The organism is Pseudomonas sp. MWU318, assembly GCF_016756945.1.
Lineage (GTDB): Bacteria > Pseudomonadota > Gammaproteobacteria > Pseudomonadales > Pseudomonadaceae > Aquipseudomonas > Aquipseudomonas putida_A.
The window spans coordinates 1-56,486 of record NZ_JAESJL010000016.1; the positions used below are offsets into that span (position 1 = coordinate 1).

50 protein-coding genes, 2 tRNA genes and 3 pseudogenes (1 of these 55 running past the window's edge) are annotated in these 56,486 nt (G+C 60.8%); 20 read left to right on the forward strand and 35 right to left on the reverse strand.

Annotated elements, in window-relative coordinates; all coding sequences use genetic code 11:
* The first annotated feature begins 90 nt into the window (after window positions 1-90).
* Genes JN524_RS26195 through JN524_RS26205 form a run of 3 tightly spaced genes read left to right on the forward strand, consistent with a single transcriptional unit; the run spans window position 91 to window position 3,656 of the window.
* Window positions 91-750: a paraquat-inducible protein A gene (locus JN524_RS26195; protein ID WP_202371196.1), complete on the forward strand. Its 660-nt coding sequence runs from the start codon at window positions 91-93 to the stop codon at window positions 748-750.
* Complete coding sequence (locus tag JN524_RS26200; protein WP_202371197.1) at window positions 737-1,360, forward strand: paraquat-inducible protein A; 624 nt, start codon at window positions 737-739, stop codon at window positions 1,358-1,360. The genes JN524_RS26195 and JN524_RS26200 overlap by 14 nt, the downstream gene beginning before the upstream one ends.
* The gene (locus JN524_RS26205) at window positions 1,353-3,656 is read left to right on the forward strand and encodes a PqiB family protein (RefSeq protein ID WP_202371198.1); all 2,304 of its coding nucleotides are present in this window, start codon (window positions 1,353-1,355) and stop codon (window positions 3,654-3,656) included. The genes JN524_RS26200 and JN524_RS26205 overlap by 8 nt, the downstream gene beginning before the upstream one ends.
* Window positions 3,657-3,870: 214 nt before the next feature.
* On the opposite strand, the gene mksF is transcribed toward JN524_RS26205, so the two are convergent.
* Genes mksF through mksB form a run of 3 tightly spaced genes read right to left on the reverse strand, consistent with a single transcriptional unit; the run spans window position 3,871 to window position 8,682 of the window.
* Window positions 3,871-6,711: an Mks condensin complex protein MksF gene (mksF, locus tag JN524_RS26210; RefSeq protein WP_003228206.1), complete on the reverse strand. Its 2,841-nt coding sequence runs from the start codon at window positions 6,709-6,711 to the stop codon at window positions 3,871-3,873.
* Entirely contained in the window at window positions 6,708-7,409 is a 702-nt protein-coding gene (gene mksE, locus JN524_RS26215) for an Mks condensin complex protein MksE (RefSeq protein WP_016773189.1), read from the reverse strand. Before mksE ends, mksF begins: the two co-directional genes overlap by 4 nt.
* Window positions 7,399-8,682 carry an Mks condensin complex protein MksB gene (gene mksB / locus JN524_RS26220; RefSeq protein WP_047296550.1) on the reverse strand — a complete coding sequence of 428 codons (1,284 nt, stop codon included), beginning with the start codon at window positions 8,680-8,682 and terminating at the stop codon, window positions 7,399-7,401. The genes mksE and mksB overlap by 11 nt, the downstream gene beginning before the upstream one ends.
* A gap of 232 nt (window positions 8,683-8,914) precedes the next feature.
* On the opposite strand from mksB, the gene JN524_RS26225 reads away from it, so the two are divergent.
* A complete protein-coding gene (locus tag JN524_RS26225) occupies window positions 8,915-9,661 on the forward strand; it encodes an energy transducer TonB (protein WP_202371246.1) in 747 nt (248 codons plus the stop codon).
* Window positions 9,654-10,106: a ribosomal protein S18-alanine N-acetyltransferase gene (rimI, locus tag JN524_RS26230; protein ID WP_027612255.1), complete on the forward strand. Its 453-nt coding sequence runs from the start codon at window positions 9,654-9,656 to the stop codon at window positions 10,104-10,106. The genes JN524_RS26225 and rimI overlap by 8 nt, the downstream gene beginning before the upstream one ends.
* A gap of 112 nt (window positions 10,107-10,218) precedes the next feature.
* On the opposite strand, the gene JN524_RS26235 is transcribed toward rimI, so the two are convergent.
* Window positions 10,219-10,623 carry a serine kinase/phosphatase gene (locus JN524_RS26235; RefSeq protein ID WP_202371199.1) on the reverse strand — a complete coding sequence of 135 codons (405 nt, stop codon included), beginning with the start codon at window positions 10,621-10,623 and terminating at the stop codon, window positions 10,219-10,221.
* Window positions 10,624-10,763: 140 nt separating this feature from the next.
* Here JN524_RS26235 and can point away from each other — a divergent pair, with 140 nt between their 5' ends.
* Window positions 10,764-11,408: a carbonate dehydratase gene (can, locus tag JN524_RS26240; protein ID WP_003228196.1), complete on the forward strand. Its 645-nt coding sequence runs from the start codon at window positions 10,764-10,766 to the stop codon at window positions 11,406-11,408.
* 6 nt (window positions 11,409-11,414) lie between these two features.
* Here can and JN524_RS26245 read toward each other — a convergent pair whose 3' ends face one another.
* From JN524_RS26245 to JN524_RS26260, 4 genes are all read right to left on the reverse strand, one after another.
* Window positions 11,415-11,930 carry a lysine methyltransferase gene (locus JN524_RS26245; RefSeq protein WP_202371200.1) on the reverse strand — a complete coding sequence of 172 codons (516 nt, stop codon included), beginning with the start codon at window positions 11,928-11,930 and terminating at the stop codon, window positions 11,415-11,417.
* Between the two features lie 178 nt (window positions 11,931-12,108).
* Window positions 12,109-13,290, reverse strand: a complete 1,182-nt coding sequence (locus tag JN524_RS26250; protein WP_202371201.1) for a hypothetical protein — start codon at window positions 13,288-13,290, stop codon at window positions 12,109-12,111.
* 117 nt (window positions 13,291-13,407) lie between these two features.
* A complete protein-coding gene (acpA, locus tag JN524_RS26255) occupies window positions 13,408-15,102 on the reverse strand; it encodes an acid phosphatase (RefSeq protein ID WP_202371202.1) in 1,695 nt (564 codons plus the stop codon).
* A gap of 218 nt (window positions 15,103-15,320) precedes the next feature.
* Window positions 15,321-16,739 carry a TIGR00366 family protein gene (locus JN524_RS26260; protein ID WP_202371203.1) on the reverse strand — a complete coding sequence of 473 codons (1,419 nt, stop codon included), beginning with the start codon at window positions 16,737-16,739 and terminating at the stop codon, window positions 15,321-15,323.
* 348 nt (window positions 16,740-17,087) lie between these two features.
* On the opposite strand from JN524_RS26260, the gene JN524_RS26265 reads away from it, so the two are divergent.
* Window positions 17,088-18,401 carry an MFS transporter gene (locus tag JN524_RS26265; RefSeq protein ID WP_202371204.1) on the forward strand — a complete coding sequence of 438 codons (1,314 nt, stop codon included), beginning with the start codon at window positions 17,088-17,090 and terminating at the stop codon, window positions 18,399-18,401.
* Between the two features lie 6 nt (window positions 18,402-18,407).
* Here the strand turns inward: JN524_RS26265 and JN524_RS26270 are convergent, their stop codons facing one another.
* Window positions 18,408-19,778 (reverse strand): GntT/GntP/DsdX family permease, encoded by a 1,371-nt coding sequence (locus JN524_RS26270; RefSeq protein WP_202371205.1) that lies wholly within the window; start codon window positions 19,776-19,778, stop codon window positions 18,408-18,410.
* 329 nt (window positions 19,779-20,107) lie between these two features.
* On the opposite strand from JN524_RS26270, the pseudogene JN524_RS27610 reads away from it, so the two are divergent.
* From JN524_RS27610 to JN524_RS26285, 4 genes and pseudogenes are all read left to right on the forward strand, one after another.
* Window positions 20,108-20,794: pseudogene (locus JN524_RS27610) on the forward strand (PAS domain-containing protein); the annotation flags it as partial.
* A 102-nt stretch (window positions 20,795-20,896) separates the two neighbouring features.
* Window positions 20,897-21,334, forward strand: a pseudogene (locus JN524_RS27615) (methyl-accepting chemotaxis protein); the annotation flags it as partial.
* 176 nt (window positions 21,335-21,510) lie between these two features.
* Window positions 21,511-22,110, forward strand: a complete 600-nt coding sequence (locus tag JN524_RS26280) for a flavin reductase family protein (protein WP_202371207.1) — start codon at window positions 21,511-21,513, stop codon at window positions 22,108-22,110.
* Between the two features lie 75 nt (window positions 22,111-22,185).
* On the forward strand, window positions 22,186-22,818 hold the full coding sequence (locus JN524_RS26285; protein WP_202371208.1) for a LysE family translocator: 633 nt from the start codon (window positions 22,186-22,188) through the stop codon (window positions 22,816-22,818).
* A gap of 20 nt (window positions 22,819-22,838) precedes the next feature.
* Here JN524_RS26285 and JN524_RS27300 read toward each other — a convergent pair.
* From JN524_RS27300 to ggt, 3 genes and pseudogenes are all read right to left on the reverse strand, one after another.
* A pseudogene (locus JN524_RS27300) lies at window positions 22,839-22,994 on the reverse strand (transcriptional regulator); the annotation flags it as partial.
* Window positions 22,995-23,123: 129 nt separating this feature from the next.
* Window positions 23,124-23,492: a DUF6124 family protein gene (locus tag JN524_RS26290; protein ID WP_202371209.1), complete on the reverse strand. Its 369-nt coding sequence runs from the start codon at window positions 23,490-23,492 to the stop codon at window positions 23,124-23,126.
* Window positions 23,493-23,887: 395 nt separating this feature from the next.
* The gene (gene ggt / locus JN524_RS26295; protein WP_202371210.1) at window positions 23,888-25,720 is read right to left on the reverse strand and encodes a gamma-glutamyltransferase; all 1,833 of its coding nucleotides are present in this window, start codon (window positions 25,718-25,720) and stop codon (window positions 23,888-23,890) included.
* A 269-nt stretch (window positions 25,721-25,989) separates the two neighbouring features.
* On the opposite strand from ggt, the gene JN524_RS26300 reads away from it, so the two are divergent.
* On the forward strand, window positions 25,990-27,102 hold the full coding sequence (locus JN524_RS26300) for a DUF2817 domain-containing protein (protein WP_202371211.1): 1,113 nt from the start codon (window positions 25,990-25,992) through the stop codon (window positions 27,100-27,102).
* A 105-nt stretch (window positions 27,103-27,207) separates the two neighbouring features.
* On the opposite strand, the gene JN524_RS26305 is transcribed toward JN524_RS26300, so the two are convergent.
* The 6 genes from JN524_RS26305 to JN524_RS26330 form a co-directional block, all read right to left on the reverse strand.
* Window positions 27,208-27,284: transfer RNA gene (locus tag JN524_RS26305), tRNA-Met, on the reverse strand.
* Between the two features lie 86 nt (window positions 27,285-27,370).
* The gene (locus JN524_RS26310) at window positions 27,371-28,825 is read right to left on the reverse strand and encodes an amidase (protein WP_202371212.1); all 1,455 of its coding nucleotides are present in this window, start codon (window positions 28,823-28,825) and stop codon (window positions 27,371-27,373) included.
* 62 nt (window positions 28,826-28,887) lie between these two features.
* Window positions 28,888-29,922, reverse strand: coding sequence for an ABC transporter substrate-binding protein (locus JN524_RS26315; RefSeq protein ID WP_442964294.1), 1,035 nt, complete (start codon window positions 29,920-29,922; stop codon window positions 28,888-28,890).
* Between the two features lie 39 nt (window positions 29,923-29,961).
* Window positions 29,962-30,768 carry an ABC transporter permease gene (locus JN524_RS26320; RefSeq protein WP_202371214.1) on the reverse strand — a complete coding sequence of 269 codons (807 nt, stop codon included), beginning with the start codon at window positions 30,766-30,768 and terminating at the stop codon, window positions 29,962-29,964.
* Window positions 30,768-31,688: an ABC transporter permease gene (locus tag JN524_RS26325; protein ID WP_202371215.1), complete on the reverse strand. Its 921-nt coding sequence runs from the start codon at window positions 31,686-31,688 to the stop codon at window positions 30,768-30,770. Before JN524_RS26325 ends, JN524_RS26320 begins: the two co-directional genes overlap by 1 nt.
* Before the next feature lie 15 nt (window positions 31,689-31,703).
* Window positions 31,704-32,822 carry an ABC transporter ATP-binding protein gene (locus tag JN524_RS26330; protein ID WP_202371216.1) on the reverse strand — a complete coding sequence of 373 codons (1,119 nt, stop codon included), beginning with the start codon at window positions 32,820-32,822 and terminating at the stop codon, window positions 31,704-31,706.
* A gap of 227 nt (window positions 32,823-33,049) precedes the next feature.
* Between JN524_RS26330 and JN524_RS26335 the strand changes: the two genes are divergently transcribed.
* The gene (locus tag JN524_RS26335) at window positions 33,050-33,952 is read left to right on the forward strand and encodes a LysR substrate-binding domain-containing protein (RefSeq protein WP_202371217.1); all 903 of its coding nucleotides are present in this window, start codon (window positions 33,050-33,052) and stop codon (window positions 33,950-33,952) included.
* On the opposite strand, the gene JN524_RS26340 is transcribed toward JN524_RS26335, so the two are convergent.
* Window positions 33,945-36,002, reverse strand: a complete 2,058-nt coding sequence (locus tag JN524_RS26340) for a methyl-accepting chemotaxis protein (protein ID WP_202371218.1) — start codon at window positions 36,000-36,002, stop codon at window positions 33,945-33,947. The genes JN524_RS26335 and JN524_RS26340 overlap by 8 nt on opposite strands.
* Before the next feature lie 431 nt (window positions 36,003-36,433).
* Between JN524_RS26340 and JN524_RS26345 the strand changes: the two genes are divergently transcribed.
* Window positions 36,434-37,651, forward strand: a complete 1,218-nt coding sequence (locus JN524_RS26345; RefSeq protein ID WP_202371219.1) for an MFS transporter — start codon at window positions 36,434-36,436, stop codon at window positions 37,649-37,651.
* Between the two features lie 182 nt (window positions 37,652-37,833).
* Here JN524_RS26345 and ychF read toward each other — a convergent pair whose 3' ends face one another.
* The 8 genes from ychF to JN524_RS26385 form a co-directional block, all read right to left on the reverse strand.
* Window positions 37,834-38,934: a redox-regulated ATPase YchF gene (ychF, locus tag JN524_RS26350; RefSeq protein ID WP_007967645.1), complete on the reverse strand. Its 1,101-nt coding sequence runs from the start codon at window positions 38,932-38,934 to the stop codon at window positions 37,834-37,836.
* 22 nt (window positions 38,935-38,956) lie between these two features.
* Window positions 38,957-39,541: an aminoacyl-tRNA hydrolase gene (gene pth / locus JN524_RS26355; protein WP_003228164.1), complete on the reverse strand. Its 585-nt coding sequence runs from the start codon at window positions 39,539-39,541 to the stop codon at window positions 38,957-38,959.
* 169 nt (window positions 39,542-39,710) lie between these two features.
* Window positions 39,711-40,313 (reverse strand): 50S ribosomal protein L25/general stress protein Ctc, encoded by a 603-nt coding sequence (locus JN524_RS26360; protein ID WP_007967646.1) that lies wholly within the window; start codon window positions 40,311-40,313, stop codon window positions 39,711-39,713.
* Between the two features lie 141 nt (window positions 40,314-40,454).
* A complete protein-coding gene (locus JN524_RS26365; protein WP_003171603.1) occupies window positions 40,455-41,396 on the reverse strand; it encodes a ribose-phosphate pyrophosphokinase in 942 nt (313 codons plus the stop codon).
* Between the two features lie 45 nt (window positions 41,397-41,441).
* Window positions 41,442-41,516, reverse strand: a tRNA-Gln gene (locus tag JN524_RS26370).
* A gap of 37 nt (window positions 41,517-41,553) precedes the next feature.
* A complete protein-coding gene (gene ispE, locus JN524_RS26375) occupies window positions 41,554-42,405 on the reverse strand; it encodes a 4-(cytidine 5'-diphospho)-2-C-methyl-D-erythritol kinase (RefSeq protein ID WP_202371220.1) in 852 nt (283 codons plus the stop codon).
* A gap of 3 nt (window positions 42,406-42,408) precedes the next feature.
* Window positions 42,409-43,026: a lipoprotein insertase outer membrane protein LolB gene (gene lolB, locus JN524_RS26380; protein ID WP_202371221.1), complete on the reverse strand. Its 618-nt coding sequence runs from the start codon at window positions 43,024-43,026 to the stop codon at window positions 42,409-42,411.
* A 3-nt stretch (window positions 43,027-43,029) separates the two neighbouring features.
* Window positions 43,030-44,754 (reverse strand): tetratricopeptide repeat protein, encoded by a 1,725-nt coding sequence (locus JN524_RS26385; protein ID WP_202371222.1) that lies wholly within the window; start codon window positions 44,752-44,754, stop codon window positions 43,030-43,032.
* A 182-nt stretch (window positions 44,755-44,936) separates the two neighbouring features.
* Between JN524_RS26385 and hemA the strand changes: the two genes are divergently transcribed.
* The 6 genes from hemA (at window position 44,937) to JN524_RS26415 (ending at window position 50,297) form a co-directional block, all read left to right on the forward strand.
* Window positions 44,937-46,223 carry a glutamyl-tRNA reductase gene (gene hemA / locus JN524_RS26390; RefSeq protein WP_027612235.1) on the forward strand — a complete coding sequence of 429 codons (1,287 nt, stop codon included), beginning with the start codon at window positions 44,937-44,939 and terminating at the stop codon, window positions 46,221-46,223.
* The gene (gene prfA, locus JN524_RS26395) at window positions 46,220-47,302 is read left to right on the forward strand and encodes a peptide chain release factor 1 (RefSeq protein ID WP_202371223.1); all 1,083 of its coding nucleotides are present in this window, start codon (window positions 46,220-46,222) and stop codon (window positions 47,300-47,302) included. The genes hemA and prfA overlap by 4 nt, the downstream gene beginning before the upstream one ends.
* Window positions 47,303-48,133, forward strand: a complete 831-nt coding sequence (prmC, locus tag JN524_RS26400; RefSeq protein WP_202371224.1) for a peptide chain release factor N(5)-glutamine methyltransferase — start codon at window positions 47,303-47,305, stop codon at window positions 48,131-48,133.
* Complete coding sequence (locus JN524_RS26405; protein WP_027612232.1) at window positions 48,127-48,882, forward strand: molybdopterin-synthase adenylyltransferase MoeB; 756 nt, start codon at window positions 48,127-48,129, stop codon at window positions 48,880-48,882. The genes prmC and JN524_RS26405 overlap by 7 nt, the downstream gene beginning before the upstream one ends.
* Entirely contained in the window at window positions 48,875-49,666 is a 792-nt protein-coding gene (gene murI, locus JN524_RS26410) for a glutamate racemase (RefSeq protein ID WP_202371225.1), read from the forward strand. The genes JN524_RS26405 and murI overlap by 8 nt, the downstream gene beginning before the upstream one ends.
* A gap of 112 nt (window positions 49,667-49,778) precedes the next feature.
* The gene (locus JN524_RS26415) at window positions 49,779-50,297 is read left to right on the forward strand and encodes an acyloxyacyl hydrolase (protein ID WP_027612230.1); all 519 of its coding nucleotides are present in this window, start codon (window positions 49,779-49,781) and stop codon (window positions 50,295-50,297) included.
* A gap of 92 nt (window positions 50,298-50,389) precedes the next feature.
* On the opposite strand, the gene JN524_RS26420 is transcribed toward JN524_RS26415, so the two are convergent.
* The 8 genes in view from JN524_RS26420 to phrB are tightly spaced (at most 53 nt apart) and all read right to left on the reverse strand, a layout consistent with a single transcriptional unit that may run on beyond the window.
* Window positions 50,390-50,695 carry a YkgJ family cysteine cluster protein gene (locus JN524_RS26420; protein ID WP_007967664.1) on the reverse strand — a complete coding sequence of 102 codons (306 nt, stop codon included), beginning with the start codon at window positions 50,693-50,695 and terminating at the stop codon, window positions 50,390-50,392.
* A 53-nt stretch (window positions 50,696-50,748) separates the two neighbouring features.
* A complete protein-coding gene (locus tag JN524_RS26425; protein WP_202371226.1) occupies window positions 50,749-51,240 on the reverse strand; it encodes a DUF2878 domain-containing protein in 492 nt (163 codons plus the stop codon).
* Complete coding sequence (locus JN524_RS26430; RefSeq protein ID WP_202371227.1) at window positions 51,233-52,498, reverse strand: SAM-dependent methyltransferase; 1,266 nt, start codon at window positions 52,496-52,498, stop codon at window positions 51,233-51,235. Before JN524_RS26430 ends, JN524_RS26425 begins: the two co-directional genes overlap by 8 nt.
* The gene (locus JN524_RS26435) at window positions 52,485-53,300 is read right to left on the reverse strand and encodes a DUF1365 domain-containing protein (RefSeq protein WP_202371228.1); all 816 of its coding nucleotides are present in this window, start codon (window positions 53,298-53,300) and stop codon (window positions 52,485-52,487) included. The genes JN524_RS26430 and JN524_RS26435 overlap by 14 nt, the downstream gene beginning before the upstream one ends.
* Window positions 53,297-54,544, reverse strand: coding sequence for an NAD(P)/FAD-dependent oxidoreductase (locus JN524_RS26440; protein ID WP_202371229.1), 1,248 nt, complete (start codon window positions 54,542-54,544; stop codon window positions 53,297-53,299). The genes JN524_RS26435 and JN524_RS26440 overlap by 4 nt, the downstream gene beginning before the upstream one ends.
* Window positions 54,541-55,323, reverse strand: a complete 783-nt coding sequence (locus JN524_RS26445; protein ID WP_095136816.1) for an SDR family NAD(P)-dependent oxidoreductase — start codon at window positions 55,321-55,323, stop codon at window positions 54,541-54,543. The genes JN524_RS26440 and JN524_RS26445 overlap by 4 nt, the downstream gene beginning before the upstream one ends.
* Window positions 55,320-55,742, reverse strand: a complete 423-nt coding sequence (locus JN524_RS26450; RefSeq protein WP_202371230.1) for a nuclear transport factor 2 family protein — start codon at window positions 55,740-55,742, stop codon at window positions 55,320-55,322. The genes JN524_RS26445 and JN524_RS26450 overlap by 4 nt, the downstream gene beginning before the upstream one ends.
* Window positions 55,735-56,486: the 3' portion of a deoxyribodipyrimidine photo-lyase gene (gene phrB / locus JN524_RS26455; protein WP_202371231.1), read on the reverse strand. Its footprint extends 694 nt past the window's final position; the window shows 752 of its 1,446 coding nt (coding positions 695-1,446); the start codon falls outside the window, past its right edge — the gene reads right to left on this strand; its stop codon occupies window positions 55,735-55,737. The genes JN524_RS26450 and phrB overlap by 8 nt, the downstream gene beginning before the upstream one ends.

Here is a 56,486-nt window from a genome sequence, read left to right on the forward strand (position 1 = left end):
ATTTTTACTTAGGCAGCGAACAATTTTGCACAGTTATTTTCGAATCAGAACACTAGAATAACCCCCATCTTTTTCGGAGCCAGAGCCTTTATGTCAGATCCGGTTGACGCCCAAGGGCTGTCAAATTTACCGCTGGAAGACTTGGTGGCCTGTCATGAGTGCGACCTGCTGATGCGCAAGCCCAAGCTTGCCCATGGCGAGAAAGCAATCTGCCCGCGCTGCGGTTACGAGTTGTACGCCCATCGCCATAATGTGGTGCAGCGCAGCCTTGCCTTGGTGATCGCAGCATTATTGCTGTACATCCCGGCAAACTTTTTACCCATCATGCAGCTCAATATCCTCGGGCAATCTTCGCAGGATACGGTCTGGAGCGGCGTGCTCGGCTTGTTCAATACGGAGATGCAGGGCGTTTCGATCGTCGTATTCCTGTGCAGTATGGCCATTCCGTTGCTGAAGTTGGTGTGCCAGTTATTCGTTTTGCTGACGATCCGTTTCAATCTCGGGCGCAGTTACGGCTTGCTGCTCTACCGCATTTATCACCACCTCAAAGACTGGGGAATGCTCGAGGTCTACCTCATGGGCGTCCTCGTGGCGATCGTCAAACTGGCGGACATGGCGGCCATCACCGTCGGCCTCGGTCTGGCGTGTTTCATCGGTTTGTTGTTGGTTCAGGTCTGGCTGGAAGTGGTGATGTCACCGCATCAGATCTGGCAGGCGTTATCAGGAGAGGATGCCCATGCGGGCGATTGATGCGGGCATTCTGATTTGTACCGAATGCCATGAATTGAACAGACAGGATGTGGACACCGACGAGCAGACCTGCACCCGCTGCGGTGCGCTGGTTCACGCTCGTCGTCCGAACAGTCTGGCCCGAACCTGGGCTCTGCTGATCACTGCTGCGATTATCTACATCCCGGCCAATGTGTTGCCGATCATGACGGTCAGTTCGCTGGGGCAGGGCGATCCCAGCACCATCATGTCCGGCGTGATCCAGTTGGTGCAGCACGGCATGATCCCGATTGCCGCCGTGGTGTTCATCGCCAGTATTCTGGTGCCGACCTTCAAACTGGTGGGCATCGCGCTGCTGCTGTTTTCGGTGCAGCGGCGTCAGCCGTTGTCCGCGCGGCAGCGGATCTGGATGTACCGCTTCATCGAGTTCATCGGTCGCTGGTCGATGCTCGACATCTTTGTGATCGCCATTCTGGTGGCGGTCGTCAACTTCGGCCGGCTAGCCAGTGTCGAAGCCAACCTTGGCGCCATCGCCTTCGCCAGTGTGGTGATTCTGACGATGCTTGCCGCAGTAACTTTCGATCCCCGACTGATTTGGGATAACACGGAGTCGGACGACGACCATGACTGATTTGCCTGTAGCGAAAACCCGACCGGCCTCGAACTGGTCTGCCATTTGGGTACTGCCTCTGATTGCCCTGATCATCGGCGGCTGGCTCGGCTGGCGTGCCTATAACGAAACCGGGATCGAGATTCAGGTGCGTTTCGAAAGCGGTGAAGGCATCCAGGCCAACAAGACCGAAGTGGTCTACAAGGGCATGCCGGTGGGTAAGGTGAAGACGCTCAAACTTGATGACGAGGGCAATTCCAAAGGGGTGATTGCCACCGTCGAGATGAACAAGGACGTCGAGCAATACCTCAAGACCAGCACGCGTTTCTGGCTGGTGAAACCGAGCGTGACCCTGGCCGGCATCACCGGTCTGGAAACCCTGGTTTCAGGTAACTACGTGGCCATCAGTCCTGGCGAAGGTGAGCCGACCCGCAAGTTCAAGGCGCTGGCCGAGGAGCCGCCGCTGTCGGACTCCAAGCCCGGACTGCACCTGACCATCAAGGCCGATCGCCTTGGTTCGCTGAACCGCGGCAGCCCGGTGTTCTACAAGCAGATCAAGGTCGGTCAGATCAAAAGCTACGTGCTGTCTGAAGACCAGAGCACCGTTGAACTCAAAGTGTTCATCGAGCCGACCTACGCCAAACTGGTGCGCAAACACACACGGTTCTGGAATGCCAGCGGCATCAGCATCGACGCCAACCTGTCCGGGGTAAAAGTACGCAGCGAGTCTCTGGCGAGCATCGTCGCCGGCGGTATTGCCTTCGCCACTCCGGAGAATCGCAAGGACAGTCCGCCTACTGATCCAAGCCTGCCGTTCCGTCTGTATGAGGACTTCGACGCCGCCGCTGCCGGCATCCGGGTCAAGGTCAAACTCAGTGACTTCGAAGGCCTGCAGGCCGGTCGTACGCCGGTGATGTACAAGGGCATTCAGGTCGGCAACATGAAGGCGCTGAAAATCGATCCGGATCTGAACAGTGCCACCGCCGAGCTGACGCTGGATCCTCTGGCGGAGGACTATCTGGTCGAAGGCACGCAGTTCTGGGTGGTCAAACCGTCGATTTCCCTGGCCGGTATCACCGGGCTCGAAGCGTTGGTCAAAGGTAACTACATCGCCGTGCGTCCGGGCGACAAAGGTGCCGCGCCGAAACGCGAATTCGAGGCGCGGCCAAAAGCGCCGCCGCTGGATTTGCGTTCGCCGGGTCTGCACCTGGTGCTGTTTACCGATGTTCTCGGTTCGATCGAAGTCGGCAGTCCGATTCTGTACAAGCAGGTCAAGGTCGGTTCGGTACAGAGCTATCAGTTCTCCAAGACCAAAAAGCAAATCGTCATCGGCGTGCATATCGAGAAGGAGTACGAAAACCTGGTCAACGCGTCGACACGCTTCTGGAATGTCAGCGGCATCACCCTCACCGGTGGTCTGACAGGTGGTATTCAAGTGAAGAGCGAGTCTTTGCAGACATTGATGGCCGGCGGTATCGCTTTCGAAACGCCGCAAGCCAAGGCGCCACTGCAGAAGCGTATTCCGCGCTTCCGTCTGTTCGCCAATCATGACGAGGCCAACCAGAAAGGCACGCTGGTGACGATCAAGGTCGACCGCGCCGACGGTTTGCGCCCGGGCACACCGATTCGTTTCAAAGGGCTGGATGTCGGCAAGATTGAAGACGTCGATCTGACCGACGATTTGCAAGCCGTGATGATTACCGCGCGGATCACCGAAGTACCGGAGCGCATTGCGCGGGTCGGCAGTCAGTTCTGGGTGGTCAAGCCGGAGTTGGGACTGATCAAGACCCAGAACCTGGAAACCCTGGTCACCGGGCAGTATGTGGAAGTGCAGCCGGCGGCGAAAAATCTCGGCCCGCAGAAGAACTTCGTTGCGCTGGCCAGTCCGCCGGAAGTGAGCAAGCAGGAGGCTGGCTTGAGTCTGGTGTTGAGCGCCGCGCGCCGTGGCTCGCTGAAACCGGGCGTACCCGTGACCTACCGCGAAATCACCGTGGGCAAGGTCACCGGTTACGAACTGGGCCAGACGGCTGACCGGGTGTTGGTGCACATTTTGATCGAGCCAAAATACGCGCCGTTGGTGCGCAGCGGCAGCCGATTCTGGAACACCAGCGGCGTTGGTTTCGACATCGGCCTGTTCAATGGTCTGACGGTGCGCACGGAGTCGCTGGAGACAGCAATTCAGGGAGGCATCGCCTTCGCCACGCCGGACGGTGAGCGCATGGGCAACCCGGCACGGCCTGAGCAGACGTTCCCGCTGTTCGATAAGTTCGAGGATGAATGGCTGACCTGGGCGCCGAAGATTTCGCTCGGTAAATAACCCGCCATTGATGTGGCGTCTGGAAGGACGCCTTCGCGGGCAAGCCCGCTCCCACAGGGTTTGTGTCGTATACAGAATGTGTATTCAACAAAAACCTGTGGGAGCTGGCTTGCCAGCGATGAGGTCCTCCTAATCAGCACAAACCCAAAGCCATAAAAAAGGGCCGCGATCCCAACAGATCGCGGCCCTTTTTTTTGCCTTCAGCTAAAGTCGATCAAACCTCATCCAGCTCCGGCTCATCGGCTTGCACATTGACGGTGGCCTTCACCACATCATGCCGGCGGATGTACTTCCAGTCCGCTTCATCGATGTAGATCCCCGCCGGGCCGCTACCGCCTTCCAGGTCGATGGCGACACTGGCGCAGACCTGCGGCTTCACACTCGCCAGAATCGGCACGAAGCCCAGTTGCAGGCTGGTTTCCAGCAGCGCGGCCTGGTTCTTCTCGTCGATGTCCGCCGCCTCGTCGAGGTAGTATGGCAGGCGCACGCGACCAGCGAGGTCGCGATCCATCAAGTGCAGCAACAAGTACATGTTGGTCAGCGCCTTGATGGTCATGGTCGTACCGTTGGAGGCCGCGCCATCGATGTCGGTGTGAATCACTGGCTGGCCATTGACCTTGGTGATCTCGAACGCCAGTTCGAACAAGTCCTTGAGGCCGAGCTGGTTGTGGTTTGCCGCCACCAACCGTGCCAGGTATTCCTTGGCCTCTTCGTTCTTATTGTCCTGCTCCGCGCTTTGGCTCAGATCGAACACCGACAGGGTTTCGCCTTCTTCGTACTGGCCGGCGCTGTGGATGATCTGGTCGATGTGCTTGAGCGCTTCCTTGTTCGGCGCCAGGACGATGCGGAAGCTCTGCAGGTTGGACACCTGACGCTTGTTGATCTCGCGGTTGAACAGCGCCAGTTGGTGTTCGAGGCTGTCGTAGTCGCTGCGGATGTTGCGCAGGGTTCGGGCGATGTCGGTGACCGCCGCACGCCGCGCCTTGCCCAGCGTCAGGGCTTCATCGGTACGGTGCGCGTAAGCGTTGATCAGCAGCGACAGACGGCGCTCCATGTCGTCTTCGCTGTCGAACTTGGCCACACCTTTGAGGCGCACCTGCGCGTACAGCGCTTCGATCTGCCCGTCAGCGCGCAGCAAGCCTTGCCAGCTGTCCTGATAGTCATTGAGCAGCGGCAGCAGGTTGTCCATCGAGTCGTCGACCGGATCCATGAACGGCGTACCGAACGGCAGGTCCGCCGGCAGCAGCTGACGGCGGCGCAGGGCGTCGTCGAGGGTGCGCTGCTTGGCTTCCATGTCGGCGATCTGCCGGCCGACCAGTTGCAGCTTGGCCGACAGTTGCTGGACGCGCTCGGTGAACGCATCGCTGGAGCGCTTGAGTTCGTCCTGCGCCGCTTCCATCTGCGCCAACTGCTCAAGCTTGTCGCCTTCTTCGGCGCTCAGGGTCTGGGTGCGACGGAAATCTTCCAGGGCTTTCTGCGCATCCAGCACTTGCTGGTACAGCGCTTCGGTCTGGGTCTTGCTCGCGGCGCGGTCGGCGGCCACGGCTTGCTGGGTCTTGAGTTGCTTGAGCTCTTTTTCCAGACGTTCTTTCTGGTCACGCAGCGCGGCGCGGTCGGCCAGCGCTTGCAGAGCGGGCGGCTCGATGTGCGAGATGTCGATCGACAAGCCCGGCACTTCGAAGCGCTCGCCCTTGAAGCCATCGAGGATCAGCTCGACCGATTTGACCCACTCGCCATCCTCGTCGAGGGTGATGCCGTGCTCGCCCAGCGGCAGGCTGAATAGCGCGCTGTTGAACAGACGCATCAGGCGCTCGACGTCCTGCTGCGAGAACTCCTCACGCAGGCGCGCGTAGCTGTTGTTGTCGGCGTGATCGAGTTGCTGCTTCACCGACTTCAGGCGTTTTTCCAGATCGCGCAGACGCTCTTCCAAATCCTCGGCGCTGAACTGCCGGGACTGTGCCAGCGCACCAGCCAGTTCGTCGTGGGCGTCCTTGGCGGCGAGCAGTTGCTGCTCCAGCACCTTGACGTCATCGACCAGCGCGAAGCGGTTTTTCAGCACCGACAACTCGCCGAGCCAGCGCTGGATGCCGGAGATTTCCCGCTCCAGACGCATCAGCTCCTGCGTGCCACCGCGCTGATCGTTTTGCAGATCATCCTGTTCGCGACGGTAGTGCTCGGCCTGAATCGTCAGCTCTTCCTTGCGCGCCGTGGCGTAGTCCGACCAGGTGCCGAGCAACGAGTCGAGCAGCGGCGACAGGCGATGCAGTTTGCCACGCAGCACATCGCGCTGTTTCACGCCGTTGGCCAAGGCTTCGACCAGCGGGCCGGCGGCGACCAGCGAGTTGTAGTCCTGCTCCATCCGGCGCACATCGCGGAAGGCTTCTTCGCACGCGGCGATGTAGTCGACGCTACCGGAACGCAGGCTGTGCTCGAAGGCATCGAGGAACAGTTGCTTCAACTTGGCCGCAGTGATTTCGCGCATGTGCAGCAGGTTGATGAACAGCGCACGGAAGGTTTTCAGGCTCTGCTCGCTGGTGGAGCGCAGCGGGATCAGGGTCAGATCCAGCGGGATCGAGGTGTGACCGCCCACCAGCAGACGACGCAGTTCGTCCGGCTTGAGTTCGTAGGCTTTCAGGCCTTCTTTCTCAAGGTTGCTGAACAGTTCTTTTTGACGCAGGCAAGTGTCGTTCTTCTGGTAATGCGCCAGATCGAGCTTGCCGGCGTAGGCGAAGAACTGGTGACCGAAACCACCACCCGGGCCGCGCCCGACCACGCCGATCACGTGCGGGCCGTGGGGCAGATTGACTTCGACGAGGATGTAACTGGTGTCGGAGGCGAAGTAGAAACGCCGCGATTGCTCCAGGCTGTACTTGCCGAAACTCATGTCCGACATGCGCGCCAGAATCGGGAACTGCAAGGCGTTGATCGAGGCGGATTTGCCGAGGTTGTTCGCGCCGTAAACCGACAGCGGTTCTTCCAGCGGGAACAGGCCGAGGCTGTAACCGGCGGTGTTCAAAAGGGCAAAGCGGCGGATGCCGTAGCGTTCCTGGCTCATGCGTCGGACTCCTGTTCTTCGGCAATGGCTCTAGCCAGTGCGTCTTCTTCGCTCTCTTCCTCAAATTCGCTGAGATCAAGCGGATCGTCGGTCTCGAGGAATTTGGCTTCGGCTTCTTCGTCGATCAGCACCGGTGCCGGCAGCGGCAGCACGCTGTGTACGCTGGCCGCCAGATCGCGGTCCTGCTGCACCGACAGGCACACATCGAGGAAGCGGTGCATCGGCGGCAGGAAACGGTACACGCCGTTTTCTTCGCCGGCGAAACCGAGCTGGGTCATGCGACGCATGATTTTTTCTTCGAGTTCTTCGACGGTCTGCACTTCGGCCTGGATGAACAGGTCGCGGTATTTATCCAGCAGCGACGGCAGCTCTTCACGGCCGAGGCTGCCACCGTCGAGCACGGCGATCGGATCGCGGCCCTGATCGGCCAGGTGCTCGACGAGGATGAAGGTGAACAGCGCCAGGCGCTGAGCGGTCTTGTTCACCGCCGCAGCGGCCATGTCCGGCACGAAGTAGTAGAAACCACGGGTGTCGCAGACCAGTTCGAAGCCGAGTGCCTTGAACAGCGTGCGGTATTGATCCTGGAAGTTCGACAGTTGCGCGTACAGTTCCGGGTCGCGGCGGCTGACGTGGTAGCCCTTGAACAGCTCGCGGAAGATCGGCGCCAGTTGGGACAGTTCGGATAGATCAAGATGCATTGGGGATGCTCGCAGAATCCTCGGCGGCGGCAGGGTCGCGGGCCGAGAGCAGGGCGAAGGAGCGCAGGCTGACCTGATGCTCGTGAGTGTGGTATTCGCGGCGTTCCAGACGCTCGCGGGTGAAGCGTTTTTCCCGCGACAGACGCGAGAACCAGTAGAGCAATTCGTCGGTGGCGCCGTCCGGTTCCTGCTCCAGCAACCAGGTCATCAGATCCGGCATCGGCAGGGACTCTTCGCAACGCTCGACCATCTCGCGCACGGTGCGCGGTGCACGTGGCGCATCGCCGGATTTCTGGGTCTTGTGCGCCTTGGGGAAACGCGCCGGTTTCGGCTCGAAACGCGCCAGGGCGTAGACGTAGGCCTCGACCTGACTGGCGCTGCCGAGGAAGGTGCTTTGCGGCCGGGTGAACAGCGGCATTGCCGCTTGCGGCACGGCGTCAATGCCTTTGCGACGAATCGCCGCCAGCGCCAGCGCGGCACCACGGGTCACGGCGTTGTGCCGGCGCGCCTCTTCACGCAGCGGCAGCAGCAGTTCGCGGGCGTGGCGCAGGGTCAGCTGGGCGCTGGTCTGCATCTCGAGGATGCGCGCGTGGGTGCGCAGCAGCATGTCGTCATCGACCAGATGGCCGAGGCGTTGCTGTTCGCTGAGCATCTTCAGCAGCACGGTTTCGACCTTGCGCACGCCTTGTTCGAAGGCGCCGTCGGCATTCACCAGATCGATCATCGGCTCGACGTATTCGTCCCAGGTCGCCAACACTTCGGCGTAACGCTGACGCAGCGGAATCTGCCGGTCGCTGGTCTTGGCCCGTTCGGCGACGGCGACCAGGGCCTGCTCGTCGTTGTCGAGTTTCTTCAGAACGTCGCGCACGCGCATGTCGAGCAAACGCAGCTGACGGGCGAGGTCGTTGCCGTCGCGCACGTCGAACGCGTCCTGAATGTAGCCGGCCAGCCGTTCGAGGTGACGCAGGTAGGCTTCGATCTCCAGGCACAGGCCCAGACGATGCTCACGGCGCAGGTAGGCGAGGAAGTCGTGGATCTGCGCGTTGAGCTCGAAACGGTTCGGGCTTTTCGCCACGGGCACCAGAATGTCCAGGCGAATCCACACGTCGAGCAGGCTGGTGATGTCCTGCGGCGTGCTGTCCAGTTGTTGGGCGGCCAGTTGCGTGCGCAGTTCGTTGAGGCTCAGGGTGCCTTGGTCGAAGTGCTCGCACAGTGGCTCCAGAAGTGCCCAGTGTTCAGCGAGGGCGCGCAAGACGCGCTTGGGTTCGATCATCGGAATGGCCGGCTGGTTGGCGATTAAAAGCCGCGATTGTACTGCATCGCGAGGGATGCGATTCACTCTCGGGACGGGCTGTCGCATTTTCTCAGGGAGCGAGCCCGGTAAAGGCTATCGATCAACAGCAAGCGATCTTGAACGAAGGGCTGTAGAATCAGCCCACTTCAGTTATCCACAAGTGGCCGACCCTTTGCTTATCGAGTCCCGCCGCCGCGCCTATTTGAACGCCATGCAGGTGGTCAACTGGCTGCCGCGCACCGAATTGCCTTTCGCCGCCCCGTCGCGGCCCGAGCTGCTGGACATGCCCGAGCCTGAGCCAGAGGTCGCGGTGATGCCGGTTGTGCAGGCCGAAGCTCCGGTGCAGCCTGCCGCCCGTCCGGTCGAACGGCCGAAGATCGAAGTGCCGCGCCCGTCGCTCGCCAGTACCCGCAATGGCGCCAAGCCGGTGGAAGAGGTCGAGGAGGCGCCAGTTGTCGCCAGACCCGCGCCCGTGCCGCCACCGCGTTTTGCCCTGCAGTTGCTGCGCGCCGGGGCTTGCCTGCTGCTGGTCGAGTTACCCACAGGCGAAGCGTTCCAGAGCCGCGATCCGGCCTATCTGCTGCTTAAAGACATGCTGCGTGCCGCCGGTCTGCCGGATGCGCCGCAGATTGTCGGCGAGCCGGTGCGCTGGCCGTGGCTGAACCGCGGCACCATGGATCAAGGCCCGGAAGCGGCGCGCGACTTCGTTCAGGGTTTCCTCTCGGTACAAATGGAAGCGGCGCCTTGCGCCTGCCTGTGGCTGATCGGCCTGCCGGCGGTGCGCTTTGCCGGAGAGGCGGACGCTGCAGCGTTCAATAGTGAATTGCAGATCGAAGGACTGGGCCTGGCCTGGGCCATCCCTGGTCTGGAATTGTTAATGGAAGAGCCACAGCGCAAGGCCGCTGTGTGGCAAGCCATGCGTCGGCTGATGGCGCGCTGGAAACCATCGAATGAGTGAAGCTGTATCGTTCCGCCCGATGACCGAGGCGGACCTGGACGCGGTATTGAAGATCGAATACGCGGCGTACAGCCATCCCTGGACGCGCGGGATTTTTCTCGACGGGCTGGGCAAATACCAGATCTGGCTGATGTTCGAAGGCCAGCAGCAGGTCGGCCACGGGGTGGTGCAGATCATTCTCGACGAGGCGCATCTGCTGAATATCACGGTCAAACCGGAGAATCAGGGACGGGGGCTGGGGCTGACGCTGCTCGAGCATCTGATGTCGCGGGCATATGCGGCCTCTGCCCGGGAATGCTTCCTGGAAGTGCGCGACAGCAATACCGCAGCGTTCAAGTTGTATGAGCGCTATGGTTTCAATGAGATTGGCCGGCGTCGCGATTATTATCCGGCGGTGGGCGGGCGCGAAGACGCTGTGGTCATGGCCTGCACGTTGGTTGACTGATCTCCTGTAGGAGCTGCCGAAGGCTGCGATCTTTTGATCTTGTTTTTAGAGGCAAGATCAAAAGATCGCAGCCTTCGGCAGCTCCTACAGTGAGTCGCGTCACATCAGGCGATCAGCGATTGCCATCCAGCGGATCACGCCGCGCCAGCTCCGCCTCATCCAGACCATTGCCGCCGCCGATGTCATCCTCATCGACAATGCTCAGATCCCAATCGGCCTGATTGCCCTCGCCAGCCTCTTCGGCATCGCGTGCGCCATCCTCGTGAATCAGTGTTTCCGGGCTCAAGTCATCGTCGGTCGGTTCGTGGTCAGCCGTCGATGCACCGGTAAGGCCGGCCTCGCGCACCCGTTCAGCGGGCATCAGTTGCTCGCGTTCACGTTCCGGAATCTCGTCGCCGATTTTCGCGCTGGGTTCGTCTTCATCGAAATCCAGCTCATGCACCGAGCCCATGCGGTCTTCGTTGTCATCGATGGGTTCCGGTTGCACCGCATCGTACGGACGTCGTGAATCAGTCATGGCAAATCCTCATACTGTGGGCCTTACTGAGTGGACTCACCGGACACCCGAGAATTCCAAAGAAAAACACCTGCGTTTCTTGCGTGACCCCGACGGGCGGTCGTCTGTCATACCTGCGCATCTTTCTTGAGGCCTTAACCATGCACGACTTACAAGACCTGATTGATAACAACGAGCGTTGGGCTGACGCGATCACCAAGGAAGACCCGGATTTCTTCGCCAAGCTGGCGCGCCAGCAGACCCCGGAATATCTGTGGATCGGCTGCTCCGACGCACGGGTGCCGGCCAACGAGATCGTCGGCATGCTGCCGGGCGATCTGTTCGTACACCGCAACGTCGCCAACGTGGTGCTGCACACCGACCTCAATTGCCTGTCGGTGATCCAGTACGCGGTTGATGTGCTCAAGGTCAAACACATCCTGGTTACCGGCCACTATGGCTGCGGCGGCGTGCGCGCCTCGATGCAGGATCGCCAGTTCGGCCTGATCGACGGCTGGCTGCGCTCGATCCGTGACCTGTATTACGAAAAACGAGAAGAACTGGCCAAGCTGCCGACCGAGGAAGAGCAGGTCGACCGGCTGTGCGAGCTCAACGTCGTTCAGCAAGTGGCCAACGTCGCCCACACCAGCATCATCCAGAACGCCTGGCACCGCGGCCAGAGCCTGTCGATTCACGGCTGCATCTACGGCATCAAGGACGGTCGCTGGAAAAGCCTGAACACCACCATCAGCGGATTCGAGCAACTGCCGCCGCAATACCGTCTGCGCCCGGTCGGAGCGTTGTAATCCCGATCAGTGCGTATGCCGCCAGTGCTGCAAAAAGTGCTGGCCCTCGATACTGGGTGGCTCATCGTAACCGGTGATCCACCCCCGACAGCGCGGCGAGCCGCAAGTACAGGCGAACTGTTGCGGCAAACGGTCTTCGGTAGCGGCGAAGTCGATGGTCAGGCGTTCACGCGGCTGAATATCGCGCAGCGCCCAAAGCCACAGTTCACTCATGTCCAGAAACACATTCGGATCGCAGGCATGTTCAAGCAACCCGCAAAAGCGCGGGTCGTAGAGATGGATGCCGGTCAGTAACTGGCGCGTCTGTCGGCAGCGATAGGGCAACAGTTGCCCGGAAACCCGACACATCCGGGTGATGCGCAAGAACGCCCGGCGCGCCACCACCGTCGCGTGACCATGGTGGTCCTGCACGATTTCGAAATCCTCGGTGGATGGAAAGCCCAGACGCACGGGCAATCCGGCAAACGGGTAAATGCCGGGCGCGTCGCGTGGGATGTTGTGTTGATGGACCTGATTATTCATAACGTTCCCTGTCGGCAAAATGCTGCGACTTCCCTGGTCTGACATCCTGTCAGCGCCGCAACATGCTTGGATCCAATCCTCCTGCGTATATCACTTACCGTCTACTGTCAGATCTGACAGGCGTGATTGGCTGCTCCCCGCGTCAGTATTGACTGACACGGGAAGTTTTTTCAGCGGCTCAAAGGTGTGGTGCAGAAACGGCGGTGGCCGGCAATTCGCCTTGAAGCTGTTGCAACTGCGCCTTGACCGGGGTGGTCGAGCACTTGGCGGCAGCCTGTGCCGGAGTCAGGTTGCGGATCGAGGTGTAGAACAATTCGCAGGTATTGACCTTTTGCGTCACTTGCCAGGTTTGCGTGCAGCTATCAAGCAGGGTTTTCGCATCGGTGCCGGGTTTACTGCCCATCCCGGCTTGCCAGCAAGCGGCGCTCAAGTCCTGACCCATGACCTTCAAACCGGCGGCATCGGCTTTTGCTTCATCGCCGTCGTAGCTGGCCGGGTCGGCGGCGTACCAGATGTAGCTCGGGTGGTTCGAACCCAGCACCGGCACGTTCACCCCGGCACTCGGACTGATGGTTGCCAGGCCCAGTACGGCCACGGTCGGGCCGTATTGCTGCTTGATCCAGTTACGCACCGGCGCACCGAACGCGACCATCGGCAGGGTGGTGCCGGCGCTGGTCTGGCTGAACTGCTTGACCAGCGTGGTCTGATAATCCTTGAAGTAGTCGTAGACGCCCTCCAGATCACTACCTGCGTTGGACGGCGCCGCGATTGGCGCGATGTCGATGATGGTCTGATAGGCCGGCGTCTGCTCGGCCGGGATGCCGTTGGCGGTCAACAGCGTGGCCCAGCGGTCGGTGGTGTTCGAGCGCAGGTAATCCTGGGCCTGGGTCAGCGAATAGTCCGGCGGGAAGTGCAGCAGTTCGACGCTCTTGCGGTTTTCCAGGGCCATGCCCAACGGCAGGAACAGATACCAACTGTACGCCCACTTGCCATCGGCATTGAGCTTGCTGGCGCCGGTATAGGCCAGATCCCCGGCGTCCAGCAGCGCCGACAGCGGCTTGTCGTAGCCTTCGGGAACGCCGCTGATCTCGGCGTAAATCTGCCCGTTATCGTTCTTCACCAACACCTTGGCATTGCTGTAGCCATCGCGCTGCACGCTCTGACTCAGGTAATGCGCAACGGTCTGCTCCAGCGACCAGTTGCGATAGCAGATCACGCTGCAATTGTTGGGGTAGGCGAAGAGGCGGGTGACGCGCTCGGTGCTGCCCAGCTTCAGATCGACATCGGCGTGGGCGGCCGCGCTCAGGGTGAGCGCGGCAAGGGTAAAGGCTGCGGGGGTGAGTCCTGCGAGTTTGAACATGCTCAGATCCTTTTCAGCGTGGGTTCCCCGGGTTCGGGGCGCTTCATATTGGATCAGCCGTGTTGCACAGAGAAGCTGTCATTCACGGATTTTTGCGTCAGCTCGCAGAACTCGGTTTCATGCCTGAAAATGCAGGGCGTTGGTCAGATCGCCCATGGGTTTCTGGCCGCGGGCGATCATGGTCTCATCACGCTGCTTGAGGCCATCAAGGGTTTCGAGCTGGAACACCCGGGTGATCAGGCGCAGGATCGACGCCGTGTCGTAGACCGTGTGATCCACCGTGCCTTTGCGGGCGAATGGCGACACCACCAGCGCCGGCACCCGCGACCCCGGGCCCCAGCGATCGCCCTTGGGCGGCGCCACATGATCCCACCAGCCGCCGTTTTCATCGACCGTCACGACCACCACCATGTTTTTCCACTGCGGACTTTCGCGCAGCACCTTCAGGGCGCGGACGATGTGCCGGTCGCCGGAGGCCACGTCGGCATAACCGGCGTGCATGTTCAGGTTGCCTTGCGGTTTGTAGAAAGTTACCGCCGGCAGCTTGCCGGCCTCGGCGTCGGCAAAGAACTTGTTGCTGCTCGATTCATCGCCCAGACCGGCATCGCGCAGTCGTTTGTTGCGCTCGTCCGGGTTCTCCGGGCCTTGCTGCTTGAAGTAGTTGAACGGCTGGTGGTGGTACTGGAAGTTGGGGATCTTCGGAATGCCGCCCGAATCCTTGTACTGCTCCAGCGTCGCCTGCCAGGCGCCGGCGTACCAGGCCCAGTCGACATTCTTCTTCGACAGCTTGTCGCCGATGTGCTCGTGGGTCTGCGGCACCATCACGTTGGGCAGATCCGGCTTGGAGTACGCCGGACGCTCCGAATCGCGAATCCAAGTCGGCCAGTACGGCGGGGCGAGGGTGTTGACGCCGAAGCCGTCCGGGGTCAGCGCACTCGGGCCGAACTGCGGCGGGCCGGTCATGGCGCTGGCGGGTGACTGTTCCAGTGGCTTGAGGCGCGGGTCAGTCGGATCATCGCTTTGCAGAGCGGCGATCTGGGATTTGGCCACCGAATTGGCCGCGTCCGGATAGAACGGCGCGGTGGCGCTGATCAGGTATTGGTGGTTGAGGAACGAGCCGCCGAAGGCACCCTGGAAGAAGTTGTCGCACAGCACGAATTCCTGCGCCACATCCCACAAGCGCAGCGAGTAGCGGCTCTGGGCGTAGTGCCCCATGGTCAAACCACCGGAGTCGGCCCAGGCGACAAAACCATCGTTCTTGCCGCCATTGATCTGCATCTGGTTCTGATAGAACACGTGCCACAAATCGCGGGTCACCAGACCGAACGGCAAGTCTTCGGCATTCGGGCCCTTGAGGGCGAAAGGCGCGTTGGGCAGGTTTTCCTGAAACTGCGTGGCGCTGGGGTAGGTCACGCCATCAAGCGTTTGCGGGCCGATCTGCAGCACGCCACCCCAGACTGGCGGCAACGTCTGCAGCAGGCTGCCGTCGCGGTCACGTTGCTGGTAATCGGCAGGCTTGAGCGCTGACAGCGGCTTTTCGACACCGGGGAAATCACCGAACAGGTTGTTGAAGCTACGGTTCTCGGCGTAGATCACCACCACGGTTTTCACCTGCTCGCGCAGGGCCTTGTCCAGCTCGGCTGGCGTCAGCGGTCGCTGGGCCGGTTTGCCCGGTTGATCGCTGGCGCTGCCACAGCCGGCCAGCGTCGCGCCCACGCCGAGGACGGCAACACCACCGAGGAAGCGGCGGCGGCTGGTGTCGGCGGGGGTGTCGGATTCAGGTGCGTCAGTGCCGTCTATCTCGTCTTTCATCTGTCAGCCCGTTCTGCTTAATTGTTTCAGTTTGTTTCGGGCGGACGCTAGCAATTGAATGTGACGGTTGGGTTACAACTTGAGGAGGGTTGTGCGCTGATGTGGGAGCGGGCTTGCTCGCGAATACTCGGTATCAGCCACATCACTGGTGAATGGCAGAACGCATTCGCGAGCAAGCCCGCTCCCACAGGTTTTATGTTGTCAGTTTTTAAACGGGTTTACGGCATCACCGGCGGCGTATACGCCAATGTCGTCCCCAGCACCCACAGCAAGAACAGCACCAGCGGCGTGTGCACCAGCAATTGCACGAACGAGAAGCCGATCAGGTCGCGCGCCTTCAGGCCAAGCACGCCCAGCAGCGGCAACATGTAGAACGGGTTGATCAGGTTCGGCAGCGCTTCGGCGGCGTTGTAGATCTGTACCGCCCAGCCGAGGTGGTACTGCAGATCGTTGGCGACTTGCATCACGTAGGGCGCTTCGATGATCCACTTGCCGCCGCCGGACGGGATGAAGAAACCGAGAATCGCCGAGTACACGCCCATCAGCAACGCGTAGGTGTCGTGGGAGGCGATGCTGACGAAGAAGGTCGAGATGTGATGCGCCAGCGTCTGCGCGTCGGCGCCTTTGACTGTGGTCAGCAGCGCGGCGATCGAGCCGTACAGCGGGAACTGGATCAGTACGCCGGTGGTGGTCGGCACCGCGCGGGCCACCGCATCGAGGAAGCTGCGCGGGCGCCAGTGCAGCAGCGCGCCGAGCATGATGAACAGGAAGTTATAGGTGTTCAGCCCGGAAATCGCGGTGATCGCCGGTTTGCTCGAGAACTCGTGGAACAGCCAGCCGGCCGCCAGCAGCACCAGCAAGATGATCAGCAGCGGACTGTGTTCCAGCCATTCGCCGGGCCGGGTGCGCGGTTGCAGCGGTGGCAGATTGAACGCCGGGTCGATGCCGCAATCCTTGGCATCACGCGCAGAGTTCGGGCCGGGCGCAGTGGCGTAGGCCACGATGATCGAAATCACGATCAGCGCCAGCAGCATCGCGCCGGACTGCCAGAGGAAGATGGTCTGCGTGAACGGAATCACCCCGGTGATCGACAGGATCGCCGGCGGCAGGCTGGCCGGGTTGGCCTGCAGTTGCGCTGCCGACGATGACAGGCCCAGCGCCCAGACCGCGCCAAGGCCCAGATACGCCGCTGCACCGGCCGCGCGGTAATCCATTTTCAGATCGGTGCGGCGGGCGAGGGCGCGCACCAGCAAGCCGCCGAACACCAGCGACAGGCCCCAGTTCAACAACGAGGCGACCATCGAGATCAGCGCGACCCAGGCCACGGCGGAGCGGCCGTTTTTCGGGATGCGCGCCAGTCTGTCGATCAGTTTTACGGCGGGTGGCGAACTGGCGACCACATACCCGCCAATCACCACGAAGGCCATTTGCATCGTAAACGGGATCAGACTCCAGAAGCCGTCACCGAACGCCATCGCGGCATCGGTGGGTTTGGCGCCCATGGCCAGCGTGGCCAACGCGACAATGATCACGGCCAACGCGGCGAATACCCAGGAATCGGGGAACCAGCGTTCGGCAAAGCTTGAACAGCGCAAGGCAAAGCGCGCAGAGCGGCTATCTTCGATATCAACGGCCACAGGGAGTACCTCGGATTTTTATGGTTATTGTGGGTCTGCAGGAACGGTCGCCCATCTCGACAACACAGAGATCCCTGTGGGAGCGAGCCTGCTCGCGAAGAGGTCGGCACATTCAACATCGAAGTTGGCTGGGCTGAGGCCTTCGCGAGCAGGCTCGCTCCCACACGGGTTCACTCCGGTCAGTCGGCGTTGACCTGGTTCCTCCGGACAGGCTTAAACAGTAAATCAACCGCCGCCAATTTGTGAGCAGGTTCTGCCAAACCGGGACTATGGTCTAACGGGTTGTCCCCAGGCGGATTTGCGTAGACCATGGGCGCCTTGGTTTTTTTCCTGCCAGAGTTCTTTGCCATGACTGCCCAATCCACAGCGCGACCGGCGCCGTTCAGCCGTTCCGACTACAAGACCCTCGGCCTTGCGGCCCTCGGCGGGGCGCTGGAGATCTACGATTTCATCATTTTCGTGTTCTTCGCCTTGACCCTCAGCCAATTGTTCTTCCCGCCGGAAATGCCCGAATGGCTGCGTCTGCTGCAAAGCTTCGGGATCTTTGTCACCGGTTATCTGGCGCGGCCGCTGGGCGGTATTCTGATGGCGCATTTCGCCGATCGTCTGGGCCGGAAAAAGGTTTTCAGTCTGAGCATCCTGATGATGGCGCTGCCGTGCCTGCTGATCGGGATCATGCCGACTTATGCACAGATCGGTTATTTCGCGCCGCTGCTGTTGCTGGCGCTGCGCATCCTGCAGGGCGCAGCGGTGGGTGGGGAAGTGCCGAGCGCCTGGGTGTTCGTCGCGGAGCACGCGCCTGCCGGGCATCGCGGTTACGCGCTGGGCTTTTTGCAGGCCGGGCTGACCTTCGGTTACTTGATTGGCGCGCTGACCGCGACTTTTCTCGCACAAGTGTTCACCCCGGCAGAAATCCTTGATTACGCCTGGCGGTATCCGTTCCTGCTCGGCGGTGTGTTCGGCGTGATCGGTGTCTACCTGCGCCGCTGGTTGAGCGAAACCCCGGTGTTCATGGCCATGGAAGCCCAGCGTGAAGCGCGGGTCGAACTGCCGCTGCGCACGGTTCTGCGCGAACATCGTCTGGCGATGTTGCCGGCGATGCTGCTGACCTGCGTGTTGACGTCGGCGGTGGTGGTGTTCGTGGTCATCACGCCGACCATGATGCAGAAAACCTTCGGCATGACCGCCAGCCACACCTTCGCCCTGAGCGCGTTGGGCATCGTCTTTCTCAACATCGGTTGTGTGATTGCCGGGTTGCTGGTCGATCGCCTCGGTGCCTGGCGCACGGTCATGCTCTACAGCCTGCTGCTGCCCTTGGGCATCGGTGTGCTTTATAGCTGTCTGATCATGGGCGGCAACTGGGTCGGGCTGGCGTATGCCATCGCCGGTCTGGCCTGCGGTGTGGTCGGCGCGGTGCCATCGGTGATGGTCGGATTGTTTCCGGCGCGGATTCGCGTGTCGGGCATCTCCTTCACCTACAACATTGCCTACGCCGCGTGGGCGAGCATCACCCCGCTGTTGCTGATCGGTCTGATGCCGTGGAGCCCATGGATCTGCGTGATGTTCTGTGCGGTGATGGGGGCGGTTGGCATCGTAAGCGCGGCGTACTTCGGTGTGCGCATGCCCGGTGTCGGGCGCCAATCCGTGGCGCCCTGTTCCTGACGAGTGTCAGGTCAGCCAGTGCCACCAGAGCAACGTCCCGGCCAGTCCCACCACCGAGACAATGGTTTGCAGGATCGACCAGACCCAGATGGTCTGTTTGAGCTGCAAGCCAAAGTATTCGCGAACCATCCAGAAGCCGGCGTCGTTCACGTGGCAGAAGAACACTGAGCCGGCGCCAATCGCCAGCGCCACCAACGAGCTTTGCGTCGCGGCGAGCCCCGCCATCATCGGCGCCAGAATCCCCGCTGTCGTCGTGGTCGCGACGGTCGCCGAACCCGTAGCCTGACGCAACGCCACGGCAATCAGCCAGGCCAGCAGCAGGTAGGGCATGTGCGCACCCTCGGCGACTTTGCTGATGGTCTGGCTGACGCCGGCGTCCAGCAAGGTCTGCTTCAAGCCGCCGCCAGCGCCGATGGTGAGAAGCAACACGGCAATTGGCGCGAGGCTTTTACGCAGGGTGCCGCCGACCTGTTCGCGCGGCATGCCGTTGGCCCAGCCGAGGCAGATCACCGCCGCCATCACCGCAATGCCCAGCGCCACCAACGGTTCGCCGAGGAACTTCAGGGTCAGGGCGACGCTGCTTTCCGCGGGCATCGCGACTTTCGCCAGGGTGCTGCCGAGCATCAGCAGCACTGGCAACAGAATGATCAGCAGCGACATACCAAAGCTCGGCTGGCGCGGCGCTTTCGGTGGGGCGCTGAACAGTGCGCCCAGCTCTGCCGGCTCATCGACGTGCATGCGTTTCGACAGCCAGTTGCCGTAGATCGGCCCCGCCAGAATCACCGCCGGGATCGCGATGCTGAAACCCAGCAACATGGTCAGCCCAAGATCGGCATGCAACGCACTGACCGCGATCAGCGGCCCGGGATGCGGCGGCATCAAGGCATGCAACGTGGTCATCCCGGCCAGCGCCGGAATGGCGATTTTCAACAATGGCTGACCCGAACGACGGGCCATGACAAAGATGATCGGTACCATCATCACCAGCCCCACTTCGAAGAACAGCGGCAGGCCGATCACCATCGCCACCAACGCCATGACCCACGGCAGGGACTTGCCTTTGCCCAGCCCGAGCAGGGTCGAGGCGATGCGGTCGGCCGCGCCGGACTCGGCCATCAGTGCGCCAAGCATCGAACCCAGGGCAATGATGATCCCCGCTTCTCCGAGAATCGCCCCGGCGCCTTTGCTGAACGCCTTCGCTACATCCTCTGGCGGCAAACCTGCGCCGACACCGGCAATAAAAGTGCCGATCAGGATCGAGAGAAAAGGTGGAAGTTTGGTGGCGCTGATCAACACGATAATCGTCGCAATCGCCAGCAGGCAGCAAAGAATCAGGCGGGTGTCATGCACCATCCAGGCAGCGGTCGATAAATCCAAAACGGCACTCCTTATCGGGCGGTTACCTGCAACATGTTGTTGCAATTTGACCTGAGAATACCTGAAGTGGCCGGGCCAGAGCGGCGGCTTTTGTAACGGCTCAGTGGAGTGATCGATAGGAGTAAAAGCCCGGCGGGATTATTTTTGACTGACCGGTCTCGAACGCTCTTCAGAAAAGTTTTCCAAGGCCGATGGTTAAGCTGCATCCCGCTTTCTACCCTGCCTATCGGTACTTTCCCATGTTCAACAAACGCCTCAAGCAAGAGCTGGCTACGCTTCGTGAAGAACTCTCCAGCCTGCTGCAAGTGAAGGAAAGCCTGGAAAGCGAGATGCTGGTGCTGACCCTGGAACCCGATGGCCGGATTCAGTCGGTCAATCAGAACTTCCTCGGCGAGATGCTCTACAAGAGCCAGGATCTGGTGGGGCGCGCCATTGAAGATATCGTTCCGGCGCACGTGAAGGCCGACGACTTTCATCACCGTTTCAAGGCCGCACTGACCCGTGGCGAGCATTTCGCCGGAGCCGTGCGCCTGTTGCGTGGTAATGGCGAAGAGGCGTGGCTGCGCTCCATCGTGCAGCCGGTGCGCTCTTCGGACGGGCGGATCAAGCATTTCTCGATCTTCTCCAGCGACCTGACCCGCACCATCGAAGCCTCCCGCGAACACGAAAACCTGATCGGTGCCTTGGTGCGTTCGACGGCGGTGATCGAGTTCGACCTCAATGGCAACGTGCTCAATGCCAACGAGCGCTTTCTGCATGGCATGGGTTACAGCCTGGCGCAGATCAAAGGCAAACATCACCGGATGTTCTGTACGCCCGAGGAGTACAACAGCGCCGAGTACCATAATTTCTGGCGTCGCCTGAACAACGGCGAGTTTGTCGCCAACCGCTTCAAGCGGGTCGACAGCCATGGTCGTACGGTGTGGCTGGAGGCGTCCTACAACCCGGTGGTCGATGCCAACAACAAACTGTACAAAGTGGTGAAATTCGCCACGGTGATCACCGATCAGGTCAACCGCGAACAAGCGGTTGCCGACGCGGCGAGCATTGCCTACAGCACTTCGCAGCAAACCGACAACACCGCGCAACGGGGCACTGCGGTGGTCACCGAGGCGGTGAATGTGATGCGCGATCTGTCGCGCCACATGCAGGCGGCCGGTGAGGGCATCGAGGCCCTGAACGAGCAGTCGCAGGTGATCGGCACCATCGTCAAAACCATCAGTGGCATTGCCGAACAGACCAACCTGCTGGCGCTCAACGCCGCCATCGAAGCGGCTCGTGCCGGCGAACAGGGACGGGGCTTTGCGGTGGTGGCCGACGAAGTGCGACAACTGGCCTCGCGCACCAGTCAGGCGACCGAAGAGATCGTCACCGTGGTGCGGCAGAACCAGGAAATGGCGCGCAACGCCGTGGCCCTGATGACCGATGGCAAGCTGCAGGCCGAGCAGGGCCTGGCGCTGGCGGCGGAGGCGGGCACGGTGATCGTCGAGATCCAGGACGGCGCGCAGAAAGTGGTGGATGCGGTCGGCCAGTTTGCCAATCAACTGAGCAACTGATCCACCCGCCAATACCTGTAGGAGCTGTCGAGTGAAACGAGGCTGCGATCTTTTGATCTTGATCTGAATTCCAGCAGCAGAGCCAGAATCAAAAGATCGCAGCGTGCCGCAGCTCCTACAGGTTTTCACCCGCAGCTGGCGCTACAATCTGTTCCTTTTCCCCGGAGCAGATCCCCATGAGCGCCTCTCACCGCCGCCCGGTTCCCTTGAACAAAGCCTACCGCCTGCTCAATCACGGGCCGACCGTGCTGGTCAGCGCTGCCCATGACGGCCAGCGCAACATCATGGCCGCCGCCTGGGCGATGCCGCTGGATTTCGAACCGCCGAAAGTCGCCGTCGTCCTCGACAAGTCCACCTGGACCCGCCAGTTGCTCGAAGCGTCCGGCACTTTTGTGCTCAACGTGCCGTGCGTCAATCAGGCTGACATCGTGCAAACAGTCGGCAATACCTCGGGGCTGGAGATCCGGCAGAATCAGGAGCTGGACAAGTTTCAGGCTTACGGCTTGCAAACCTTTACCGGTGAAACCGTTGAGGCGCCGTTGCTCGAAGGCTGCGTGGCCTGGCTCGAATGCCGCTTGCTGCCCGAACCGCGCAACCACGAGCAATATGACCTGTTCCTCGCCGAAGTCATCGCCGCTCAGGCTGATGAACGGGTGTTCAGCGATGGGCGTTGGCATTTCGACGGGCACGACGGTTTGCGCACGCTGCATCATGTGGCCGGCGGGCATTTCCTGACGATTGGCGATGCGGTGGACGGTAAAACCCTGCCGCTATGATCTGAACCTGATGGAAAACCAGCGCCGGATGTAGCAAGGTGTGGGGCATCGTCGAACCAATCAGGCGCCCGCCCCATGGACCTTTCGCTTTCTGGCTATCTCGCTCCGTTGCTGTCGCTGGCGCTGTTGTGGACGGTCGCGGTGGTCACCCCCGGCCCGAACTTTTTCAACATCGCCCAATTGGCGGTCAGCCGCTCGCGCCGTCATGGTGTGGTAGCGGCGCTCGGCGTCGCCAGCGGAACCGTGCTGTGGGGCCTTGCCGGCGGCTTGGGTATTCAGACCTTGTTCAGCGCGGCGCCAACCCTGTACCTGAGCTTCAAGATCGCCGGTGGCTGCTACCTGATCTATCTCGGCCTCAAGCAGTTCAAACGCAAAGCGCCGATTGCCGCCGGTACGCTGGATGAGTCGCAACAGACCCTGCTGGGCGCCTACGGGCGGGGCTTTCTGGGCAACATGACCAACCCCAAGTCGGCACTGTTCGTCGCCACCATCTTCGCCACCGCGATGCCGGCCCACGTCCCGCCGCTACTGCTGACGCTGGCCGTGCTGACCATGGCCACGCTGTCGTTCAGCTGGTATTGCAGCGTCGCGCTGTTCTTCGCCAGCCGCCGGATTGCGAGTGTTTACGTGCGTTCACGGCAATGGCTGGATCGCCTGGCCGGTGGTTGTTATCTGCTGTTTGGGGCGCATCTGGTGGCTAATCGCTGAGCCGTAGTTCCTGGATGGGAAAACTGTTTGGCCTCGTAAGCTTCGATAAGGCTGATCATGCTGTCAAAGTGATCACCTTCAGGAGTGCCCGGCACTGGCTCGTTGTCGAAAAGTGCAGACACGTCTTTGAGCGCCGCACGATAGTCTTCTTCGTTATGAATTGGGCGTGCGTTCATGGATTACTTCACTTCAAAGGGGGGGGGCTGCCTCTAGGGCAACAAGGCACGCCAGGTCTATTCTGGACAACGCCAGGAATTAAGAATCCGATGCCTGCCCGGCATCGGATTTTTAATGCATTGCGATAACTACGCGACCGGCTGAACGTTATCCAGCGCCTGATTCACCGCCAGCTCACTGAGCATGACGATTTGCGCGATGCCTAGCGCGGTCTTGCGGTGCGAGGTGTCCAGTACGGCGGCGAAGTTGTTGAGCATTTCGGTGACCGAGCCTAGTGTTTCGCTGGCATTGGCCAGTAGGGATTCGGTGTCATACACCGGGTTGGCAAGGTACATAGGTTCGTAACTGCGCGTAGGCGCCATCATGTGGGCGGCGGGCTTGAGGTAATGATCAAGGGCACGGTCGGCGGCTTCGTGGAGCTTTTTGCTGTCGATGGAGGCGTAAGGAGAGGTTGGGTCGATATCTGTTTCGGGGGGATTGGGTGTTGGCTTTTTCATGGTGTTCTCCGATCAGGATTAGAGCTGACCCATTCGGTTTCCGAACGAAAGGGTGGCAGCTGTACGCAGGTTGGAAACCCGGGGAACGGAGAACCCGGTTGACCCGAAGGTCTCCCGCGCACAGCCGCCATAACGGAGTGCACACATTGAAGTGCGCAAGGATACGTTATGAAAGGAGCTTGTGCGCTCGGTTCTACTCGGGGTTTCCAATCCCGGCCGCTGAATTGGCAGCGACGTTCACAGGCTAGAGAGCTGACGTCCGACGGACAACCTGAAAACCTTGTGGGACGGTTCTGCGTTTGCTTGGCCGTTATTAAACATCCTGATTTGAAATACGCAGTGTGTTGCGCAAAAGGCCTGCCTTGCGGCAGGCCTTTTCTTCAACCCTTTTCACCTCAATCCCCCAACGCTTCCCCTTCACGCCGTGGATCCGCGCCACCTTCCAGCGAGGCTTTCCCTTGCGCATCCTTGATCCGCACGATCGCCTGCGTGCCGCTGGTCATGTCGATGTCATTCACCGCATGGCCCTTGTCTTTCAACGCTTGAATCAGCTCCGGGCTGAACTGGCCTTGTTCCAGTTCGGTCGGGCCGTTGCGGCTGCCGAAGTTGGGCAGGCTGATGGCGCTTTGCGGGTCGAGGTTCCAGTCGAGCAGGCCGAGGGTGGTCTTGGCCACGTATTCGATGATCTGCGAACCGCCCGGCGAGCCGACGCTGGCGAGGAATTCGCCGCTGTTGCGGTCGAAGATCAGCGTCGGCGCCATCGACGAGCGTGGGCGTTTGCCGGGTTCGACGCGGTTGGCGACTTTCTGCCCGTTCTCTTCGGGGATGAACGAGAAGTCGGTCATCTGATTGTTCAGCAAAAAGCCCTGCACCATCAGGTGCGAGCCGAACGCCGCTTCGATGGTGGTGGTCATCGACACCGCGCCACCGAGGTCATCCACCGCCACCACTTGCGAGGTGGAGATGCGCAGCGGCGAGCGATCCGGCGCGTAGGCCACCTGCACGCCCGGCGGTGTGCCCGGCTTGGCGCTGCCCATGCTGCGCTCGCCGATCAGGCTGGCGCGGCTGGCCAGATAACCCGGGTCGACCAGACCTTTGACCGGTACCGGAACGAAATCGGTGTCGGCGACGTATTGCGCGCGGTCGGCGTAGGCCAGGCGTTCGGCTTCGGCGATCAGGTGCACGGCTTGCGGTGCCGGTTCGATGCCGGCGGGTTTGTCGGTTTTCACCGGTTTGAGCGGTGTCAGCGACAGGCGCGGGTCGCGGGTTTCCAGCGCCTGCAAGGTGCCGAGAATCTGCGCCACGGCGATCCCGCCCGAAGACGGCGGCGGCATGCCGCAGACCTGCCAGCGTTTGTAGTCGGTGCACAGCGGCGCGCGCTCTTTGGCCTGATAGCGCTGAAGATCATTCAGTGACAGGCTGCCGGGATTGGCGTGGCCCTGCACCTTGGCGACGATCTCTTCGGCGATCGGACCTTTGTACAGCGCGTCCGGACCTTCCGTGGCGATGCGCTTGAGCACGGCGGCCAATGCCGGGTTTTGCAGACGGGTGCCGACGGCTTTGACGCTGCCGTCGCGGTTGAGGAAGTAGGCGGCCATGTCCGGTGATTTACGGATCACCGGGTCGGATTCCAGCAGCGAATGCAGGCGCGGTGAAATCGCAAAGCCCTGCTCGGCGAGTTTGATCGCCGGCTCGAACAGCGTGGCCCATGGCAGGCGACCGTGTTGTTTGTGTGCCATTTCCAGCGCACGCAACACGCCCGGAGTGCCCACCGAGCGACCGCCGATCTGCGCCTGCGGGAACGGCATCGGTTTGCCGTCGGCCTGCAGGAACAGCTTCTCGGTGGCACCCGCCGGTGCGGTTTCGCGTCCGTCGTAGGTACGCACCTGTTTGCCGTCCCACAACACGATCATCGCACCGCCACCGATCCCGGAGGATTGTGGCTCGACCAGGGTCAGCACTGCTTGCATGGCAATCGCCGCATCAATCGCCGAACCACCCTTGCGCAGCATTTCGCGACCGGCCTCGGCGGCCAGCGGATTGGCGGCAGCGGCCATGTGTTTACTGGCGTGGCGAGTCTGCAGATCGGTGCGATAGCCCGAGGCGGCTTCCGGCGCCAGCGGCAAGGTCGAGGAGGGCGGGGCGTTGCACGCGGTGAGGGTCAGGGCGCTGATGATCAGCGTCAGGGCAGGCAGGCGAAAGCGGCTCAGGGGCAGGGCTGGAAACACGTGGGCTCTCCGTCCATGGGGTGAAAGGTCTGACGGACTTTATCGACCGCTCGGTCGCGACGCAAACCGGTGGGCATTTTTGTCTTTCTTTTCCGGGCGGATATTCGCTAGGGTCAACCGCAATTGATCGGACGCATACGATCCCTTGTAGGAGTGAGCCTGCTCGCGATAGCGTCATCACATTCAACATCATTGCTGACTGACCCACCGCTATCGCGAGCAGGCTCACTCCTACACAGGTCAAGCCATAAAAATCACAAGAGGCCGATATGCACAGCGAGTTTCCAACCCAGTCCAGTTACCGCCAACAACGCGAAGCGTTTCTGGCGGCTGCAACAGCTGCCGGCGCAATCCTGACTTCATTCGCCCATCCGCGTTGCGGACCGTTTGGCGAACCACTGAGCACCGATGTCGCGGTGCTCGGAGACCCGCAAGCAAAGCGCCGGCTGGTGGCGCTCAGCGGCACTCACGGAGTCGAGGGCTATTACGGCTCGGATTGCCAGATCGACTGGCTGAAGACTTTCGTGCCGGGCTCGCTGCCCAAGGATGTCGCGGTAGTGATGATTCACCTGATCAACCCCTGGGGTACGGCGTGGCTGCGGCGGGTCAACGAAGACAATATCGACCTCAACCGCAATCACCTGGATTTCACCGCCCCGCTACCGGACAACCGCGCCTACGCCACGCTGCACGAGATTTACGCCTGCACCGATTTGCACGGCCCCGAGCGTAAGCGCACCGATGCCTTGCTCGAAGCACAGATTGCCGAACACGGCTGGCCGGCGGTGATGTCGATTGTCGAGGGCGGTCAGCACAGTCATCCCGACGGACTGTTCTATGGCGGCCGCGCGCCGAGCTGGTCGAATCGCACCCTGCACCAGATCATCGATGCGCATTTGACCGGTGCGCAAACCGTGATGTGTTTCGACCTGCACACCGGCGCCGGCGAATACGGTCATCCGATGTTGCTGACCATCACCCAGGCGCCTTACCCGGCGTTGGCGCAAGCACAGTCGATCTACGGCCCATGGTTGTACACCTTGCACACCGGCGCCGAAACGTTGAGCGAAACCGGTGTCGCAGCGACGGCTACCGGCTACACCTCACAGGCATTGCTCAATGCGTTGCCGGGCGTGCAACTGATGCCGTTCGTGATCGAATGCGGAACCTATCCGGGCCCGGAGGTGCATCGTTATTTGCGCGATGATCACTGGTTGCATCTGCATGGCGATCCGCTGGATGCGACGGGGCGGGCGATCAAGTTGAAACTGCTGGAGCAGTTCTATCCGGCCGATCCGGATTGGCGGGCGATGGTCGGGTTGCGTACTCGGCAGATCTGGGCGAAGGGGCTGATGGCCCTGTCGGCAGAGCAGCCTGAATAGGGCAGGCCTGGCATTGTGGCGAGGAGATCAATCCCCTCACCACAGATGATGTTTTTTCGAGGCATAAAAAAACGGCCTACCTTTCGGTAAGCCGTTTTTAGTACTTGGTGGCTACACAGGGACTTGAACCCCGGACCCCAGCATTATGAATGCTATGCTCTAACCAACTGAGCTATGTAGCCAAGTGGCGCGCATTATTCCCCTGAAATGGAAAAGCGTCAAGCGTAAATTTAAAAATTTTTTCTACGCTTTCAACCGTTTATCAAAATCATGGGCCCAGCAGCGGTGAAGGACAGCGTTGGAACCAGTGGCTGGCCTGTTCATACGCGTGCGCCAGTTGCAGAACCGCGAAGTCCGCCTGATGCCGGCCGATGATCTGCAGCCCCATCGGCAACCCCTGTGCGTTGAAGCCGGCCTGGACGCTGGCTACCGGACAACCAGACAGCGTGCCGGGGATCACCACCTCCATCCAGCGATGATAAGTGTCCATGCTCACGCCTTCGATAGCGCTCGGCCATGGCTGCGTCTTGTCGAACGGGAAGACCTGCGCGCTGGGGAGCAGCAGGTAATCGTAGCGTTCGAACAACCGGGAAATCGCCCGATACCAATCGCTGCGCACCACGGATGCGGCGAACACTTCGCTGGCCGAAAGCTTCAGGCCGTTTTCCACTTCCCAGCAGGCTTCCGGTTTCAGCAAGGTGCGCTTCTGCGGATCGGCGTAGGCCGCGCCCAGCGAACCAGCGACCATCCAGTGACGCAAGGTGCGCCAACTGCTCCACAACCGCTCAGGCGCGAACCCCGGCTCAACTGACTCAACCCGGCAGCCGAGGCTTTCGAAGTCGGCAAAGGTTTTTTCGCACAGTTCGAGGATGCCGCTCTCCATCGGCAGATAGCCATTGAAGTCCCCCAGCCATCCCAATCGCGTGCCCTTGAAATCACGCTCCAGCGGCGCCGCAAAGGCCTCACCGGATTCAGCGATGGACAGCGGCGCCCGCGCATCGCCCCCGGCCTGCACCGACAGCAGCAATGCCGCATCCCTCACGCTACGCGCCATCGGTCCTTCATAGCCGAGTTGATCGAAGAACAGATCAGCACTGTCATCAAACGGCACGCGGCCCTGAGAAGGTCGAAACCCGAAGATGTTGTTGAACGCCGCCGGGTTGCGCAGCGAACCCATCATGTCGCTGCCATCGGCGACCGGCACCAGATGCATCGCCAGCGCTGCCGCCGCACCACCGCTGCTGCCGCCCGCGGTTTTGCTCGGGTCAAAGGCGCAACCAGTGGCGCCAAACAGCGGGTTGTAGCTCTGCGAGCCGAGGCCGAATTCCGGGGTGTTGGTCTTGCCAATGATGATCGCGCCAGCGGCTTTGATCCGCTCGACCATGATGCCGTCGCGCTCGGGGATAAAGTCCTTGAACAGCGGCGAGCCGAGCGTGGTGCGAATGCCCTGGGTCAGTGACAGATCCTTGATCGCGTGGGGCAGGCCGTGCATCCAGCCACGGTATTCACCGCGCGCCAGTTCGGCATCACGCGCGTCGGCCTGGGCCAGTAGAACATCGGGCGCCTGGAGGCTGATCAGCGCGTTGACCTGCGGGTTGAAACGTTCGATATGGGCAAGATAAGTCTGCATCACTTCGCGGCAGGACACCTGGCGCAGGCGGATGCGTTCGGCGAGCTCATGGGCCTGTAGCAGGACCAGTTCGCTGATGTTATTGGAATTCATGACAACGGCGCCTTTCAGACGGCTGGAGAAACGCCCCGGCCGCATGCCGGGGCGGGCAGGAATCAACGCATCAGGTTGGTCCAGAGACGGTCAGCGAGGCGGATCGCACCTTCGCCGCAGGTCTTGCTGAACACCACGTTGGTACCCTCGGGAATGTGCAGCTCCGGCGCATCCTTGAGCGCCGCATCGAGGAACGGTTCGACGCCTTTGATCGGACTCTGGTGCTTGAGGAAGTTCTGGGTCATCGCCGAGTTTTCCGGCTGGCTGAGGAAGGCGATGAACGCCTTGGCATTTGCCGGGTTCTTGCTGCCGGTGGGGATGACCATGTTGTCGACCCAGGCCAGCACGCCTTCTTTCGGGTACAGATATTTCAGGCTCGGTTTCATTTCGCGGGCGCGCATCGACGAGCCGCCCCAGAACATCGACATGTCGATTTCACCCGAGGCGAGGTTCTCGCGGATCGAGCCGGCCTTGGAGCTGTAGGTCTTCACGAACGGTTTCTGCGCCTTGAGCAGCGTCAGCACTTGCTGCATCTGTTTCGGATCTTCGCTGCACAGCGGAATGTTCAGGTACAGGCTGGCCATGTCGACCATATCGCTGACCGAATCGAACATGTTGATCCGACCCTGCAACTCGGCTGGCGGCTCGTACAAAACCTTGTAGCTATCGGCCGGCCCTTGGTAGCGCGCACTGTCGAGGACCACGCTGGTGGTGCCCCAGATGAATGGCACCGAATACGCGCCTTCAGGGTCCCAGCTCGGTTTTTTCAGGTTATCCACAACGCTGGCGTAGTACGGTTCCTTGACCGGATCGAAACGCTCGAGCAGGTTTTCCTTGATCAGAATCGGGATGAACTGGTGCGACGGAATCGCCACGTCATAGCCCGCGCCGCCCTGTTTCAGCTTGGCCAGCAGGGTCTCGTTGGAGTCGTAGGAATCGACCGTGACTTCGATGCCCGTCTGCTTCTGGAACTTGGCGAGAATCTCCGGCGAGAAGTAGCCGCTCCAGCTCACCACGTTGAGTTTTTCCGCGGCCTGAACGCTGCCGGTCATGACCAGCGGCACAATCAGGAACAACCCGGTGCCGACGCTTTTCATCCACTTGCTCATGTTATTTCCCCACGGTTCGTAGAAGGTTCAGGCGGGCTTTTTGCCCAGCAGGTAAGAGAGGCTGACGAACAGCACCGAGACGCCGAGGATCTGGGTCGAGACGGCGTTGACGTCGGGTGTCACGCCCATGCGCAACAGACCGAAGATGAAGATCGGCAACGTCGTGGTGCCGGCCTGGGAGACCATCATCGAGATCACGAAGTTATCCAGCGAGACGATGAAGGCCAGCATCAGCCCGGAAAAAATCCCTGGCATCAGCAGCGGCAAGGTCACTTTGCGGAAGGTGCGCCACGGGCCGGCGTAGAGGTCGGCGGAGGCTTGTTCCAGCGACAGGTCCATGTCGTTGAGGCGAGCGCGGATCGGCAGGTAGGCGAACGGAATGCAGAACACCGTATGGGCGATGATCAGGTTGCCGTAACCCAGCGACAGGCCGATGGTGGAAAACAGGGCGAGCGTCGCCACACCGACGACAATTTCCGGCAGCACCAGCGGCAACATGATCGCGCCCATCGACAGCTGCAGGCCCTTGAACTTCGCTCCGCGTGAGGTTCCAAGGGCGGCGAGGGTGGCAATGGCCGTGGCGATCATGCTCGCGCAGACCGCGATCAACAGGCTGTTGCCGGCGGCCTGGCGCAGGGCCTGATTGGCGAACGCGGCGCGGTACCAGTCGAGGCTGAACCCGGTCCACACCGTCGCCGACTGGTTGGCGTTGAACGAGAACACCACCAGCACCACAATCGGCGCGTACAGGTACAGATAGAACAGGAAACTGAAGCCGCCGAAGCCGGGAAAGTCCTGTACGCCCAGCCCTTTGCGTTTGAATAGCGCGAGCATCACGCACCTCCCTTGGCGATGCGCTGGCGCTCGGCGCGCAGGGCATACACGGTCAGCACCAGCATCACCGCGGCCATCAGCACCAGCGACAACGCTGCGCCGAACGGCCAGTTACGTGCATCGCTGAACTGCCGGAAAATCAGGTTGCCGAGCATCATCCGCGTGCCGCCGCCGAGCAGTTCCGGGGCGATCATTGCACCCAGGCAGGGCACGAAGGTAAGGATGGCGCCGGCGAGGATTCCCGGTCTGGCGATTGGCAGCACCACTTTGCGCAAGGTGCGCACGCGGCCGGCATACAGATCCTGCGCCGCTTCGAGCAGACGGATATCCATCTTTTCCAGCGTCGCGTAGATCGGCAACACCACGAACGGCGCATAGGTGTAAACCAGCCCCAGCAGCACCGCGCCGTCGGTGTACAACAATTGCAACGGCTCATGGATGACACCCATGCCCATCAGGCTGTTGTTGATCACCCCGGTGTTGCGCAGCAGCAGAATCCACGCATAAGTGCGGATCAGCAGGTTGGCCCAGAACGGCACGGTAATCAGAAAGATCAGCAGGCCACGCCGATGCGCCGGTTGCATCGCCAGCCACACCGCGACCGGAAACCCGATCGCCAGGGTGATGATCGTGGTCAGGCCGGCGATGCCGATCGAGCGCAGGGCGATGATCAGGTAGGAGTCGGCGAACGCGAGGCTGTCGTCCATTTGCCGTTCGAACAGCAACGATGTGTAAGCGTCAGTGCTGAAGACTTTATTGACCCCGCCGTAGGGGTTGGCTTCCATCAGCGAATAGCCGATGACAATCAGGATCGGCACCAGCAGAAACAGGCCAATGGCGACCAGTGCGGGGCTGACTCCGAGGAAGCTCTGGAAGGCCTTGCGGCGTTCCAGCGTGTTGGCAATCGGTAAGGCGTGCATGGCAATTCCTCGGGCTCAATCGTGCAGGACGCTGGCGCTTCCCCGGTCGAACAACAGACCGGCCTGACTGCCGACCGCAAAGCGCAGGCTCTGGTCGACGCAGTTGGGCGTGCGCACGGTGAGGCGCGACCCGTCGCTGAGGCTGACCTGATATTGCAGATCGGTGCCGAGGTAGATCTGCGCTTCGATCCGGCACGGTAGCGCGGCGTCGGTGGACGCGGGCACCAGGTGCAGGCGTTCGGGACGTACCGACAAGGTCACGCTGGCGCCGACTGCCACGTCGCTGCACGCTTGCGCCGGCAGCGGATGCCCGGCCGGCCCGGCGAACCAGGCTTGGTCGTCCTCGATCTTCGTCACCGTGCCCTGAATGAAGTTGGTCTCGCCAATGAAGTCGGCAACAAAGCGATTGCGCGGGCGTTCGTAGATATCTTCCGGGCGGCCGACCTGCTGCACTTCGCCTTCGGACAACACGGCGATGCGGTCGGACATGGTCAGCGCTTCTTCCTGGTCGTGAGTGACGAAGATGAAGGTGATGCCGGTCTTGGCCTGAATGGTTTTCAGCTCTTCGCGCATGGCCTGGCGTAGCTTCAGATCGAGGGCCGACAGTGGCTCATCCAGCAGCAGGACTTTCGGATGCGGTGCCAACGCACGGGCCAGCGCCACACGTTGTTGCTGGCCGCCGGACAGCTGCGCCGGCTTGCGATTGGCGAAGCGCTCCATCTGCACCAGTGCGAGCATCTCGCGCACGCGCTCGGCGATTTGCGCTTTGTCCAGCACCTTGCCCATCGGATGCGATTCAAGCCCGAAGGCCAGGTTCTCGGCGATGGTCATGTGCGGAAACAGCGCGTAATGCTGGAACACCGTGTTGACCGGGCGCTTGAATGGCGGGCGGTCGGCGATGTTTTCGCCATACAGCAGAATCTCGCCTTCGGTGGGAAACTCGAAGCCGGCGATCATCCGCAGCAGGGTGGTCTTGCCGCAGCCGGAAGGGCCGAGCAGGGTAAAGAATTCGTTATCGCGGATGTCCAGGTCGATGTTTTTCAACGCCACCGGACCGGTGTTTGGATCACCGTAAACCTTGCGCACCGAGCGGATCGACACCGCCAGCGTTTGCAGCGAATGCAGGGCATTCATGCGTTACCTCCGATTCCCCCATCGCCTGCGATTGCGCTGCGAACCAGCGACGTCGTCGGGCCATGGATATTATTTTTCTGGGCAGGATCGAGATTGCGTACGGGGTGAAACCAGCTGTTTTTTTGTTTTGCTGTGGCTCGATTATCAGCGAGGGCTTGCGCGGGGCGAAACTTCAATTTAAACATGGCAGCTGTTAGTTAATTTAACAGCCAAAGGTGCCAGGAATCATGCCCGACCACCGTTTGCCGCCGCTCAACGCGGTGCGTGCGTTTGATGCCGCCGCGCGTCTGGGCAGCTATGTCGAGGCCTCGAAAGCCCTGCACGTGACTCAGCCGGCGATTGGTCGACATGTGAAGTTGCTCGAGGAGTGGCTGGGCATTCAGTTGTTCGAGCGCACTTCGCGCGGGGTCAACCTGACAGCGGCGGGGGAGAAGTACCACCGCAAGATCAGCGCCGCGTTGCAGTTGATCATCGAGGCCGGCAAAGAGGCGCAGCCCAAGGATGCCGAGCGCTGGTTGCGGATCATGGTGGTGCCGGGGTTTGCCAAGCGCTGGCTGATGCCGCGCATCGAAGCGATGCGCCATTTGCGACCGGGTTTGAAGTTCGCCATCGAGCCGAATTCGACCTTCACTGAAGTCGATGGCAAAAGTGCCGATCTGGGCATCGTCTACGGGCTCGACGGGCAATACGCCGACTCCCGTGAAGCGCTGATCTGCCCGCGCGTGTTTCCGATCTGCACCCCGCACTATCTCGCCAGCATCGGACCTGTGACCAGCCCGGCGGATCTGGTTCGTCACGAGCTGATCCACGTCGATGATGGCGAATGGTGGAACCTGTGGTTCGCCGCCCACGAGCTGGATATTCACCTCAATTCCGACATGCTCTACGTCAACAACGATCACGCACTGTCGGTGGCCGAGAGCGGGCAGGGCATTGCCCTGGCCAACGAAGTGCTGGTTCGCGAGGAACTCAAATCCGGCAAACTGGTGCGCGCGGTGGACGCCCAGGTGAAGCTGGAAAGCTATCGGGTCCTCACGCCGTCCGCCGAACTGTCGGCGGATGCGGCGTGGTTTATTCAGTGGCTGAAGACCGAGCTGGAAGCGGACTTCCCCGAAGCGCGGATCAACTGAGGCGGAAGCGAGCGGTGTTGTCGCTCAGGGCCTTGCTGCCCTGGCTCAAGGTGTCCGCCGCCAGATTCACTGCGCGGGCGCCTTCCAGCAAGCGCACGGCGGCCTGATCGACCTGTTGAATGTTGCCGCTGACCTCATCGGCGGTGCTCGCCTGTTCCTCAACGGCGGTGGCGATCTGCACGAGGGTGTCGGTGACACTTTGTACGGCGCTGGCGATTTCGCCGAGACGTTCACCGAGACCGGTCACGGCTGCGGCATCCGATTGCGCCTGGCCGCATGCGGCTTCCATCAGGCTGACCGCTTCGTTGACCGTGGCGCGCAGGCTGTCGACCGTGCCGGCAATCTGCGCAGTCGATGACTGAGTGCGCTGCGACAGGCTGCGCACTTCATCGGCGACCACGGCAAACCCGCGCCCCTGTTCGCCGGCGCGTGCCGCCTCGATCGCAGCGTTGAGCGCCAGCAGGTTGGTCTGCTCGGCGACGCCACGGATGGTGTCGACCACCAGTTGAATCTGCTGGCCCTGCTCACTGACTCGACCGAGTGCCGCTGCGGTTTCGTTGAGGCGTTGGTTGAGTTGCTGAATGCTCGCCGTGGTGCGCTGGCTGTCGCGGCTGCTGTCGGCGGCGATGCGCCGGGTGTGCTGGGCGCTGCCGGACGCCTGTTCGCAACTGGCCGCCACACCTTGCGAAGTGGCGGCCAGTTGCGTGGCAGCGGCGGCGATCTGGCTGATCTGCAACTGCTGCGCCTCGACTTCGCTCAGCGCGCCGCTGGAGTGATCGTTGAGGCTGCGCACCGCGTGGCTCAGTTGTGAGGTTTCGTGATCGACCCCGAGCATGCTCGCGCGCAGTTGCACCACGGCGACGTTGAGCGCGGTACTGATCGCCGCCAGCTCATCACGGCCCACCACCGGCACTTGCAGACTAAGATTGCCGTCGCGCAGGGCTTCGGCGAGCAGGGTGATGCCGCTGGCGCTGCGCCGGATCGAAGCCTGCAGGCAGACGAACAGGTACAGCGCCGCCAGCAGCAGGCAACCGAACACGGCGGCGACCACGATGAACTGGCGAATCGCCGAAGCGTGGTAGGCGTCCAGGCGCTGATCCAGCGACAGCAGCGATTGCTGGCGCAACGACGCAAGATCGCTCAGCAGGGCGTCGAGGCTGCGTTCGAAGTCTTCGGGTTTGAGGGTAATGCTGCCGCCGAACACGCCGTCATCCAGCACTTTCAGGCCGGCATCGAGGCGTTTGAGACTGTCGTGGTATTGACCGGCCCAAGTTTGCAGATCGCTCGGCAGGCGCGCTTCGAGCAAGCCTGCCGTTTTGACAAGCTGCTCGCGGGCGTCGCCGATGCGGCCACGCAGATCGCGCAGCTGCAAGCGACTTTGCAGGGTGAATTGTCCCGAGACCACCGAAGCCTGGCCGACCGCCGCCAGGCGACCCACGCGCTCGATCAGATCCGGCGCATGCTGGGTGGAGATCTGCGTCAGCAAATAGGTTTCCAGCCATGGCGCCAGCGTCAGGCGGTTGTCCATGACGATTTGCTCGCGCAAGGCTTGCAGGGCGCTGAGGGCGTTGGTGAAACGGTCATAACCGTCCGGCCACCAGCCGACGCTGCTCAGGCTCTTCGAGTCCAGATCACCGAGCGCGGTTTGCAGGGCTTGATAGCGGGCGAGGGTTTCGCCTTCGGCACCTTCATTTTTCAGCGCGTCGCCCAGATCCGTGGTGGCTTGCACAACGGCGGGCTGAACCTTGTCGAACGCAGCCATGGCGGCGAGGGTGGCCGGGGTCGGCTGGCGATTGGTTTCGGTGGCGCGCCAACGGGCGGCGCGGTCACGCTGGGCGGCGAGCAGGTTGTCCAGCGCATCGAGGCTGAGCAACTGGCGTACACCGGCGCGTTCGCCGGAAATCAGATTGAGCTTGTCGCGATAGTCCTGGCCGATCATTAACAGACTGCCGGCCAACGGCAGAATAAACAGCAGAAACAACAGCTGGAATTTACGTGCGAATCCAAACCGCCCCAGCAATTTGATCCCCGGTGACAAGAAAGCCTGCATGCCTCATGACTCCTCTGGACACCACGCACCAATGGCGTGCATCGCGGTCGTGTGACCTGGATGTCGTGCCCTGCTAAAAGGCCTCGAAAGTTCACTCTCGCCCGCTCTGTAGGCCGGCTCTGTAGCGAAACTTCCCATTCTCGGCGACCTTTGTAAGGCCACCGCGTTCGAGGGGAGAAGCAAGGCAAGATTCAGACCATGGCGTTGCGCTATCACCCTTTCCCCTGTAGGAGCTGCCGAAGGCTGCGATCTTTTGATTTTGTTTTTAAGGGCAAGATCAAAAGATCGCAGCCTGCGGCAGCTCCTACAGGGTTTGATGAGTTATGGAGTAGGACGTTAGTTAGCTGGCTAAGGGGATGGCGCTGGCGCACCGAAAAATGGCACATTGACGCACCTGCCTGCGTGCACCCATCTGCTGTACGGAAACTTTCATGGCTATCAGCAACGCTCAGACCGCCGCTGCCTCGGCGTCCGCTCCCCCCCAAAGCAGCCCGTTGGTGATGCGCATCATCGGCGCGGTGGCGCTGGCGCATTTGATCAACGACCTGATTCAGTCGGTGCTGCCGTCGATCTATCCGATGCTCAAAGCCAACTATGGCTTGAGCTTCACCCAGGTCGGCCTGATCACGCTGACCTTCCAATTGACCGCGTCGCTGTTGCAGCCGTGGGTCGGTTATCACACTGACCGCCATCCGAAACCGTGGCTATTGCCGGCAGGTTCGGTTTGCACGCTGATCGGCATCGTGATGATGTCGATGGTCGGCAGTTTCCCGTTGATTCTGCTGGCGGCGGCGCTGATCGGTATCGGCTCCTCGACTTTCCACCCCGAGGCTTCGCGGATCGCGCGGCTGGCCTCGGGCGGGCGCTTCGGTCTGGCGCAATCGACCTTTCAGGTCGGTGGTAACGCCGGTTCTGCGTTCGGCCCGTTGCTGGCGGCAGCGATCATCATTCCGTTCGGTCAGGGCAATGTGGCGTGGTTTGGTTTATTCGCGGTGTTCGCGCTGTTCGTGCTGTATCGCATCAGCCGCTGGTACGCCCATCACCTGAACCTGTTCAAACTCAAGGCCGGTCAGGCGGCGACTCACGGGTTGTCGAAGGGCAGAGTGATCAGTGCGCTGGTGGTGCTCGGTCTGCTGGTGTTCTCCAAGTATTTCTACATGGCCAGCCTCACCAGCTATTTCACGTTCTACCTGATCGAGAAGTTCGACCTGTCGGTGGCCAGCTCGCAACTGCACCTGTTCCTGTTTCTCGGTGCGGTAGCGGCGGGTACGTTCTTCGGCGGGCCGATTGGCGACAAGATCGGGCGTAAGGCGGTGATCTGGTTTTCGATTCTCGGCGTGGCACCGTTCACCTTGCTGATGCCGCACGTCGATCTGTTCTGGACCACTGTCCTCAGCGTAGTGATCGGCTTCATTCTCGCCTCGGCGTTCTCGGCGATCGTGGTTTACGCGCAGGAACTGGTGCCGGGCAATGTCGGAATGATTGCCGGGGTGTTCTTTGGCTTGATGTTCGGGTTTGGCGGGATCGGTGCGGCGTTGCTGGGGCATCTGGCGGATGTGCACGGTATCGAGTACGTGTATTTCCTGTGCTCTTTTTTGCCGTTGTTTGGCGTGCTGGCGATCTTCCTGCCGCGCACCAAAAAGGCCTGACCCCACACTATTTCAATTGTAGTAGTGAGCCTGCTCGCGATAGCGGTGTGTCAGTTGACGTTACTTTATCTGACACACCGCTATCGCGAGCAGGCTCACTCCTACAGGGGAATGTGTTTGGCCTTGAATTTCAGGCACAAAAAAGCCGCGTATCAAACGCGGCTTTTTCTTGGGCGTGTCGCTTACACGTTGAAGCGGAAGTGCATCACGTCGCCGTCTTTGACGATGTAGTCCTTGCCTTCCAGGCGCCATTTACCGGCTTCCTTGGTACCGGCTTCACCCTTGTACTGGATGAAGTCGTTGTAGGCGATGACTTCGGCGCGGATGAAGCCTTTTTCGAAGTCGGTGTGGATCACGCCGGCGGCTTGTGGTGCGGTGGCACCGACTTTGACGGTCCAGGCGCGGACTTCTTCAACACCGGCGGTGAAGTAGGTCTGCAGGTGCAGCATTTCGTAGCCGGCGCGGATTACGCGGTTCAGGCCAGGCTCTTCCAGGCCCAAGGCCTCGAGGAACATGTCTTTCTCTTCGCCGTCGTCGAGCTCGGCGATTTCCGCTTCGATCTTGTTGCACACCGGAACAACCATGGCGCCTTCTTCTTCGGCGATGGCCTTGACCACGTCCAGGTGCGGGTTGTTCTCGAAACCGTCTTCAGCGACGTTGGCGATGTACATGACCGGTTTGGTGGTCAGCAGGTGGAAGCCCTTGATCACCGACTTTTCGTCAGCGCTCATGTTCTTCATCAGGCTGCGCGCAGGCTTGGCTTCGGTGAAGTGCGCGATCAGTTGCTCCAGCAGAGCCTTCTGCACCACGGCGTCCTTGTCACCGCCCTTGGCGTTACGCGCGACTTTCTGCAGTTGCTTCTCGCAGCTGTCGAGGTCGGCGAAGATCAGTTCCAGGTCGATGATTTCGATGTCGCGCTTCGGGTCGACGCTGTTGGAAACGTGGATCACGTTGTCGTCTTCGAAGCAGCGCACCACGTGAGCGATGGCGTCGGTTTCGCGGATGTTGGCCAGGAACTTGTTGCCCAGACCTTCACCTTTCGACGCGCCGGCCACCAGGCCTGCGATGTCGACGAATTCCATGGTGGTCGGCAGGATGCGCTTTGGATTGACGATGGCCGCCAGGGCTTCCAGACGTGGATCCGGCATCGGCACGATGCCGCTGTTCGGCTCGATGGTGCAGAAGGGGAAGTTCTCGGCCGCGATCCCGGATTTGGTCAGGGCGTTGAACAGGGTGGACTTGCCGACGTTAGGCAGGCCGACGATGCCGCAATTGAATCCCATGGTGTTTCCCCTCGGATTAGAGTCAGGCCTTCTGGCTGTGCAGGTTTTTCATCGCGCGGTTCCATTCACCGGCGAGGATATCCGGCAGCACGCCGAGGGCAAAGTCGATGCTGGCATCGAGTTTTTCCTGTTCGGCGCGTGGCGCACGACCCAGGACGAAATTTGAAACCATACTGGCGACGCCCGGGTGGCCGATGCCAAGCCGCAGGCGGTAGAAAGTATTCTGATTGCCCAGTTGCGCGATGATGTCGCGCAACCCATTGTGACCGCCATGGCCGCCGCCCTGCTTGAGCTTGGCGACGCCCGGAGGCAGGTCGAGTTCGTCGTGCGCCACCAGGATTTCTTCAGGCTTGATGCGGAAGAAACCGGCGAGTGCCGCCACGGCCTGGCCGCTGCGGTTCATGTAGGTGGTGGGAATCAGCAGACGAACATCCTGACCCTGATGCGAGTAGCGCCCGGTCAGGCCGAAATATTTGCGATCGGCCACAAGGTTCACACCTTGCGCGGCGGCGATACGCTCAACAAAAAGGGCCCCTGCGTTATGCCGGGTCTGTTCGTATTCAGCGCCTGGATTTCCCAGGCCAACGATCAGTTTGATGGCAGTCACGATAGGGGCCCTTCCTTGGAGTGGTGGTTAACATCGCCGCGATCAGTGAAGGCGGCGAAAGTGGACGAAAATTGCTCATTTACCATGAATGTAAACTCCGCGTTCTCGCCCGCTTTCTCGCTACGTTCCAGTCCGCGATGTTTCACTCACTCCGACGAACAGAGTGAAATTACTCTGCTGCGCCTTCTTCGGTAGCTTCTGGAGCAACACGTGGAGCGTGGACGTTGGCTACTGCCTTGTCATCGCCGTGTGCCAGAGCAACGAACTCGACACCTTTAGGAGCTTTGAGGTCCGACAGGTGAACGATGGTGCCGATTTCAGCGTTAGCCAGGTCGACTTCGATGAACTCAGGCAGGTCTTTTGGCAGGCAGGAAACTTCGATCTCGGCAACAACGTGCGAGATTTCGCCGCCTTTCTTCACTGGAGCAGCTTCGTTGATGAAGTGCACAGGAACGATAGCGGTCAGTTTCTGGCCAGCTACAACGCGTACGAAGTCAGCGTGCATCACGTGGCCTTTGGCCGGGTGACGTTGCAGGGCTTTGATGACGACGTTTTGTTTCTTGCCACCAACGTTCAGCTCGATGATGTGGCTGTAAGCCGCTTCGTTTTCGAGCAGTTTGGCAACTTCTTTGGCCAGCATGCTGATGGATTCAGGGGCTTTGTCGCCACCGTAAACAACAGCTGGAACCAGAGCGGCGAGACGACGCAGGCGGCGGCTCGCACCTTTCCCCAGGTCGGAACGCACTTCAGCATTCAGAGTAAAATCGTTCATTTTGTATCTCCAAAATAGCCATGACCGAGTGGCGTTTGCGACCAGCGCCAAACACGGTATGGGCAAAAAAGCCCCGCCCCGACAGGAATGCCGGGGCGGGGCGCTTTTCGTCAACGAGACATTTCGAGAAGGGCAGGGCCCTTAACGGAACATCGCGCTGATCGATTCTTCATTGCTGATGCGGCGAACCGCTTCGGCAACAACCGGTGCGATATCCAGTTGACGGATACGTGCACAGGCTTGTGCTGCAGCGGACAGCGGGATGGTGTTAGTCACCACCAGCTCGTCCAGCACGGAATTTTCGATATTCTCGATGGCCCGACCCGACAGCACAGGGTGTGTGCAGTAGGCAAAGACCTTGGCTGCGCCATGCTCTTTCAGGGCCTTGGCCGCGTGGCACAGAGTGCCGGCGGTATCGACCATGTCATCGACCAGAATGCAGGTACGCCCTTCGACATCACCGATGATATGCATCACTTCAGAGTGATTGGCTTTTTCACGGCGTTTGTCGATGATCCCGAGATCCACGCCCAGGGATTTGGCAACGGCCCGTGCACGCACGACGCCACCAATGTCCGGGGACACGATCATCAGGTTTTCGAAGCGCTGATCTTCAATGTCATCCACCAGAACCGGGGAGCCGTAGATGTTATCTACCGGAATATCGAAGAAACCCTGAATCTGGTCAGCATGCAGATCAACCGTGAGAACACGGTCGATGCCGACTACGGTAAGCATGTCAGCAACGACTTTCGCGCTGATAGCCACACGTGCGGAACGCGGACGGCGATCCTGACGGGCATAACCAAAATAAGGAATAACAGCAGTAATACGAGTAGCCGAGGAGCGGCGGAAGGCATCAGCCATCACTACCAGTTCCATCAGGTTATCGTTGGTCGGAGCGCAAGTCGGCTGAATAATGAAAACGTCTTTACCGCGAACGTTTTCATTGATCTCGGCAGTAATTTCGCCGTCGGAAAATTTACCGACAGAGATGTCACCGAGAGGGATATGCAGCTGACGTACAACACGCCGAGCCAGATCGGGGTTAGCGTTCCCCGTAAAGACCATCATCTTGGACACGCGCAGTACCTAGAGGCTGAGGGTAACCTGGATGAGTATAGAAAATGGCAGGGGCGGCTGGATTCGAACCAACGCATGGCAGGATCAAAACCTGCTGCCTTACCGCTTGGCGACGCCCCTGTATCTGTTGCTTCAAGTGCCTGGCACTTGATTCCTTTTAGAGCAGACTTTGCAGCTTGCGATGCAACATCGAAACGTTGCTTCCTTTCGCTACAAAACCTGTAAGGGTCTCTGTCAGAAGGGCCGAGACTTTATCAGCTTCAGCTTTGCTTGGGAAGCCCCCAAACACACAACTTCCAGTTCCGGTGAGTTTTGCTTCGGTAAATTTACCTAACAAATCCAATGCGTTACGTACTTCAAGATAACGCCTTGCAACCACCGGCAAGCAGTCATTTCGACTGTTTCCCTCGGGAACGGGGCGCACTTTAATGGGCGGCGTGTTACGTGTCAACAAAGGATCGGAAAAAATTTCTGCCGTACTTACAGAGACTTGCGGCACGAGCACCAGATACCACGGTTCTTCGGGGTCGACCGGGGTCAGTTTCTCGCCCACACCCTCGGCAAATGCCGCGTGACCCCGGACGAAAACCGGTACGTCAGCGCCGAGCGACAGGCCCAATGCCGCGAGGCGATCTTCATCCCAGCCCAATTGCCACAAGTGATTGAGGCCGAGCAGGGTGGTCGCCGCGTTGGAGCTGCCGCCACCGATGCCGCCGCCCATGGGCAGCACCTTGTCGATCCAGATGTCGATGCCGAGTGTGCAGCCAGACTGTTGCTGCAGCATTTTCGCCGCGCGCACGATCAGGTTGCTGTCGTGGGGCACGCCAGCGAATTCGGTGTGCAGATGAATCACGCCGTCATCGCGCACGGCGAAGGTGATTTCGTCGCCGTAATCGACGAACTGAAACAGCGTCTGCAATTCGTGGTAGCCGTCCGCGCGGCGCCCGAGAATGTGCAGCATCAGGTTGAGCTTGGCCGGCGACGGCAGCGTCAGACGTGGAGCGGTCATGCTTTATTGCCCCAATTTGCGCGGTTGCCAGGTCTTGATCACCAGCGTCACGTCCAGATCGGTGCCGTGCAGCTTGATCCGCTCGGGCAGCCAGTAACCGTTTTGCTCGGCGTAGCTGAGGTACTCGACCTTCCAGCCATCCTGTTCCAGATTGGCCAGACGACTGTCGTTATCGAGGGTCAGACGACTTTTGCTTTCTGGTGCGGGCAGGCCACGGACCCACCAGGCCAGATTGGATACCGGCAGCTTCCAGCCGAGTTGCTCTTCGAGCAGCGCTTCCGGTGACTCAGAGTCATAGCGGCCCTGATTGGCGACTTCCAGCGAAACCTTGCCCGGGCGTCCGGTCAGACGTGCCGCGCCACGACCCAGCGGGCCGGACAGGCGAATGTCGTAGTAGTCCTGGCGTTGCAGCCAGAACAGCGTGCCGCTGCCGGAATCTTTCGGTGCGCGAATGCCGATCTTGCCTTCGATCTGCCAGCCGTCGAGGCCGGTCAGCTGTTGTTTGTTCGCGGCCCACTGAGCCGGACTGCCGTGGCCCTCGACCGATTCGCGAGCGCCGAAGCCCGCGCAACCGGCGAGCAGGGCGATGAAGCTGAAAACAATAACGTGGCGCAAAAACATGAGTTAAAGAGTCTCGGATCCGGTCAGGCGCTTGATGGTGCTGCGCAGGATGGTGCTGTCGGGCTGATCTTTGAGGTACTTGCCCCAGACTTGCTTGGCCTCGCGCTGATTGCCCTTGACCCACAGAACTTCGCCCAGGTGCGCGGCGACTTCGTGGTCCGGGAAACGCTCAAGCGCCTGACGCAGATATTTCTCGGCGTCGTCCAGATTGCCCATGCGGAAATTCACCCAGCCGAGGCTGTCGAGTACCGCCGGGTCTTCCGGGTTGATCTGGTGCGCCTGTTCGATCAGCGCTTTGGCTTCAGCGTAGCGGGTGGTGCGATCGGACAGGGTGTAGCCCAGCGCATTGAGCGCCATGGCGTTGTCCGGGTCGCGCTTGATGATCAGGCGCAGGTCTTTTTCCATCTGTGCCAGATCATTGCGTTTTTCCGCGAGCATGGCCCGGGTGTAGAGCAGATTCAGATCGTCCGGGTATTGCTGCAAGGCTTTATCCAGCGTTTTCCAGGCCTTGTCGTCCTGTTTGTTGGCCGACAGGGTTTCAGATTCGATCAGATACAGCTGGATCGCGTAATCCGGCTGGGCATCGCGCTCGGCTGCCAGTTTGCTCTGGGCTTCAGCGGTCTTGCCGTTGTTCATCAGAATATCGGCCTGACGCAGTTGCGCCGGCAGATAGTCGTTGCCCGGGCCGACCTGCGCGTATTCGATCAGCGCGCCCTGCGGGTCGTTGCGTTCTTCGGCGATGCGACCGAGGTTCAGGTGCGCCGAATCAACATGACTTTCACGAGCGATCAGGTCTTCAAGATAACCCTTGGCCTCGTCCCAGGCCTTGGCTTCCAGGCACACCAGCGCCAGCGAGTAACGAAGTTCATCGTCTTCGGGGTATTGCTGAACCAGGGTGGAGAACTCGATCTTGGCGTCGTCCATCCGGTCCTGTTCCACCAGCGTGCGCGCATAAGTCAGGCGCAGGCGCTTGTCGTCCGGGTATTTCTTGATGCTTTTCTGCAACAGTGGCAGGGCTTCGTCGCCACGATTCATGGTTTGCAGCAGACGCGCGCGCAGCAGGATCGGCGCAATCTCGCCTTCTTCCGGCGGGTTGTCTTCGAGCAGGGTCAGTGCGGCTTTATTGTCGCCGTCCTGTTGCAGCAGCAGGGCCTTGCCGAATATCAGCTGGCTGTTCTTCGGGTGGCGCTGCAGCAGACGGTCGAAACTTTTCATCAGGCCGTTGCGGGTTTCCTGATCGGTATCGGCCGCCGACAGGGCGAGGAAGTCGAAATGGGTGTCACCCTTGCCCTGCAGGACTTTCTCCATATAGACCATGGAGTCGTCGTAACGCCCGGCGCGGGCCAGTTGCACGGCGGCGGCGCGCTGCGCTTCGAGGTCGTCCGGAGCGTTTTTTGCCCAGATCAGTGCGGTATCCAGCGCAGGCTGGTCGGCACCGAGATATTCGGCGATGCGGAACGCGCGCTCGGAAACCCCCGGATCCTGAGTATTGATCGCCTGGGTCACGTAGTTGTCCAGGGCAATGTCGAACCGATTGCGCTGGCCGGCGAGTTCGGCGCTCAGCAGGCTGAAAACGGTTTCCTCGCTGAACGAGCTGTAAACCTTGGGTTTTTCAGGCGTGGACGCGGTGTCTTCGACCGGCGGGGTACCGTCCGGCGAAACGGGTGCCATGGCCTGGCAGCCGCTGAGGAAGACAAAAGCAAGGAGCAACGCGGAAGATCTATTCATATAGGAAGAGGACGACTAACCTGCGGTCGGATCATCATGACACAAGCCTTCGGCCAAACATAACCGAGTCTCGAATGTGGCCTTTATAGTGGCCGACAATTGGGACAATAGTCAGCGGTAGTTGTTCTGAATCTGACGAAGTAGGACAATTGCCGGCTTCACGTCACCATCAGCGACCTTGAATGGCCTTCCTTGCACTCGGTATTAACCACAAGACTGCTTCAGTAGACGTCCGCGAGCGCGTGGCCTTTACCCCTGAGCAGCTGGTGGAGGCCTTGCAGCAGCTCTGCCGACTCACCGACAGCCGCGAAGCTGCGATCCTCTCCACCTGCAATCGCAGTGAGCTGTATATAGAACAGGATCAGGTTTCGGCTGATCTGGTTCTGCGCTGGCTGGCCGATTATCACCATTTAAGCCTCGATGAGCTGCGCGCGAGTGCTTATGTGCATGAAGATGATGCGGCAGTTCGTCACATGATGCGCGTCGCCTCCGGGCTCGACTCGCTGGTGCTGGGCGAACCGCAGATTCTCGGCCAGATGAAATCGGCCTACGCCGTGGCGCGTGAGGCCGGGACCATCGGCCCGCTGTTGGGGCGGCTGTTTCAAGCGACGTTCAATGCCGCCAAGCAAGTGCGTACCGACACCGCCATCGGCGAAAACCCGGTGTCCGTGGCGTTTGCCGCGGTCAGCCTGGCCAAGCAGATTTTCAGCGACCTGCAACGCAGTCAGGCCCTGCTGATAGGCGCTGGCGAGACCATCACGCTGGTCGCCCGCCATTTGCATGAGCTGGGGGTCAAGCGCATCGTGGTCGCCAACCGTACGCTGGAGCGCGCCAGCCTTCTGGCCGAGCAGTTCGGCGCGCACGCGGTGCTGCTGTCGGACATTCCGGCAGAGTTGGTGCGCAGCGATATCGTGATCAGTTCGACCGCCAGCCAGTTGCCGATCCTCGGCAAGGGCGCGGTGGAAAGCGCGCTGAAGCAGCGCAAGCACAAGCCGATCTTCATGGTCGACATCGCCGTACCCCGCGACATCGAGCCGGAAGTCGGCGAACTCGACGACGTTTACCTGTACAGCGTCGACGATCTGCACGAAGTGGTTGCCGAGAACCTCAAAAGTCGTCAGGGCGCAGCCCAGGCGGCGGAAGAGATGGTCTCGGTCGGCGCCGACGATTTCATGGTGCGTCTGCGTGAGCTGGCGGCGGTCGATGTGCTCAAGGCTTATCGGCAACAGAGCGAACGCCTGCGCGACGAGGAGCTGCAAAAAGCCCTGCGTCTGCTGGCCAACGGCGGCAACGCCGAAGACGTGCTCGGGCAACTGGCCCGTGGCCTGACCAATAAACTGCTGCATGCGCCAAGCGTGCAGCTGAAAAAGCTTTCTGCCGAAGGCCGCCTCGATGCGCTGGCCATGGCCCAGGAACTCTTTGCCCTCGAGGGCTCACCGGATAGTTTTTCGGATAAAAAACCGCAATGAAAGCGTCACTGCTCAACAAGCTGGACACCCTCCAGGACCGTTTCGAGGAACTGACCGCGCTGCTCGGCGACGGCGAAGTCATTGCCGATCAGGCCAGATTCCGCGCTTATTCCAAGGAATACGCCGAACTCGAGCCGGTGGTACAAGGCTATAAAAAGCTGCTCGACGTACAAAGTGATCTTGAAGGCGCCCAGGCGCTGCTCAAGGACAGCGACCCGGACATGCGTGAAATGGCCGTGGAAGAAGTCCGCGAAGCCAAGGAATTGCTGATCAGGCTGGAAGATGATCTGCAGCGCATGTTGCTGCCCAAGGATCCCAATGACGGGCGTAACGTCTTTCTCGAAATTCGCGCCGGTACCGGTGGCGACGAGGCGGCGATCTTCTCCGGCGATCTGTTCCGCATGTACTCGCGTTACGCCGAACGACGTGGCTGGCGCGTGGAGATTCTTTCGGAAAACGAAGGCGAGCACGGAGGCTATAAAGAAGTCATCGCTCGCATTGAAGGCGACAACGTTTACGGCAAGCTGAAATTCGAGTCCGGCGCGCACCGCGTACAGCGTGTACCTGCCACCGAATCCCAGGGCCGTATCCACACCTCGGCCTGCACCGTGGCGGTGTTGCCCGAGCCGGACGAGCGCGAAGCCATCGAGATCAACCCGGCGGATCTGCGTGTCGACACTTATCGCTCCTCAGGGGCCGGTGGTCAGCACGTCAACACCACCGACTCGGCAATCCGCATCACGCACATACCGACCGGCACCGTCGTCGAGTGTCAGGAAGAACGTTCCCAGCACAAGAACCGTGCCCGGGCGATGGCCTGGCTGTCGGCCAAACTCAACGATCAGCAGACCGCCGCAGCTGCCAATGCGATTGCCAGCGAGCGTAAATTGCTGGTCGGTTCCGGTGACCGTTCCGAGCGCATTCGAACGTACAACTTTGCCCAGGGCCGGGTCACCGACCATCGCGTCAACCTGACCCTGTACTCCCTCGATGAAATCCTCGCCGGTGGCGTTGAAGCGGTGATCGAGCCTTTGCTGGCCGAATACCAGGCCGACCAACTTGCAGCGATAGGTGAATAAATGACCATCATTGCCAGTCTGTTGCGCGCCGCCGAACTGCCGGACTCGCCCACCGCGCGCCTGGATGCCGAATTGCTCCTGGCCGCGGCACTGGGCAAATCGCGAAGCTTCCTGCACACCTGGCCCGAGCGCATCGTACCCAGCGAAGCGGTGCTGATTTTTACCGAGTACCTGCAACGGCGTCGAAGTGGCGAGCCGGTGGCCTACATCCTTGGTCAGCAGGGGTTCTGGAAGCTCGATCTGGAAGTCGCGCCGCACACGCTGATCCCGCGCCCGGACACCGAGTTGCTGGTCGAAGCCGCACTGGAACTGCTGGCGGCAACGCCGGCGAACGTCCTGGATCTGGGCACCGGCAGCGGCGCGATTGCGTTGGCCCTGGCCAGCGAGCGTCCGGCGTGGAACGTCACGGCGGTGGATCGCGTGCTGGAAGCCGTGGCCCTCGCCGAACGCAACCGTCAGCGTTTGAACCTGAGCAACGCCACGGTGCTGAGCAGTCACTGGTTCAGCGCCCTCACAGGCCAGCGTTTCCATCTGATCATCAGCAATCCGCCATACATCGCCGCCGCCGACCCGCATCTGGTCGAAGGCGACGTGCGCTTCGAGCCGACCAGTGCGTTGGTGGCCGGTGTCGACGGGCTCGACGATCTGCGTCTGATCGTCGCCCAGGCCCCGGATCATCTGGAAGCCGGCGGCTGGCTGATGCTCGAACACGGCTATGATCAAGCCGAAGCCGTGCGTGATCTGTTGCTGACTCGCGGGTTCGAAGAGGTTCACAGCCGCACCGATCTGGGCGGCCATCAACGGATCAGCCTGGGGCGCCTGCCGTGCTGAATGATCAGGAATTGCTGCGCTACAGCCGGCAGATTCTGCTGCAACACATCGACATCGACGGGCAGCTGAAGCTGAAAGACAGCCGCGTGCTGATCGTCGGCCTCGGCGGTCTCGGTGCCCCGGTCGCGCTGTATCTCGCGGCGGCCGGTGTCGGTGAATTGCATCTGGCGGATTTCGACACGGTCGACCTGACCAACCTGCAGCGCCAGATCATTCATGACACCGACAGCGTCGGCATGAGCAAGGTCGACTCGGCGCTCAAGCGCCTGAGCGCGATCAATCCCGAGATTAAACTGGTGCCTCATCGTCAGGCGCTGGACGAGGATTCCCTGGCCGCCGCCGTTTCGGCGGTGGATCTGGTGCTCGACTGCTCCGATAACTTCTCCACTCGCGAGGCGGTCAACGCCGCGTGTGTGGCCGCGCGCAAACCGCTGGTCAGCGGCGCGGCGATTCGTCTGGAAGGGCAGTTGTCGGTGTTCGACCCGCGTCGCCCGGAAAGTCCGTGCTACCACTGCCTGTACGGGCATGGCAGCGAAGCCGAACTGACGTGCAGCGAGGCCGGTGTGGTCGGGCCCCTGGTGGGGCTGGTTGGCAGCCTGCAGGCGCTTGAAGCGTTGAAAGTGCTGGTGGGCTTTGGCGAACCGTTGGTGGGGCGTTTGCTGTTGATCGATGCACTGGGTTCGCGCTTTCGTGAACTGCGGGTCAAGCGCGATCCGGGGTGCAGTGTCTGTGGTTCGCAGCATGCGTGAGGCACCCATCGCGGTGTTCGATTCCGGTGTCGGCGGCTTGTCGGTACTGGCTGAAATCCAGCGTTTGCTGCCCCATGAATCCCTGCTGTATTTCGCCGATTGCGGGCACATTCCCTACGGCGAGAAAACCCCGGAGTTCATCCGCCAGCGCTGCAATGTGATGGCCGGATTTTTCCGGGAGCAGGGCGCCAAGGCCCTGGTGATCGCTTGCAACACAGCGACGGTGGCCGCGGTTGCCGATCTGCGCCGTGATTTTCCCGAGTGGCCGATTGTCGGCATGGAGCCAGCGGTCAAACCTGCAGCTGCCGCCACCCGCAGTGGTGTGGTTGGTGTACTCGCCACCACCGGCACGTTGCAGAGTGCCAAGTTCGCCGCGTTGCTCGACCGCTTCGCCGCTGACGTTCGCGTCATCACCCAGCCGTGCCCCGGCCTGGTGGAACTGATTGAAAGCGGTGATCTGCACAGCGCCGAGTTGCGCACGTTGCTGCAGCACTACGTCGATCCGCTGCTGGCCAACGGTTGCGACACGATCATTCTCGGTTGCACTCACTATCCGTTTCTCAAGCCGATGCTCAAGACGATGATTCCCGACAGCATCAGCCTGATTGACACTGGTGCAGCCGTAGCGCGGCAACTGCAACGGTTGCTGGCCGAACGTAATCTGCTCGCCGAGGGGCCGAACCGCCCGGTCAGATTCTGGACCAGCGCCGACCCCGAGTTCTTCCGCAAGACCCTGCCCCTGTTGGGTCAGGTTGCCGGCGACGTCGAAAAATTCAGCTTGTAAAAAAAATGTGAAATAACTAAAAAAACAGCTGAACTTATAATCAGGCGCTAGCTTCTATAGCGATGAGTTATCTAGAAAACCAAACGATCGTTCCGGAAAAGGAAGTTTCAACGTGAAGCGACTATTCTGCTTGGCCGCGATTGCGGCCGCACTGATGGGGCAAAGTATTACCGCACAAGCCGCAGGCGTTGAGTTTGCAGTGGGTGCGACCAGCGATTCGACCATGACCTATCGCCTGGGCATGAATTTCGATTGGGACAAGAGCTGGCTGCAAAGTGACGTCGGTCGCCTGACCGGTTACTGGAGCGGCGCTTACACTTACTGGGAGGGTGACAAGACTTCGAGCAACAACAGCCTGTCGTTCTCCCCGGTATTCGTTTACGAGTTTGCCGGTCAGTCGGTCAAGCCGTATGTTGAGGCGGGCATTGGTGTGGCAGCGTTCTCCAACACCAAGTATGAGAGCAACAACATCGGCGGCTCTTTCCAGTTCGAAGACCGTATCGGTTTTGGTCTGCGCTTCAATGGCGGGCATGAAGTGGGGATTCGTGCGACGCACTATTCCAACGCCGGCCTGGCCAGCAGCAACGACGGTGTAGAAAGCTACGCGCTGCATTACACGATGCCGCTGTAAGCACAATCAAAAGATCGCAGCCTTCGGCAGCTCCTACAGGAAACCCAATCCCCTGCAGGAGCTGCCGCGGGCTGCGATCTTTTTGCATCTAATCAACGGTAGGCAGTGGCAATGCCTTTGCGTTCTTCAATGCACTCCGGTGCGCCCATCTCGAATTCGCGACAGATCAGCGGACGTTTCTCATAGATCGTGCACATCATGCTGTCGCGATCCAGCGCCGCGCACCAGCCGTCGTCCAGACGCAGCATCACTTCACCACCCCACTCATCAGTATCGATAAAGCGCTCAGGCACGCCGGTGTCGGTGATCAGCATCACTTCGAGTTGGCAACAGCACGCTGCGCAGGTCGAACAGGTGACCGCGGGCTCGGTGATTTGCTGGTGGGGAATGGTTTTCATGCTGCGCAGTGTAAGGCAGCCGCCGGTTGCTGTGTGAAAGGCCTGACAGACGCTCAGTGGGCCAATCGCCGAGCCATCGCATGCAGCAGCGGAAACAGCAGCGCCCAGAGCAGGCCGATGCCGATCAGGGTCGGCAGTTCACCGTAGGGAAACTGCACCCCGGCCAAACGTCCACCGCCGTAATAGGAGATGGCGCCACCCACTGCGCCTAGCACGCTGGCCAGCCACCAGGGCCGGGCGCTCCATTGCAGGCAGTGCCGCAACGTGGTGGCGAGCAAGGCCCATAGCAACATCAGCCACAGCGGAATCAGTGGCGACAGATCCTGGAATTCGAACACGCCGGCAGCGCGCAACAGACTGTCTACGGCTGTACCGACAAGCACCACGCTGAGGATCAGGCGACCTTCCGCCGCCCAACTGCTGATCCAGCCCAGGTGAATCACCAACACCGCCAGCGCCAGCAGCAGCCACAGACTGTTGCCGCCGAGCACACAGGCCAGCCAGCCGAGCTGGAACAGCACGGCATTGGTCAGCCGCTCAAGCATCGAAGCGTCCGAGCAACGGCGCCGGCATTGCGGCCGGTTTGGCCAGCAGCAGTTGCGCGGTGCCGATGGTGCGCTCCAGAAACCCGCCCTCGCAGTAGCACAGGTAAAACTCCCACAAGCGCAGGAAGTAATCGTCGTAACCCAATTCGCTCAAGCGGCCATGGGCGCGGCGAAAGTTTTCGTGCCACAGGCGCAGGGTGCGGGCGTAGTGCAGGCCGAAGTCTTCCATGTGCAGCAGGTTCATATCGGTCTCGCGGCTGACCACTTCGAGCATCTTCTGCACGCAGGGCAGGGCGCCGCCGGGGAAGATGTAGCGCTGGATGAAGTCGACGCCGCGCTTGGCCTGCTCGTAGCGCTGCTCGCGGATGGTGATCGCCTGCAACAGCATCAGGCCGTTGCTCTTGAGCAGGTGCGCGCATTGCTTGAAATAGGTGGGCAGGAAGCGGTGACCGACCGCTTCGATCATCTCGATCGACACCAGTTTGTCGTACTCGCCGGTGAGGTCGCGATAATCCTTGAGCAGCAGTGTCACCCGATCCTGCAACCCCAGTGCTTCAATGCGCCTGGCGGTAAACGCGTACTGCTCTTTCGACAGCGTCGTGGTGGTGACACGGCAGCCGTAGTGCTGCGCGGCGTAGAGCGCCATGCTGCCCCAACCGGTGCCGATCTCCAGCAGGTGATCTTCGGGCTTGAGTGCGAGCTTCTGGCAGATCCGTTCCAGCTTGTTCAACTGAGCCTGTTCCAAGCTGTCGTCGGGACTGAGGAACTGCGCCGCCGAATACATCATGGTCGGGTCGAGAAACTGTTCGAACAGATCGTTGCCGAGGTCATAGTGCGCCGCGATGTTTTTCTGCGAACCCTTGCGCGTGTTGCGGTTGAGCCAGTGCAGGCCTTGCACCAGCGGCCGGCTGAGGCGGGCCAGACCGCGCTCCATGGCGTCGAGCACGTCGAGGTTGCTGACGAACACGCGCACGACCGCCGTCAGATCCGGTGAACTCCAGTAACCGTGGATAAACGCCTCGCCCGCGCCAATCGATCCGTTGCCGGCGACCATGCCCCACACCGCCGCGTCCTGCACATGGATTTCGCCGAGCAGGTGGCTGCCCGGCGTACCGAACATCAGGCGTTCGCCGTCCTCGACCACCAGCAACTGCCCGTGTTTGAGCTGACTGAGTTGCCGCAAAACGCCGCGACGCAGCAGCGAACCGGTCAAACCGTTGGTGCTGAAGCGACTGACCGACAGGCTAGAGGATTTCATGGCGGTGCTCCTTGGGAGGCACAGTGGCGATCTGAAAGCTGCCGTCGGCAGCCTGATGAGCAAAAATCGGGGCACGCTTGAGCAACAGGCGCACGGCTTGCCAATAAATCGCCAGACAGGTTTTCGCGGTCATCCACGGAAAACGTCGCAAGTAGCGGTGCAGGCTGTGGCGGTCGAGGGGTTCGCGCTGCAGATTGAGCGTGGCGTCGAACAGCTTGTGCTCACCCTGCCAGTCGGCCATGTGCACACCGAGCTTTTGCGCAGCCGGGCTGAAGCTCATGCGGTACTCGAGGTCACGCGGCAAAAACGGCGAGACATGAAAGGCCTTGGCCACGGCGAAGTGTTGGTGAAAGTCTCGTAAGTCGGTCGGCGTCCGGGCCGGCAGCACGTAGTGATAACGTTCGCGCCACGGCGTGTTGGTGACTTCGCAGAGAATCGCCGCCAGTTGTCCGTCGGCCTCGTGGCAATAAAAGAAGCTCACCGGATTGAACGCCAGACCCCAACTGCGCGGTTGGGTCAGCAGGCAGATCGAACCCTGCGGTTGATGGCCGATGGCGACGCCGACTTGCTGGCGCACCGCATCGATCAGGCGCATGCCGCTGCCGGTGAAGGTTTTCAGGTAGTCGGTTTCGCGAAACGAAAACGGTGCAAAGCGGCTGCGACCGGCAAACGGCGACAGTTCGAACACGGCGTCCTGTTCCGCCAGATCGAGGTACAACAGACCGATCCGGTAACGGAATTCGTGGCGTCTGGGCGAAAAGCGCCGATGGCCAATCCAGCCGCTGTACAGGGCGCTGTTCATAAGCTTTCCCCGAACGCGGCGGCCACGCGCAACGCGCTGACCACGCCGTCCTCATGAAAGCCGTTGGCCCAGTAGGCGCCGCAATAATGGGTGTGCTGCTGACCGTCGATTTCTGCCCAGCGGTTCTGCGCCGCTACCGCCGCGAGGCTGAATTGCGGGTGGGCGTAGGTGTATTTGGCGAGCACCTTGAACGGGCTGATCCCGGCGCTCTGATTGAGGCTGACGCAGAACGTCGTGTCACTCTGAATACCCTGCAGGATGTTCATGTCGTAAGTGACGGCCGCGTGGGTATGGCCGGCGCCGCTCAAGCGATAGTTCCAGCTGGCCCACGCCAGTTTGCGGGTCGGCAGCAGACGGGTATCGGTATGCAGCACAACTTCGTTATCGGCATAGGGCAGGGCGCCGAGGATCGAGCGTTCCGCCTGGCTTGGCGTGCCAAGCAATTGCAGGGCCTGGTCGCTGTGGCAGGCGAGCACGACTTTGTCGAAACGCTCGATACCGGCCGGGCTGTGGATAACCACGCCATGTTCATCGCGATCGATGCGCGTCACCGGGCAACTGAGGCGGATCTTGTCCTGGAACGCTGCGGTCAGTGGCGCGACATAGGCACTGGAGCCGCCCTCGATCACCTGCCATTGCGGGCGATCACTGACTGACAGCAGGCCATGATTCTTGAAGAAGCGCACAAAGAATTGCAGCGGGAAATTGAGCATCTCGGCCATCGGCATCGACCAGATCGCCGAGCCCATCGGCACGATGTAATGCAGGATGAAACGTTCGCCATAACCGCCAGCCTTGAGGTAATCGTCGAGCGTGGTATCGGCGGCAATGCGCTGTTCGGCGAGGTCGCGCTGGGCTTCTTTATTGAAGCGCAGAATGTCGCGCAACATGCGCCAGAACCCCGGGGACAGCAGGTTGCTGCGCTGGGCGAAGAGGCTGTTGAGGTTGTTGCCGTTGTATTCCAGACCGGTGTCCGGGTCGGTGACCGAGAAGCTCATTTCCGTCGGTTTGAACGACACGCCGAGCTGGCCGAGCAATCGAATGAAGTTCGGATAGGTCCAGTCGTTGAACACGATGAACCCAGTGTCCACGGCATATTCGCGGCCATCGACGGTTACCTGCACGGTGTGCGTGTGACCGCCGACCCAGTCGCTGGCCTCGAACACCGTGATGTCGTGTCGGCGATTGAGCAGGTGGGCGCAGGTCAGGCCGGCGATCCCGCTGCCGACAATGGCAATCTTCATATCGGGTCTCGCAGCGGTGGGTTGCTGCGCACCATGCGCTTGCCGATCGCCAGTTGCAGGCGCGCCGGCAGCTTCGACAGTGGCCACAGCGCCGCCATGAACAGTGCCGGAAAGGCGATCTCCAGCGGACGATCCTTGAGCTTGGCGAAGATGTGCCGCGCCGCTTTATCCACAGGCCAGCTCAACGGCATCGGGAAGTCGTTTTTCGCGGTCAGCGGGGTTTCGACAAAACCCGGGCTGATGATGGTGACATCGATGCCCTCGACGGCCAGGTCGATCCGTAGCGATTCGAACAGATAGCGCAGCCCGGCCTTCGACGCGCCGTAGGCTTCGGCTCGGGGCAGCGGCAGGTAGGTCACGGAACTGGCCATGCCGATCAGATGCGGCGCGGTGCCTTTGCGCAGCAACGGCAGGGCTGCTTCGATGCAGTAGCTGCTGGCGAGCAGGTTGGTGCGCACCACGTGTTCGATGATCGAGGCATCGAACTGGCGGGCGTCGACATACTCGCAGGTGCCGGCATTGAGAATTACGCTGTCCAGTGAGCCCCAGGCCTGTTCGATCTGCTGGCCGATTTCGCGCACGGTCTGACTGTTGGTCAGGTCGCCGGCCACCACCAGCACTTGCCCCGGGTAGCGTTGCGACAGCACTTTGAGCGGTGCAACCTGACGCGAGCTTACAGCCAGATGCGCGCCGCTTTTCAGAATGTCTTCAGCCAGTGCTGCGCCGATGCCACTGCTGGCACCGGTCAGCCAATAACGCCGTGGAGGTGTACGACTCATCCCATTCTCCTTTTCAACCAGGCGATCACCCGGCCCAATACGGGTAAATGTTCATACAGCATGGCCCCGGCATCGAAATAATCCCGGTGGCGATAAACCTTGTCCCGCCACAGCAGGTGCGAACACCCGGCGACGCGAATCAATTGACCACCGGCCAGACGCGGGTGGCGGTAACTCATGACCCAGCGCAGGTAACCTTCACCGTCAGCGATCTGGTCGAAGCCGTGGAAATCGAAGCGCAGTTCGCTGACGTTGGCGTACAGCTCGCTGAAGTAATGTCGCAGTTGCTTCAAACCCTGCACTTCATGCAGCGGGTCGGTGAAGTGAATGTCATCGCTGTACAGCTCGCCCAGACGTTGCAAGTTGTCTTTGTTCAACTCGGCGAACTGGCGGGCGAAGCGGCGCAGGAATTCACTCATGAACTTCATCCATAGACGAGCGCGACGGCAGGTTCTTGAAAGCCGCCAGCGCGCGTTCGCGCGAAGCCCCGAGATTGACGATCGGCGACGGATAGTTGGCGACGCTGAACAGCCCGCCGGCGCTGGCCGGGTTGTGTACTTCCTTCTTGTTCAGACCGGCCAGTTCAGGCAGCCAGTGCTTGATGAACAGGCCTTCGCTGTCGAATTTTTCCGATTGGCTCAACGGATTGAAGATGCGGAAGTACGGTGCCGAATCGGTGCCGGTCGAAGAGCTCCATTGCCAGCCACCGTTGTTCGCCGCCAGATCGCCGTCGATCAGGTGGCGCATGAAAAAGCGCTCGCCTTCACGCCAGTCGATCAGCAGATTCTTGGTCAGGAACATCGCCACAATCATCCGCAAGCGGTTATGCATCCAGCCGGTTTCCAGCAGTTGGCGCATGGCCGCATCGATGATTGGCAAACCGGTGCGTGCCTCTTGCCAGGCCGCCAGATCGTCCGGCGCATCACGCCAGGCCAGGGCTTCGGTTTCCGGGCGAAATGCGCGGTGGCGCGAAACCCGTGGGTAGCCGACCAGAATGTGTTTGTAGAACTCGCGCCACAGCAGCTCGTTGATCCAGGTCACCGCGCCGACCTTGCCACTGTCGAACTCGCCCTGATTGCTTTGCAGGGCCGCATGCAGGCATTGGCGCGGCGAGATTACCCCGGCGGCGAGGTACGCCGACAGTTGGCTGGTGCCGGGTTTGG

What these genes read in the sequence shown, in the direction of transcription:
- JN524_RS26195 (WP_202371196.1), top strand. Translation starts at nt 91, where the DNA reads ATGTCAGATCCGGTTGACGCCCAAGGGCTGTCAAATTTACCGCTGGAA.
- JN524_RS26200 (WP_202371197.1), top strand. Translation starts at nt 737, where the DNA reads ATGCGGGCGATTGATGCGGGCATTCTGATTTGTACCGAATGCCATGAA.
- JN524_RS26205 (WP_202371198.1), top strand. Translation starts at nt 1,353, where the DNA reads ATGACTGATTTGCCTGTAGCGAAAACCCGACCGGCCTCGAACTGGTCT.
- mksF (WP_003228206.1), bottom strand. Translation starts at nt 6,711, where the DNA reads ATGAGCCAGGAACGCTACGGCATCCGCCGCTTTGCCCTTTTGAACACC.
- mksE (WP_016773189.1), bottom strand. Translation starts at nt 7,409, where the DNA reads ATGCATCTTGATCTATCCGAACTGTCCCAACTGGCGCCGATCTTCCGC.
- mksB (WP_047296550.1), bottom strand. Translation starts at nt 8,682, where the DNA reads ATGATCGAACCCAAGCGCGTCTTGCGCGCCCTCGCTGAACACTGGGCA.
- JN524_RS26225 (WP_202371246.1), top strand. Translation starts at nt 8,915, where the DNA reads ATGCAGGTGGTCAACTGGCTGCCGCGCACCGAATTGCCTTTCGCCGCC.
- rimI (WP_027612255.1), top strand. Translation starts at nt 9,654, where the DNA reads ATGAGTGAAGCTGTATCGTTCCGCCCGATGACCGAGGCGGACCTGGAC.
- JN524_RS26235 (WP_202371199.1), bottom strand. Translation starts at nt 10,623, where the DNA reads ATGACTGATTCACGACGTCCGTACGATGCGGTGCAACCGGAACCCATC.
- can (WP_003228196.1), top strand. Translation starts at nt 10,764, where the DNA reads ATGCACGACTTACAAGACCTGATTGATAACAACGAGCGTTGGGCTGAC.
- JN524_RS26245 (WP_202371200.1), bottom strand. Translation starts at nt 11,930, where the DNA reads ATGAATAATCAGGTCCATCAACACAACATCCCACGCGACGCGCCCGGC.
- JN524_RS26250 (WP_202371201.1), bottom strand. Translation starts at nt 13,290, where the DNA reads ATGTTCAAACTCGCAGGACTCACCCCCGCAGCCTTTACCCTTGCCGCG.
- acpA (WP_202371202.1), bottom strand. Translation starts at nt 15,102, where the DNA reads ATGAAAGACGAGATAGACGGCACTGACGCACCTGAATCCGACACCCCC.
- JN524_RS26265 (WP_202371204.1), top strand. Translation starts at nt 17,088, where the DNA reads ATGACTGCCCAATCCACAGCGCGACCGGCGCCGTTCAGCCGTTCCGAC.
- JN524_RS26280 (WP_202371207.1), top strand. Translation starts at nt 21,511, where the DNA reads ATGAGCGCCTCTCACCGCCGCCCGGTTCCCTTGAACAAAGCCTACCGC.
- JN524_RS26285 (WP_202371208.1), top strand. Translation starts at nt 22,186, where the DNA reads ATGGACCTTTCGCTTTCTGGCTATCTCGCTCCGTTGCTGTCGCTGGCG.
- JN524_RS26290 (WP_202371209.1), bottom strand. Translation starts at nt 23,492, where the DNA reads ATGAAAAAGCCAACACCCAATCCCCCCGAAACAGATATCGACCCAACC.
- JN524_RS26300 (WP_202371211.1), top strand. Translation starts at nt 25,990, where the DNA reads ATGCACAGCGAGTTTCCAACCCAGTCCAGTTACCGCCAACAACGCGAA.
- JN524_RS26310 (WP_202371212.1), bottom strand. Translation starts at nt 28,825, where the DNA reads ATGAATTCCAATAACATCAGCGAACTGGTCCTGCTACAGGCCCATGAG.
- JN524_RS26315 (WP_442964294.1), bottom strand. Translation starts at nt 29,922, where the DNA reads ATGAAAAGCGTCGGCACCGGGTTGTTCCTGATTGTGCCGCTGGTCATG.
- JN524_RS26320 (WP_202371214.1), bottom strand. Translation starts at nt 30,768, where the DNA reads ATGCTCGCGCTATTCAAACGCAAAGGGCTGGGCGTACAGGACTTTCCC.
- JN524_RS26325 (WP_202371215.1), bottom strand. Translation starts at nt 31,688, where the DNA reads ATGCACGCCTTACCGATTGCCAACACGCTGGAACGCCGCAAGGCCTTC.
- JN524_RS26330 (WP_202371216.1), bottom strand. Translation starts at nt 32,822, where the DNA reads ATGAATGCCCTGCATTCGCTGCAAACGCTGGCGGTGTCGATCCGCTCG.
- JN524_RS26335 (WP_202371217.1), top strand. Translation starts at nt 33,050, where the DNA reads ATGCCCGACCACCGTTTGCCGCCGCTCAACGCGGTGCGTGCGTTTGAT.
- JN524_RS26340 (WP_202371218.1), bottom strand. Translation starts at nt 36,002, where the DNA reads ATGCAGGCTTTCTTGTCACCGGGGATCAAATTGCTGGGGCGGTTTGGA.
- JN524_RS26345 (WP_202371219.1), top strand. Translation starts at nt 36,434, where the DNA reads ATGGCTATCAGCAACGCTCAGACCGCCGCTGCCTCGGCGTCCGCTCCC.
- ychF (WP_007967645.1), bottom strand. Translation starts at nt 38,934, where the DNA reads ATGGGATTCAATTGCGGCATCGTCGGCCTGCCTAACGTCGGCAAGTCC.
- JN524_RS26360 (WP_007967646.1), bottom strand. Translation starts at nt 40,313, where the DNA reads ATGAACGATTTTACTCTGAATGCTGAAGTGCGTTCCGACCTGGGGAAA.
- ispE (WP_202371220.1), bottom strand. Translation starts at nt 42,405, where the DNA reads ATGACCGCTCCACGTCTGACGCTGCCGTCGCCGGCCAAGCTCAACCTG.
- lolB (WP_202371221.1), bottom strand. Translation starts at nt 43,026, where the DNA reads ATGTTTTTGCGCCACGTTATTGTTTTCAGCTTCATCGCCCTGCTCGCC.
- JN524_RS26385 (WP_202371222.1), bottom strand. Translation starts at nt 44,754, where the DNA reads ATGAATAGATCTTCCGCGTTGCTCCTTGCTTTTGTCTTCCTCAGCGGC.
- hemA (WP_027612235.1), top strand. Translation starts at nt 44,937, where the DNA reads ATGGCCTTCCTTGCACTCGGTATTAACCACAAGACTGCTTCAGTAGAC.
- prfA (WP_202371223.1), top strand. Translation starts at nt 46,220, where the DNA reads ATGAAAGCGTCACTGCTCAACAAGCTGGACACCCTCCAGGACCGTTTC.
- prmC (WP_202371224.1), top strand. Translation starts at nt 47,303, where the DNA reads ATGACCATCATTGCCAGTCTGTTGCGCGCCGCCGAACTGCCGGACTCG.
- murI (WP_202371225.1), top strand. Translation starts at nt 48,875, where the DNA reads ATGCGTGAGGCACCCATCGCGGTGTTCGATTCCGGTGTCGGCGGCTTG.
- JN524_RS26420 (WP_007967664.1), bottom strand. Translation starts at nt 50,695, where the DNA reads ATGAAAACCATTCCCCACCAGCAAATCACCGAGCCCGCGGTCACCTGT.
- JN524_RS26425 (WP_202371226.1), bottom strand. Translation starts at nt 51,240, where the DNA reads ATGCTTGAGCGGCTGACCAATGCCGTGCTGTTCCAGCTCGGCTGGCTG.
- JN524_RS26430 (WP_202371227.1), bottom strand. Translation starts at nt 52,498, where the DNA reads ATGAAATCCTCTAGCCTGTCGGTCAGTCGCTTCAGCACCAACGGTTTG.
- JN524_RS26435 (WP_202371228.1), bottom strand. Translation starts at nt 53,300, where the DNA reads ATGAACAGCGCCCTGTACAGCGGCTGGATTGGCCATCGGCGCTTTTCG.
- JN524_RS26440 (WP_202371229.1), bottom strand. Translation starts at nt 54,544, where the DNA reads ATGAAGATTGCCATTGTCGGCAGCGGGATCGCCGGCCTGACCTGCGCC.
- JN524_RS26445 (WP_095136816.1), bottom strand. Translation starts at nt 55,323, where the DNA reads ATGAGTCGTACACCTCCACGGCGTTATTGGCTGACCGGTGCCAGCAGT.
- JN524_RS26450 (WP_202371230.1), bottom strand. Translation starts at nt 55,742, where the DNA reads ATGAGTGAATTCCTGCGCCGCTTCGCCCGCCAGTTCGCCGAGTTGAAC.